The sequence below is a fragment of the Haemophilus sp. SZY H53 genome, from assembly GCF_054332375.1.
On record NZ_JBTGNV010000004.1, the window covers coordinates 173,015 to 216,462 of the forward strand.

At 39.1% G+C, this 43,448-nt stretch carries 49 protein-coding genes and 1 rRNA gene (1 of these 50 cut by a window edge); 24 read left to right on the forward strand and 26 right to left on the reverse strand.

What is annotated here, in order from left to right:
• Together ACXVWB_RS05565 and ACXVWB_RS05570 are read right to left on the reverse strand one after the other, a co-directional pair.
• A protein-coding gene (locus ACXVWB_RS05565; RefSeq protein ID WP_289901631.1) for a glycosyltransferase family 9 protein crosses the window boundary here: on the reverse strand, window positions 1–489 show its 5' portion. 543 nt of this gene lie to the left of the window's left edge; the window shows 489 of its 1,032 coding nt (coding positions 1–489); its start codon is at window positions 487–489; the stop codon falls past the left edge of the window.
• Window positions 482–1,159, reverse strand: coding sequence for a glycosyltransferase family 25 protein (locus ACXVWB_RS05570; RefSeq protein WP_049383890.1), 678 nt, complete (start codon window positions 1,157–1,159; stop codon window positions 482–484). Before ACXVWB_RS05570 ends, ACXVWB_RS05565 begins: the two co-directional genes overlap by 8 nt.
• 328 nt (window positions 1,160–1,487) lie before the next feature.
• Here ACXVWB_RS05570 and infA point away from each other — a divergent pair, with 328 nt between their 5' ends.
• The 5 genes from infA to rplI all read left to right on the forward strand — a co-directional run bounded on the left by infA (window position 1,488) and on the right by rplI (window position 3,291).
• Window positions 1,488–1,706, forward strand: a complete 219-nt coding sequence (gene infA, locus ACXVWB_RS05575) for a translation initiation factor IF-1 (protein WP_005627617.1) — start codon at window positions 1,488–1,490, stop codon at window positions 1,704–1,706.
• Between the two features lie 188 nt (window positions 1,707–1,894).
• Window positions 1,895–2,272, forward strand: coding sequence for a 30S ribosomal protein S6 (gene rpsF / locus ACXVWB_RS05580; protein ID WP_005627620.1), 378 nt, complete (start codon window positions 1,895–1,897; stop codon window positions 2,270–2,272).
• Window positions 2,259–2,585, forward strand: a complete 327-nt coding sequence (gene priB / locus ACXVWB_RS05585; protein ID WP_005627623.1) for a primosomal replication protein N — start codon at window positions 2,259–2,261, stop codon at window positions 2,583–2,585. Before rpsF ends, priB begins: the two co-directional genes overlap by 14 nt.
• An 11-nt stretch (window positions 2,586–2,596) precedes the next feature.
• Entirely contained in the window at window positions 2,597–2,827 is a 231-nt protein-coding gene (gene rpsR, locus ACXVWB_RS05590) for a 30S ribosomal protein S18 (protein ID WP_005696867.1), read from the forward strand.
• 14 nt (window positions 2,828–2,841) lie between these two features.
• Window positions 2,842–3,291 carry a 50S ribosomal protein L9 gene (rplI, locus tag ACXVWB_RS05595; RefSeq protein WP_014064775.1) on the forward strand — a complete coding sequence of 150 codons (450 nt, stop codon included), beginning with the start codon at window positions 2,842–2,844 and terminating at the stop codon, window positions 3,289–3,291.
• 153 nt (window positions 3,292–3,444) lie between these two features.
• Here rplI and frdD read toward each other — a convergent pair whose 3' ends face one another.
• From frdD to frdA, 4 genes are read right to left on the reverse strand one after another with little or no spacing between them, the layout of a single operon-like run.
• Complete coding sequence (gene frdD / locus ACXVWB_RS05600) at window positions 3,445–3,789, reverse strand: fumarate reductase subunit FrdD (protein ID WP_014064788.1); 345 nt, start codon at window positions 3,787–3,789, stop codon at window positions 3,445–3,447.
• 11 nt (window positions 3,790–3,800) lie between these two features.
• Window positions 3,801–4,211 (reverse strand): fumarate reductase subunit FrdC, encoded by a 411-nt coding sequence (gene frdC, locus ACXVWB_RS05605; protein WP_204697728.1) that lies wholly within the window; start codon window positions 4,209–4,211, stop codon window positions 3,801–3,803.
• A gap of 10 nt (window positions 4,212–4,221) precedes the next feature.
• The gene (locus ACXVWB_RS05610) at window positions 4,222–4,992 is read right to left on the reverse strand and encodes a succinate dehydrogenase/fumarate reductase iron-sulfur subunit (protein ID WP_005696861.1); all 771 of its coding nucleotides are present in this window, start codon (window positions 4,990–4,992) and stop codon (window positions 4,222–4,224) included.
• Complete coding sequence (gene frdA / locus ACXVWB_RS05615) at window positions 4,985–6,784, reverse strand: fumarate reductase (quinol) flavoprotein subunit (protein ID WP_289901633.1); 1,800 nt, start codon at window positions 6,782–6,784, stop codon at window positions 4,985–4,987. The genes ACXVWB_RS05610 and frdA overlap by 8 nt, the downstream gene beginning before the upstream one ends.
• A gap of 278 nt (window positions 6,785–7,062) precedes the next feature.
• Between frdA and epmA the strand changes: the two genes are divergently transcribed.
• Together epmA and ACXVWB_RS05625 are read left to right on the forward strand one after the other, a co-directional pair.
• The gene (epmA, locus tag ACXVWB_RS05620; protein WP_297569128.1) at window positions 7,063–8,046 is read left to right on the forward strand and encodes an elongation factor P--(R)-beta-lysine ligase; all 984 of its coding nucleotides are present in this window, start codon (window positions 7,063–7,065) and stop codon (window positions 8,044–8,046) included.
• Window positions 8,047–8,347: 301 nt separating this feature from the next.
• A complete protein-coding gene (locus ACXVWB_RS05625) occupies window positions 8,348–9,469 on the forward strand; it encodes a porin (RefSeq protein ID WP_458485240.1) in 1,122 nt (373 codons plus the stop codon).
• Between the two features lie 419 nt (window positions 9,470–9,888).
• On the opposite strand, the gene hemH is transcribed toward ACXVWB_RS05625, so the two are convergent.
• Both hemH and ACXVWB_RS05635 read right to left on the reverse strand, forming a co-directional pair.
• Window positions 9,889–10,860: a ferrochelatase gene (hemH, locus tag ACXVWB_RS05630; protein ID WP_458485241.1), complete on the reverse strand. Its 972-nt coding sequence runs from the start codon at window positions 10,858–10,860 to the stop codon at window positions 9,889–9,891.
• The gene (locus ACXVWB_RS05635; RefSeq protein WP_049356160.1) at window positions 10,857–11,276 is read right to left on the reverse strand and encodes a hotdog fold thioesterase; all 420 of its coding nucleotides are present in this window, start codon (window positions 11,274–11,276) and stop codon (window positions 10,857–10,859) included. Before ACXVWB_RS05635 ends, hemH begins: the two co-directional genes overlap by 4 nt.
• Before the next feature lie 254 nt (window positions 11,277–11,530).
• Here ACXVWB_RS05635 and gorA point away from each other — a divergent pair, with 254 nt between their 5' ends.
• Window positions 11,531–12,901, forward strand: coding sequence for a glutathione-disulfide reductase (gene gorA / locus ACXVWB_RS05640; RefSeq protein WP_289901637.1), 1,371 nt, complete (start codon window positions 11,531–11,533; stop codon window positions 12,899–12,901).
• Between the two features lie 73 nt (window positions 12,902–12,974).
• Here the strand turns inward: gorA and ACXVWB_RS05645 are convergent, their stop codons facing one another.
• The gene (locus tag ACXVWB_RS05645; RefSeq protein WP_289901638.1) at window positions 12,975–13,802 is read right to left on the reverse strand and encodes a class II glutamine amidotransferase; all 828 of its coding nucleotides are present in this window, start codon (window positions 13,800–13,802) and stop codon (window positions 12,975–12,977) included.
• A 448-nt stretch (window positions 13,803–14,250) separates the two neighbouring features.
• Here ACXVWB_RS05645 and ACXVWB_RS05650 point away from each other — a divergent pair, with 448 nt between their 5' ends.
• From ACXVWB_RS05650 to ACXVWB_RS05665, 4 genes are read left to right on the forward strand one after another with little or no spacing between them, the layout of a single operon-like run.
• On the forward strand, window positions 14,251–15,228 hold the full coding sequence (locus ACXVWB_RS05650) for an ABC transporter substrate-binding protein (protein WP_289901639.1): 978 nt from the start codon (window positions 14,251–14,253) through the stop codon (window positions 15,226–15,228).
• A gap of 21 nt (window positions 15,229–15,249) precedes the next feature.
• Window positions 15,250–16,047, forward strand: coding sequence for an ABC transporter permease (locus tag ACXVWB_RS05655; protein ID WP_065244667.1), 798 nt, complete (start codon window positions 15,250–15,252; stop codon window positions 16,045–16,047).
• Window positions 16,047–16,739 carry an ATP-binding cassette domain-containing protein gene (locus ACXVWB_RS05660; RefSeq protein WP_289901640.1) on the forward strand — a complete coding sequence of 231 codons (693 nt, stop codon included), beginning with the start codon at window positions 16,047–16,049 and terminating at the stop codon, window positions 16,737–16,739. Before ACXVWB_RS05655 ends, ACXVWB_RS05660 begins: the two co-directional genes overlap by 1 nt.
• The gene (locus ACXVWB_RS05665; protein WP_289901641.1) at window positions 16,732–17,829 is read left to right on the forward strand and encodes an NnrS family protein; all 1,098 of its coding nucleotides are present in this window, start codon (window positions 16,732–16,734) and stop codon (window positions 17,827–17,829) included. Before ACXVWB_RS05660 ends, ACXVWB_RS05665 begins: the two co-directional genes overlap by 8 nt.
• Before the next feature lie 51 nt (window positions 17,830–17,880).
• On the opposite strand, the gene ACXVWB_RS05670 is transcribed toward ACXVWB_RS05665, so the two are convergent.
• A complete protein-coding gene (locus tag ACXVWB_RS05670; protein WP_289901642.1) occupies window positions 17,881–18,264 on the reverse strand; it encodes a MerR family transcriptional regulator in 384 nt (127 codons plus the stop codon).
• An 85-nt stretch (window positions 18,265–18,349) separates the two neighbouring features.
• Between ACXVWB_RS05670 and ACXVWB_RS05675 the strand changes: the two genes are divergently transcribed.
• Entirely contained in the window at window positions 18,350–18,961 is a 612-nt protein-coding gene (locus ACXVWB_RS05675) for a cation diffusion facilitator family transporter (protein ID WP_289901643.1), read from the forward strand.
• Between the two features lie 54 nt (window positions 18,962–19,015).
• Here the strand turns inward: ACXVWB_RS05675 and folB are convergent, their stop codons facing one another.
• On the reverse strand, window positions 19,016–19,372 hold the full coding sequence (folB, locus tag ACXVWB_RS05680) for a dihydroneopterin aldolase (RefSeq protein WP_049356175.1): 357 nt from the start codon (window positions 19,370–19,372) through the stop codon (window positions 19,016–19,018).
• 97 nt (window positions 19,373–19,469) lie between these two features.
• On the opposite strand from folB, the gene plsY reads away from it, so the two are divergent.
• The gene (gene plsY, locus ACXVWB_RS05685) at window positions 19,470–20,069 is read left to right on the forward strand and encodes a glycerol-3-phosphate 1-O-acyltransferase PlsY (RefSeq protein ID WP_014064698.1); all 600 of its coding nucleotides are present in this window, start codon (window positions 19,470–19,472) and stop codon (window positions 20,067–20,069) included.
• Window positions 20,070–20,118: 49 nt separating this feature from the next.
• Here plsY and rpoH read toward each other — a convergent pair whose 3' ends face one another.
• The 7 genes from rpoH to ACXVWB_RS05720 all read right to left on the reverse strand — a co-directional run bounded on the left by rpoH (window position 20,119) and on the right by ACXVWB_RS05720 (window position 26,119).
• The gene (gene rpoH / locus ACXVWB_RS05690) at window positions 20,119–20,961 is read right to left on the reverse strand and encodes an RNA polymerase sigma factor RpoH (RefSeq protein WP_289901644.1); all 843 of its coding nucleotides are present in this window, start codon (window positions 20,959–20,961) and stop codon (window positions 20,119–20,121) included.
• A gap of 146 nt (window positions 20,962–21,107) precedes the next feature.
• Window positions 21,108–21,419 (reverse strand): DUF2322 family protein, encoded by a 312-nt coding sequence (locus ACXVWB_RS05695; RefSeq protein WP_289901645.1) that lies wholly within the window; start codon window positions 21,417–21,419, stop codon window positions 21,108–21,110.
• A 19-nt stretch (window positions 21,420–21,438) separates the two neighbouring features.
• Window positions 21,439–22,464 (reverse strand): UDP-N-acetylmuramate dehydrogenase, encoded by a 1,026-nt coding sequence (gene murB, locus ACXVWB_RS05700; RefSeq protein WP_289901646.1) that lies wholly within the window; start codon window positions 22,462–22,464, stop codon window positions 21,439–21,441.
• 9 nt (window positions 22,465–22,473) lie between these two features.
• Window positions 22,474–24,177, reverse strand: a complete 1,704-nt coding sequence (narQ, locus tag ACXVWB_RS05705; protein WP_289901647.1) for a nitrate/nitrite two-component system sensor histidine kinase NarQ — start codon at window positions 24,175–24,177, stop codon at window positions 22,474–22,476.
• 136 nt (window positions 24,178–24,313) lie between these two features.
• Window positions 24,314–25,528, reverse strand: coding sequence for an MFS transporter (locus ACXVWB_RS05710; RefSeq protein ID WP_297569652.1), 1,215 nt, complete (start codon window positions 25,526–25,528; stop codon window positions 24,314–24,316).
• Window positions 25,529–25,670: 142 nt separating this feature from the next.
• Window positions 25,671–25,823 carry a DUF1232 domain-containing protein gene (locus ACXVWB_RS05715; RefSeq protein ID WP_005696968.1) on the reverse strand — a complete coding sequence of 51 codons (153 nt, stop codon included), beginning with the start codon at window positions 25,821–25,823 and terminating at the stop codon, window positions 25,671–25,673.
• 35 nt (window positions 25,824–25,858) lie between these two features.
• A complete protein-coding gene (locus ACXVWB_RS05720; RefSeq protein ID WP_014064693.1) occupies window positions 25,859–26,119 on the reverse strand; it encodes a YfhL family 4Fe-4S dicluster ferredoxin in 261 nt (86 codons plus the stop codon).
• Between the two features lie 75 nt (window positions 26,120–26,194).
• Here ACXVWB_RS05720 and ACXVWB_RS05725 point away from each other — a divergent pair, with 75 nt between their 5' ends.
• From ACXVWB_RS05725 to fbaA, 3 genes are all read left to right on the forward strand, one after another.
• Window positions 26,195–26,908 (forward strand): ribonuclease T2 family protein, encoded by a 714-nt coding sequence (locus ACXVWB_RS05725; RefSeq protein WP_289901649.1) that lies wholly within the window; start codon window positions 26,195–26,197, stop codon window positions 26,906–26,908.
• A 98-nt stretch (window positions 26,909–27,006) separates the two neighbouring features.
• On the forward strand, window positions 27,007–28,167 hold the full coding sequence (gene pgk / locus ACXVWB_RS05730) for a phosphoglycerate kinase (RefSeq protein WP_289901650.1): 1,161 nt from the start codon (window positions 27,007–27,009) through the stop codon (window positions 28,165–28,167).
• 92 nt (window positions 28,168–28,259) lie between these two features.
• Window positions 28,260–29,339, forward strand: a complete 1,080-nt coding sequence (gene fbaA / locus ACXVWB_RS05735; RefSeq protein WP_126470328.1) for a class II fructose-bisphosphate aldolase — start codon at window positions 28,260–28,262, stop codon at window positions 29,337–29,339.
• A gap of 283 nt (window positions 29,340–29,622) precedes the next feature.
• Here the strand turns inward: fbaA and ACXVWB_RS05740 are convergent, their stop codons facing one another.
• Window positions 29,623–30,000: a helix-turn-helix domain-containing protein gene (locus ACXVWB_RS05740; protein ID WP_289901651.1), complete on the reverse strand. Its 378-nt coding sequence runs from the start codon at window positions 29,998–30,000 to the stop codon at window positions 29,623–29,625.
• A gap of 141 nt (window positions 30,001–30,141) precedes the next feature.
• On the opposite strand from ACXVWB_RS05740, the gene ACXVWB_RS05745 reads away from it, so the two are divergent.
• The 4 genes from ACXVWB_RS05745 (at window position 30,142) to ACXVWB_RS05760 (ending at window position 34,705) form a co-directional block, all read left to right on the forward strand.
• Window positions 30,142–30,756: a Slam-dependent surface lipoprotein gene (locus ACXVWB_RS05745; protein ID WP_289901652.1), complete on the forward strand. Its 615-nt coding sequence runs from the start codon at window positions 30,142–30,144 to the stop codon at window positions 30,754–30,756.
• Between the two features lie 54 nt (window positions 30,757–30,810).
• Window positions 30,811–32,166, forward strand: coding sequence for a porin family protein (locus ACXVWB_RS05750; protein WP_289901653.1), 1,356 nt, complete (start codon window positions 30,811–30,813; stop codon window positions 32,164–32,166).
• Between the two features lie 266 nt (window positions 32,167–32,432).
• Window positions 32,433–33,677: an O-antigen ligase family protein gene (locus ACXVWB_RS05755; protein WP_289901654.1), complete on the forward strand. Its 1,245-nt coding sequence runs from the start codon at window positions 32,433–32,435 to the stop codon at window positions 33,675–33,677.
• Window positions 33,674–34,705: a glycosyltransferase family 9 protein gene (locus tag ACXVWB_RS05760; RefSeq protein WP_289901663.1), complete on the forward strand. Its 1,032-nt coding sequence runs from the start codon at window positions 33,674–33,676 to the stop codon at window positions 34,703–34,705. The genes ACXVWB_RS05755 and ACXVWB_RS05760 overlap by 4 nt, the downstream gene beginning before the upstream one ends.
• Here ACXVWB_RS05760 and yczE read toward each other — a convergent pair.
• Entirely contained in the window at window positions 34,655–35,320 is a 666-nt protein-coding gene (gene yczE, locus ACXVWB_RS05765; RefSeq protein ID WP_289901655.1) for a membrane protein YczE, read from the reverse strand. The two genes, ACXVWB_RS05760 and yczE, sit on opposite strands and share 51 nt — an antisense overlap.
• Window positions 35,321–35,510: 190 nt before the next feature.
• On the opposite strand from yczE, the gene ACXVWB_RS05770 reads away from it, so the two are divergent.
• On the forward strand, window positions 35,511–37,052 hold the full coding sequence (locus ACXVWB_RS05770) for a YjjI family glycine radical enzyme (RefSeq protein ID WP_289901656.1): 1,542 nt from the start codon (window positions 35,511–35,513) through the stop codon (window positions 37,050–37,052).
• Window positions 37,053–37,094: 42 nt separating this feature from the next.
• On the opposite strand, the gene recQ is transcribed toward ACXVWB_RS05770, so the two are convergent.
• Both recQ and cyaY read right to left on the reverse strand, forming a co-directional pair.
• The gene (gene recQ, locus ACXVWB_RS05775; protein WP_289901657.1) at window positions 37,095–38,960 is read right to left on the reverse strand and encodes a DNA helicase RecQ; all 1,866 of its coding nucleotides are present in this window, start codon (window positions 38,958–38,960) and stop codon (window positions 37,095–37,097) included.
• Window positions 38,960–39,265, reverse strand: coding sequence for an iron donor protein CyaY (gene cyaY, locus ACXVWB_RS05780; protein WP_289901658.1), 306 nt, complete (start codon window positions 39,263–39,265; stop codon window positions 38,960–38,962). Before cyaY ends, recQ begins: the two co-directional genes overlap by 1 nt.
• A gap of 95 nt (window positions 39,266–39,360) precedes the next feature.
• Between cyaY and lptM the strand changes: the two genes are divergently transcribed.
• Both lptM and lysA read left to right on the forward strand, forming a co-directional pair.
• Window positions 39,361–39,486 carry an LPS translocon maturation chaperone LptM gene (lptM, locus tag ACXVWB_RS05785; protein WP_005697346.1) on the forward strand — a complete coding sequence of 42 codons (126 nt, stop codon included), beginning with the start codon at window positions 39,361–39,363 and terminating at the stop codon, window positions 39,484–39,486.
• Window positions 39,487–39,513: 27 nt separating this feature from the next.
• Window positions 39,514–40,764 (forward strand): diaminopimelate decarboxylase, encoded by a 1,251-nt coding sequence (gene lysA / locus ACXVWB_RS05790; protein WP_289901659.1) that lies wholly within the window; start codon window positions 39,514–39,516, stop codon window positions 40,762–40,764.
• A 53-nt stretch (window positions 40,765–40,817) separates the two neighbouring features.
• Here lysA and hemN read toward each other — a convergent pair whose 3' ends face one another.
• The 4 genes from hemN to rrf form a co-directional block, all read right to left on the reverse strand.
• Window positions 40,818–42,185, reverse strand: coding sequence for an oxygen-independent coproporphyrinogen III oxidase (hemN, locus tag ACXVWB_RS05795; RefSeq protein ID WP_289901660.1), 1,368 nt, complete (start codon window positions 42,183–42,185; stop codon window positions 40,818–40,820).
• Entirely contained in the window at window positions 42,185–42,628 is a 444-nt protein-coding gene (locus ACXVWB_RS05800; RefSeq protein WP_289901661.1) for a DUF2489 domain-containing protein, read from the reverse strand. Before ACXVWB_RS05800 ends, hemN begins: the two co-directional genes overlap by 1 nt.
• Window positions 42,629–42,633: 5 nt before the next feature.
• On the reverse strand, window positions 42,634–43,191 hold the full coding sequence (gene yihI, locus ACXVWB_RS05805; protein ID WP_289901662.1) for a Der GTPase-activating protein YihI: 558 nt from the start codon (window positions 43,189–43,191) through the stop codon (window positions 42,634–42,636).
• 181 nt (window positions 43,192–43,372) lie between these two features.
• Window positions 43,373–43,448 (reverse strand): 5S ribosomal RNA (gene rrf / locus ACXVWB_RS05810); the annotation flags it as partial.

The following is a 43,448-nucleotide window of genomic DNA, read 5'->3' on the forward strand; positions in this document are numbered from 1 at the left end:
AGCTTCTTTGTAAATTTCTGAAAAATGGCCGTCTTTAGTAATATTTATATTAAAAATATTATAATCTGCTTTTCTATAGCCGATATAATTACGGGCATTGAGTATTCTCAATAGCAACAAGTCTCGGTTTCTAAGTACAAGAGTTGGATCAATGACAACATCGTATCTTTCTTTTCTAATAAACAGTGCCGTCTTGATGTAGTCGAGAATGTTTCTTTTCTTTACAAGATAAATCTCATCAATGTGATGGTTTCTTTGAAACAGATAAGCGTTCTGTTTCGTGCAGATGACACCGATTTTTATCAACGGGTTAAATTTCTTTATTTCCCGAAAAACAAAAGAACTCACGATATAGTCGCCAATTTTCCCATCTTGTCGCAAAAATAAGAAACTCTTAGGATGTTTTAAACTTTGGGGATTGGCTGATCTTGATGATTTATCGAGTATCCATTTCCCTATTTTTAACCTTAGTGCTTTTAGCTTATTCATATCGATGTTCAATTTTGTCTATTTCTGAGTCACTGTTTAATCCTCTAAATACACATGGTGGTTCAATGCCATAGGCATCAACACGTGTTTTTTGGATTAATCCCGTCAGATAATCAGCAGGCAGTCTTATTGGATAAGCGTAGTTAAGTAATTTTTTAGCGCCCGATAATGTAATTAAATAAGCGGTTGCATAGATAATACATCTTCTTGAATTTTTTGAAGGTGACTTGTAATGTGCAAGTCTATATCCTTCCACAATCCGTTTCTTAAAGAAATGGGATTTAACTTTTCCGTGATCAAAAAAGATCAGCTCATGATTTTTATTAATTTTATTGAGCGTATCCTCAATAATTTCCTTAAAGTGCTGTGAAACGATCGCATCGTCTTCAAGAATAATGGCACTTTTAATATTGTTTTCTACCATGTGCTCATAAACTTTAATATGGCTTATTGCACAGCCAATTTCGCCGAGCGTTAAGGCCTTAGGTGATAAATAGTGTTTCGGATAGAAATCATAATCGACAGATTCTAATACGGAGGCAGGAAGTTTTTTCCCATCTGTCGCATCAAAAAAACTAAAGTCTAACCCCAAACCAGAAAGGCGCTTAGCAATATTTTCTCTTCTTGTTGAATGTTTTAAACTAATTACAATTATTTTAGGTATAGCCATAAATAACCCTTGGGTTGAAGTTATTGTTTTACATGCAGATTAACGAACATTATAGTAAAGTTTGCTTTAGCTTTTTAGTAGGTAGGGTGCCACCTTGGGAAAGGTAATACCGCATAAGGCTACATCTTGGCCTCGTATGCTAAATTAAATTCTTTATCTAATCGACTTTAGTGGAACATTATAATCGAATTATTAAAAAAATAATGTGCATTTAAACAAAATACCATTTTAATCTTTCGTCTAACATTAAAAACGGCTATAATTCGCCCGTTTTTCATTTATAACCGTAAGAAGTGCGGTCAAAAAAATCATAATTTTAGAGGATAAAATGGCAAAAGAAGATTGCATTGAAATGCAAGGCACAATTTTGGAAACCTTACCAAATACCATGTTCCGTGTTGAGTTAGAAAATGGTCACGTGGTGACTGCACATATTTCTGGCAAAATGCGTAAAAACTATATTCGTATCTTAACGGGCGATAAAGTAACAGTAGAAATGACCCCTTATGACTTAAGCAAAGGTCGTATCATTTTCCGTAGCCGTTAATTTAGAAATAAAAGAAAAGCCGATATGTTAATATCGGCTTTTTTTGTTTGAAAAGCATACAAATTATTTGAAGTCTAGAAAAAAATCTGTATAATCAGCGCCCTAGCCACGTTCATTTTTTCGTTCCTTGCCTTTGCAGATTGGTGGCTAATCTACGTCAAAGGCTGATTAACCCGTAAGGAGCAGTAATGCGTCACTACGAAATCGTGTTTATGGTTCATCCGGACCAAAGCGAGCAAGTACCAGGTATGATCGAACGTTACACAGGTTCTGTTAAAGAAGCTGGTGGTCAAGTTCATCGCCTAGAAGATTGGGGTCGTCGTCAATTAGCGTACCCAATTAACAAATTACACAAAGCACACTATGTGCTTATGAATGTAGAAGCGCCTCAACAAGTCATCGACGAGCTAGAAACGACTTTCCGTTATAACGATGCTGTATTACGCAGTCTTGTTATCCATACTAAGCACGCCGTAACCGAAGCGTCCCCAATGAAAGCGGCTAAAGAAGAACGTAAACCTTTAGCTGAAGTTGAAAACAACGATTTTGAGGATGCTGAAGAGTAATTCAAAACTTGATAATCGCTTCTCGTTAATCGGCACAGTGTGTCAATTACCCAAGCGAAGCAAAAGCCCTAACGGGATTGCGCATTGCCAATTTTGGCTAGAACATCGTTCCGAACAAGTCGAAAGTGGTTTATCACGCCAAGCGTGGTTAAAGATGCCAGTTCAAGTCAGTGGCAATCAGTTAATAGAAAAAACTCAAAGCATTACGGTCGGCAGTAAACTTCTTGTGGTGGGGTTTATTACTTCACATAAAACCTCAAATGGTTTAACGCAATTAGTATTGCATGCCGAGCAAATCGAATTTATAGATTAGGAGACAGCCAAATGGCACGTTATTTCCGTCGTCGTAAGTTCTGCCGTTTCACAGCGGAAAATGTTGTTGAAATCGATTACAAAGATATCGCTACATTAAAGAACTACATTTCTGAAAGCGGCAAAATTGTACCAAGCCGCATTACCGGTACTCGTGCGAAGTACCAACGCCAATTAGCACGCGCAATCAAACGCGCTCGTTATTTAGCGTTATTACCTTACTCTGATTCTCATCACAATTAAGAAGGAGTTAGGAAATGCAAGTAATTCTTTTAGATAAAATCGTTCACCTAGGTAACGTAGGTGATCAAGTTAATGTTAAATCTGGTTTCGCTCGTAACTTCTTAATCCCACAAGGTAAAGCAGTTATGGCAACTAAAGCTAACATTGAACACTTTGAAGCACGTCGTGCAGAGTTAGAAGCAGCGGCAGCAGCAAGTCTTGCAGCAGCTCAAGCTCGCGCAGCACAAGTGACTGCATTAGGTTCTGTCACTATCGCATCTAAAGCAGGTGATGAAGGCCGTTTATTCGGCGCAATCACTACTCGTGATGTAGCAGAAGCAGTAACTGCAGCTGGTGTTGAAATTGCGAAAAGCGAAGTTCGTTTACCAAACGGTCCAATCCGTACTCTTGGTGATCACGATGTTCGTTTCCAACTTCACGGCGAAGTATTTGCAACATTAGATGTTATCGTTGTTGCAGAATAATTATCAAAGTTTTTGATAAAAGAAAACCCGACGTTATGTCGGGTTTTTTGTTTTTCTGAATTAAGAAAATATTTTAGTGATTCTTTGAGAATAAAAAAGTGCGATCAAATCAAAATGACCGCACTTTTATTTCTTCACTTTAGTACTTTAAAATTACAAACCTAATACGGCAAATAACACCCAAACAGTGTAAATGGTTGCGAGGCCGTAGAAGATAAATCCGCCTGCTGGCACGTGAATTTTAAGATCGTGCATCGCGTGATGGATACGGTGTAAACCACACCACATAGGAAAAATCGTTAAAACTAAGATAACTAATTTTCCGATCCAAGAATAAGCGAATGTAATTAGATTATGTGGATCAATTAATCCGAATGGTAACAATAAACCAAGGATTAAGATTACCACAGGGAAGAAAATCGCACTGACAGTCCCGCCAGCACCAAACATCAACCATACTGGTGGTTCACCAGAGCGTTTTGGATTTTGTTCGACCATTTTTTCTCTCCCTACATATAAACTAAAATTAATGCGACAACACTAACCACAGCTGTCACTGCCCAAAGTGCATTTCTTAACACGTGATGTGGTAAACGCTCATTTTTAACAATGATGTTCATCACTTTTGGGGTCATTACGAAATAAGTTGCAGTGTGATATAAGGTTGCAATTAATGTGATGATATTTAAGAACACCACAATTGGATTTCTTAAGAAGCCAATGAAATCAACAATACCTAAGCCAGGTACAGGATTGCTTGCAAGGCAAAGTACACCATAAAGCAATACAATGCAGAACCATACGGCAAAGATAGAGGTAGCTTCGCGCACCATATATGCTTTGTAGAAATCCAATTTTTGCCACCAAGTAGCCGTCATTGGGCGAACATATTTTTTGCGTTTACTTACTGTTACTGACATATTCTTCCCCTTAGCCTTTTGGTTTTAGCATTGAGATAACATAATCTTTGGCACTTTCCACTTTGCCTTGGTTGATTGCTGAAGCTGGATCCACGTGTTTTGGACACACTTCAGAACAATAACCCACGAAAGTACAGCTCCAAACACCGTTTTTACCATTTAATAATGGCATACGTTGTGCTTTACCATGGTCACGGTTATCAAGGTTGTAACGGTGCGCCATTGTAATCGCTGCAGGGCCTAAGAATTCAGGGTTTAAACCAAATTGCGGACAAGCCGCATAGCATAAACCACAGTTAATACACATTGAGAATTGACGATATTTCTCAAGCTGTGCTGGAGTTTGTTTCGTACGGCTTACTTGCAATTCTTTCGATGGATGTGGTTTACCATCTAATGCTGGCGCTTCGTTGCCAATAATATAAGGTTTAATTGCCTCTAAACTTTCGATAAAGTGACTTAAATCAACCACTAAGTCGCGTTCAATAGGGAAGTTTGCCAATGGTTCAATACGCATGTGGCCGCTGTAATCACGTAAGAACGTTTTACAAGCCAATTTTGGTTTGTTATTGACCATCATCCCACAAGAACCGCAGATCGCCATACGGCAAGACCAACGATAAGAAAGAGACGGCTCAAGTTTATCTTTAATGTAACCTAACGCATCTAAAAGAGAGGTTTGGTTATCATAAGGTACTTGATAAGAGCTTAAATGTGGCTCTTGATCGTTTTCTGGGTTGTAGCGTAATACTTCTACAGTCATTACCGGTGAATTAGCCATTTGCTTGCTCCTTAGCTTTCGCAGCCGCTTCTGCCGCTTCTGCTTCAGCACCATAAACACGTTTTGCTGGTTGAGATTTGGTGATTTTTACCGGGCTGTATTCAATACGCGGTGCATCATCGCCATTGTAGTAAGCAAGGGTGTGTTGTAAATAATTCACATCATCACGTTCAGTGTAGTCTAAGCGTTGGTGTGCACCACGAGACTCTTTACGTTCAATTGCAGAGTTGGCAATAGATTGTGCCACATCAAGGATGTAACCTAATTCTACAGTGTAAAGCACATCGGTATTGAATACGCTTGAACGGTCTGCAACACGGATACGTTTATAACGTTCTTTAAGCTCAGCAATTTTATCTACTGCTTTTTGCATGCTTTCTTGGTCACGGTAGATACCACAACCTTCTTCCATTACGGTACCCATTTCGTCACGGATTTCAGACCAAGATTCATTACCTTCTTGGTTGTAAAGTGCTTCAAGGCGAGCCACAACATCTTGAGCTTGCGCATCAACTGCTGCACGGTTTGCCGGTTGTGCTTCCGCTGCACGTTGTGCGGCATATTCACCTGCAACACGGCCTAAAACCACTAATTCTGCAAGCGAGTTAGAACCTAAACGGTTTGCACCATGTAAACCAGAAGACGCACATTCACCCACAGCAAATAAACCTTTAATGCGAGTTTCGCTGTTGTAATCCACTTCAATACCACCCATGGTGTAGTGAACAACAGGACGTACAGGGATTGGTTCATTAACTGGGTTTACACCTTCATAAGCACTGGCTAATTCACAAATGAATGGAAGACGTTCATGTAAGTATTTTTCCCCTAAGTGGCGTAAGTCAAGATGAACCACATCGACACCTTTTGCTGTTTTTAAGGTGTTGCCTTTTTTCCATTCTTGCCAAAACGCTTGTGAAACTTTATCACGTGGACCAAGTTCCATATATTTGTTTTCAGGCTTACCGATTGGCGTTTCAGGGCCTAGACCATAATCTTGTAAATAACGGTAGCCGTTTTTATTCACTAAGATACCGCCTTCACCACGACAACCTTCAGTCATTAAGATACCAGTATTTGGTAAACCAGTTGGATGGTATTGGACGAATTCCATATCACGAAGTGGAACACCGTGACGATATGCCATTGATAAGCCATCACCTGTTACGATACCGCCGTTGGTGTTAAATTTAAATGCACGACAGCCACCGCCTGTTGCAATCACAACCGCATTTGCGTTGATTTGAACAAGTGTACCTTCCATCATATTCATCGCAACCATACCACGAGCATGACCATCATCAACTAAGATGTCTAAAACGAAGTGCTCGTCAAAGCGTTGAATTTGTGGATATTGAATGGATGTTTGGAAAAGAGTATGTAATAAGTGGAAACCGGTTTTATCTGCTGCGAACCAAGTACGTTCGATTTTCATCCCACCGAAACGACGCACGTTTACATCACCATCGGCTTTACGGCTCCAAGGGCAGCCCCAACGTTCAAGTTGAGTCATTTCCACCGGAGAATGTTCAACGAAATATTCCACCACATCTTGTTCACATAACCAGTCACCACCGGCAACGGTATCGTGGAAGTGTTTATCGTAGGAATCTTCCTCTTTAATTACTGCGGCCGCACCACCTTCTGCAGCAACCGTATGGCTACGCATAGGATAAACTTTAGAAACTAATGCGATCTTTAAGTTAGGGTTTGCTTCTGCTGCTGCAATTGCTGCACGTAAACCGCCGCCACCGGCACCAACAATAGCAATATCGACATTAACCGTTTGCACGATATCCTCCAATTAAAAGTAAAAAAATGAAACGCCCTAATAAAAGCAATAGGGAACATACTACCATTCTGCCATTTTTGTTTACAAATTAGTAACTTTTTTTCCTGAATAAACGGATAAAATACTAAAAGTGTGATCTAACTCAAAAAAGTTAGTTTTTATATATTTTGGGATGATAACTGTTTTCGTTTATAAACCATTCAATTGGATTATTGAGTTAAAAATCGCTCTTGTTTACAATAATATCATTCCTCTTAGTGCCAAAAATGGAGAAAAAAATGACCGCACTTAGCGATAAACAAACACTATGGCAACCTTCTGCTCCAATAAAAAATTTACTGGCTCGTGCAAAAATTATTGCTGATATTCGCGAGTTCTTTACTGATCGTGGATTATTAGAGGTAGAAACACCTGTTTTAAGCGAATTTGGCGTAACCGATCTCCATCTTTCCACCTTTAATACCGAATTTATTGCACCTTTTGGCGAATTATCAAAAACACTCTGGCTTTCCACTAGTCCGGAATATCACATGAAACGTTTACTGGCTGCTGGCAGTGGGCCAATTTTTCAAATTAGTAAAGTATTCCGTAATGAGGAGGCTGGCAATCGGCATAATCCAGAATTTACCATGCTTGAATGGTATAGACCGTACTTTGATATGTATCGTCTGATGAATGAAGTGGATGATTTATTACAACAAATTCTTGATTGTAAACCCGCAGAAACCTTAAGTTATCAGTTCGTATTTCAAGAATATGTAGGATTAGACCCACTTTCTGCAACTCGTCAAGAATTAGTTGAAGCAGCTCGTAAACACCATTTCATGGCAGATGAAAATGAAGACAGGGACACATTATTACAATTTTTATTCAGCGAAGTGGTAGAACCTAACATCGGGCAAGAAGCACCTGTTGCTGTATATCATTTTCCCTCTTCACAAGCTGCACTTGCACAACTTAGTCCAGAAGATAGTCGTGTGGCAGAACGCTTTGAGTTTTATTATAAAGGATTAGAATTAGCAAATGGTTTTCACGAGTTAACTGATGCCCGTGAACAACAACACCGCTTTGAGCAAGATAACCGCCTACGCGAAAAAGCAGGCTTACCACAACATGAAATCGATCATCGCTTCCTGGCGGCATTACAAGCAGGGATTCCCAATACATCAGGCGTGGCTTTAGGTGTCGATCGTTTAATTATGATTGCATTAGGTGCTAAAAGTATTAAAGAGGTGATTTCATTTTCAGTGGAGTGCGCTTAACGCTATCAAATACCCATTATTTCTTCGACACTTAGGCGATTATAAAGAATAAATAAAACAAGAAATCGATCTGGCCGAATATTTAAAATGTCAGCAAGTCAATTTGGGATTGATTAAAAAACAAACTTTATTGTTTGAAAAATGTGATCTTGATCCGATTTTAGTAAATTGGTGTAGATCCTCCCATTGACACCATAACTTTATTTTGTAATATTTGTGGCGTCTATTTCGGAGATTGAACTTTTTATGAAAAATTGCTTCAATCAAAAATCGTAGAGCATAACCCAAAGGAATAACAATTATGAAAAAGACACTAGCAGCATTAATCGTTTCCGTTGTTGCCGCTTCAGCAGCAAACGCAGCAGTAGTTTATAATAACGAAGGTACTAAAGTTGAATTAAACGGTTCTCTTCGTTTAATTTTAGAAAAAGCGAACGCTAAAGAGACAAATCCACAAACAGGTGTGTCAACTAAAACTGCAAACTCCGCTTTACGTAATGCAGGTTCACGTTTCGGTATCACAGTGAAACACAACTTAGATAACGATTTCTATGCGTTAGGTCGTTTAGAATTCCGTTTTGATGATACAGAATCTCGTGACCAATTCGGTAGCCTTTATGCTAAACGTGCTTACGTAGGTTTAGGTAGCCAATCAGTTGGTGAAATCAAATTCGGTCGTCAATTAACTATCGCGGATGATTTAAGCCAAACAAATGACTATGAATATGGCTTGATTCCAAAAGGTAAATATATTCCAACTTCAGGTACTGGTGTAGTTCGTTATGACTATAAAGGTATCGAAGGTTTACAATTAAGTGCAAACTATAACTTTGGTCAACGTCATAATGAAATGGGAAACCCTTTAAAAACTAAAAAGGGAGCTTTAGACGTTAACGGTAATCAAACTTATGTAGCAGATCCAACTGGTAACATTAAAAATGCATATGGTTTAGGTGCATTATATACAGCGGGTGATCTTGATGCGCGTTTTGCTTATGGTCATACTAACTATGAAACTGGTTCATCAGCTTCTCACCGTAAAGATGGTTTCTTAGCATCTTTAGGTTATACCGTTAATGATTTCAAATTAATCGGTGACTTTGGTTATGCTCATGAGAAAAATGGCGATGCTAAATTAAATAAATTCTATGTATCACCTGGCTTTGAATATCAAGTACTTCCAACATCTAAAGTATATGGTAACTACCTATACGAGCATGTAAAAGTTGAAGATAGCAATAAAGCAAAAACTCACGGCTTCTTACTCGGTGCTGACTATAAGCTTCATAAACAAGTTGTTGTATTCTTAGAAGGTAAATACGCAACCGTTAAAAAATACACTGCTAATACAAATGGTGGTTATACTTACTCAGAGAAAATTAACGACAAAGCTATCGGTGTAGGTATGCGTGTATACTTCTAATCTTTGATTAGAAGAAAATCTTAAAAGGCGAATCGAAAGGTTCGCCTTTTTGTTTGTTTTTTAAAATCTCCCCAAACCTTTTTTAAATCTCCCCAAACCCCTCTTTACAAAAGAAGGGCTTTTTTATGACGTTGATTTTAGTGATTTTATTGGGAATATATTTGAGAGAGTTAAGAACGGAGAACGTTTATGGGCTATTAAGCTCCCCCTCTTTCGCAAAGAGGGGGTTAGGGGGAGATTTTACTATTCCAATTTATCCCAAATCAATTCCCTAATCTCTCTTTGCAAAAGAAGGGCTTTTATGATGTTGCTTTTAGTGATTTTATTAGGAATATATTTGAGAGAGTTAAGAACGGAGAACGTTTATGGGCTATTAAGCTCCCCCCTCTTTCGCAAAGAGGGGGGAGGGGGAGATTTAACTATTTCAATCTATCCAAAACCAGTTTCCCCATCATTTCAATATGGGCTTTTTCTGCATTCAACGCAGGGATATAGTGATAAGACACACCACCATGATTTAAGAATGTTTCTTTATTTTCAACCTCAATTTCTTCTAAGGTTTCTAAGCAATCCACCGAGAAGCCAGGGCAAATCACCACGATTTTTTGAATCCCTTGAGAAGCAGCTTCTTCCAAGAAATGATCGGTATAAGGTTGTAACCATTCTTCACGACCAAAACGAGATTGGAACGTCATATTCCATTGGTTTTCGGTTAAACCGAGCTTATCCACAATCGCAATCGTAGTTTGTTTGCAATGCTGACGATAATAATCCCCCATATTCTCATAACGCAATGGAATGCCATGATAAGAAAAAAGCAAAAATTCATCCGATTTTAACCGCACTTTGATAGAATCCACCAACGCATTAATGTAGTTTTTATCAAGATGATAAGAATGAATAAACTCAAAAGGCATAATATCGCGTTCTTGTGCAATCGCACGATTGAATGCATCGATTAATGCACCTGTTGTGGTGCTGGAATATTGTGGATAAAGTGGTAGTACAATCATGCGTTCTACATCATTTTTGAGTAAATTTTTGACCGCACTTTGCATCGAAGGATTGCCGTAAGTCATGGCAATTTCGACTTGTGCATTGATGCCTTGTTCAGTCAAATAAGCTTGTAAACCTGTTTGTTGTTGCTTTGTAATAGCGAGCAGCGGAGAGCCTTGAGCGGTCCAAATAGCTTGATAATTTTGTGCAATACGTTTAGAACGCATCGGTAAAATAATAGTTTTTAAAAGGGGATACCATTTCCAACGGGGTAAATCGACCACTCGAGGATCTGTGAGAAATTCCCATAAATAACGTGAAATTGCTTTGGCGTTAGGTTCATCCGGCGTACCAAGATTGGCTAAGATAACACCGATTTTTTGAGTTTTATTCATAAATGTTTAATAGAAAGCGTTAATCGAGAAACGCAACAAAGTTTATCTTGTTCATCACGAATGTCAATTTGCCATACATGGATATTTTTACTTAAACTAATAGGGATTGCCTTAGCAATCACAAAACCTTGTTTTACTGAATGGAGGTGATTCGCATTAATGTCTAAGCCGACAACTATTTGTCCCTCTTCTACACAGAGAAATCCTGCCAGAGATCCAATAGTTTCGGCCAAGGCAACAGATATGCCCCCATGTAGCAAACCAAAAGGCTGTATTGTGCGATGATCTACAGGCATTTTGGCCTCAATCCAGTTTTCTCCAACCGCATAAACCTCAATACCTAAATGTTCTATAGCACAGTTTTTACTCATTTCATTAAGTTGATTGAGTGTGAATGTCTTTTTCCAGATCGCCATGTAGGTTATTCCTTAGATAGGCTGATTAATTTTTGAGTTTTTTATCTTTTAAGATAATTCAATGCGGTTTATTTGCTAGAGTGCAAGTCAGCATTATAACGAAAATCTACTTTGTATGTTGAAATTTATGCTGAAAACGATCAATCCTCCCCTTTTTCATATAGACAATTCCAATTACATCAATTTATAGCTTTCTTCCTCACTTTTAGGCAAAATAGGAGAAAATTTAAGTAAGTAAAAAAAGGATTATTACAATGATTAAACATTACGATTATATTGCGATTGGTGGCGGTTCTGGCGGGATTGCCTCAATTAACCGTGCAGCAAGCTACGGTAAAAAATGTGCCATTATCGAAGCAAAACACCTCGGTGGCACTTGTGTGAACGTAGGTTGTGTACCGAAAAAAGTGATGTTTTATGGCGCACAAATTGCAGAAGCCATTAACAGCTATGCACCCGCTTATGGTTTTGATGTCGAAGTGAAAAACTTTGATTACGCGAAATTAGTTGAGAGTCGTCAAGCTTATATCGGTCGTATTCATACCTCTTACAATAATGTATTAGCAAAAAATAATGTGGATGTTCTAAATGGTTTTGCTCGCTTTAAAGATGCGAAAACGATTGAAGTAAGCTATGCAGATGGTTCAACAGAATTAGTGACAGCGGATCATATTTTAATTGCTACAGGTGGTCGTCCAAGTATTCCTGCGGTAAAAGGTGCAGAATACGGGATTGATTCAAATGGTGTATTTGCTTTAAATGAATTACCAAAACGTGTTGCAGTGGTTGGTGCGGGTTATATTGCTGTTGAATTAGCGGGTGTTTTAAATAGCTTAGGCAGCGAAACCCATTTATTTGTGCGCCAACACGCCCCATTGCGTCATCAGGATCCATTAATTGTAGAGACATTAGTTGAAGTGTTAGCACAAGATGGTATTCAATTACATACCAAAGCGTTGCCTGAAGAAGTCGTAAAAAATGCCGATGGTTCACTTACCTTGAAATTACAAGATGGTCGTGAAACCACGGTAGATACGTTAATTTGGGCGATAGGTCGCGAACCGGCAACGGATGTGATTAATCTTGAAGTAACGGACGTGAAAACCAATTCTCGTGGACAAATTATTGTCGATAAATATCAAAATACAAACGTGCCTGGTATTTATGCTGTGGGAGATATTATCGAAGGTGGTATTGAATTAACGCCAGTTGCTGTAGCAGCAGGTCGTCGCTTATCTGAGCGTTTATTCAATAACAAACCAAATGAGCATTTGGATTACAATCTTGTACCAACCGTTGTGTTCAGCCATCCGCCAATTGGTGCGGTGGGTTTAACTGAACCGCAAGCGATTGAGCAATATGGTGAAGAAAATGTGAAAGTGTATAAATCCTCTTTCACGGCAATGTACACCGCTGTCACTGAACATCGCCAACCTTGCCGAATGAAGTTAGTTTGTGTTGGCAAAGAAGAGAAAATTGTGGGCTTACACGGTATTGGTTTTGGTGTGGATGAAATGATTCAAGGTTTTGCTGTGGCAATCAAAATGGGCGCAACGAAAGCAGACTTTGATAATACCGTAGCGATTCACCCAACAGGTTCTGAAGAATTTGTGACAATGCGTTAATTGCTGATAAAGAAAGTGCGGTCAGCTCAAAATCTCTAATGTTTTTGACCGCACTTTTTATTGTGATTTGTTATTAGGCTGCTGCGCGATTGCCTAATGTACCATCATCTTCCATTTCTTTAGCTACACCGACGACCTCAGCAATTTTATCCCCTTCTTTGAAGAAGACGAAACCACCATGTTCCATTTTGACCCAAGGCTCATCTTTAGTGAGTGGAAAAGTCGTAATGATTGTGACTTTGTCGCCATCTTTCGCATAATCATTAAAATCGATAACACCATCATCATCAATTCGATGCGCTTTACCAAAAGGGGCTTTACGCGTTAAATAATGCAAATTAGTTGAGCAGTGGGCGATCATCCATTCTCCGTTTGAAAGAATGAAGTTAAAGGTGCCTTTTTCTGAGAGCGATTTAGCAATATCTTGAATCGCGCTAAAAATTTCCATTTCAGACGGTTTACGACGGAAACGATTTTTCAAATATTCCGCCATATAACAAAATGCGGCTTCTGAATCAGTTGAGCCAATAGGCTGACAGAAACTCTCAGACATATCGGGTAATTCTTTTAAATTACCATTGTGAGCAAACACCCAGTTTTCGCCCCAGATTTCGCGAATAAAGGGATGGGTGTTTTCAATCGTGACCCCTCCTTGTGTTGCTTTACGAATGTGGGCGATCACGTTCAGTGATTTAATATTGTATTGTTTTACACAATCCGCAATTGGGGATTGAGATGCAGCGTGGTTATCGCGAAAAATACGCACACCGCGACCTTCAAAAAAAGCGATACCGAAGCCATCTGAATGGCAATCAGTAAGACCCGCACGACGACGGAAACCTTCAAAAGAAAAGACAATATCCGTCGGCGTATTGCAGTTCATTCCGAGTAATTGGCACATAAATTCCTACAACTTATTTTTATCATTTTATACCCTTATAATATGTGCTGATTTAACACCATAATACATTGAAATTCAAGAGAGATAATAAAGGATTTTTAGACTAAAAAGTTACATAAAATAACCTTGGGCTTTTATAAAGTAGAAAGACATGACAGTTTAAGCCAGGCTAACAATGTCATAATTTTGATAACGCATTAGTTTATCTATCTATTAGAATTAATTCTTGTCATTATTCCGAAACGAAGAACATATATTCAGGAATGACTATGCAAGAATTTACTTGAGTTAAAAGTGGAACTGGCGCATATTATTTCACGGTAAAAAACACCTTGAAAATTAACCGCACTTTTGTCTCTCTTTACTTTAGTCACAACGAGTAAGATAATAAATGAAAACCATTATCAAAATACAAGTATTAGACTTGTTTCATTATAAGGAGATAACCATGACAATGAATAGACGTGATTTTTTAAGAATGAGCGCAGCACTTACGGCAGCGGGCATGTCGCCTTCTCTCTTTGCGGCAACAAAAGAGCAATTTACCATTTATGGCGCACCCGCAATGCCAAGTGTAACCATTGCGGTGGCGGCAGCACAAGGTAAATTAGCCAAACAAGCGGATGTATCGTTAGAGATTTGGCGTTCGCCTGATCAGTTGCGTGCGGGTGTAGCAAGTGGGCAATTTAAAGTGATGATGAGCCCAAGTAATGTGGGCGTGAATTTACGTAATCAAGGGCAACAAGTTGGCATGGTGAATATTCTCACCAATGGCATTACGCAGTTGATGTGTAAAGGTGGTGCTATTACTTCACCGCAAGAATTGGTGGGTAAAAAAATCCTAGTGCCATTTAAAAACGATATGCCTGACATCGTATTGCAGGCCTTATTGAAAAAACTGAATATTGATATTAATAAAGTGGATATCACCTATGCGGCAACGCCAACTGAAGCAATTGGGTTGTTCTTGCTTAAAGATTTCCATGCGGCCATCTTGCCAGAACCAATGGCAAGTGCGGTTGTGCAGAAAGCTAAAATCGTCGGTACAGAGATTGTACGTGGCTTCGATTTAGTGAAAGAATGGGGTCAAGCGTTTAACACTAAACCGCTTATTCCAATGGCGGGCATTATTGCTAACGAAGAATACTTCCACGCACACAAGGCAGAGTTTGATCTACTTCACCAAGATTTAAGTGATGCGTTAAACTGGATTATGGCTAACCGCAAAAGTGCGGCTGAAATTGGCGCTAATTATCTTCCTGCTCCAGAAGCCGCTATTGAAATGGGCTTAGACGGTGCGCGCTTAACGGTAACCAAAGCCAGTGAACTGAAAAATGAAATCATGCAATTCTATGAAACCTTGATGGCGTTCAATCCAAAACTCTTAGGTGGTAAATTACCAGATGATAAATTCTTCTTGGCTTAATTGGAAACTGAATCACATAACATGATTAAAACTGACAAAATCCGTAAACCACAACCTGTCCTGTTTTACATCATCGACTACCTCTGGAGCGGTTTTACCGGCTTGAGTGTGGCGATGATGGTTGTTGCTTTGTGGGCTTGGGGCAGCTCAGTATTTGGTGAATTTATGCTGCCTGCTCCCGCGGATGTTTTTCAAAAAGCCCTTGAGCTGCTCGAGCATTTCCAACAAAACGAAATCGGTATTTCATTATGGCGTTCTGTGGTGGGTATTGCCATTGCATTAGTCGCAGGCTTAGCGGCAGGGCTGATTGCGGGAAGCTTTAAAACCGCTATGGCATTGCTTAAACCCGTCATTACGATTTTGTTAGCCATGCCGCCAATTATTTGGGTCGTGATGGCGTTATTTTGGTTTGGCTTTGGCAACCCAAGTGTACTATTTACCATTATCGTATTAGTCGCCCCGCTGACCTTTGCCAGTGCAGCCATGGGCATGGCAAGTGTAAACAAACAACATGAAGAATTATTTGATGCGTACAAGCTCGGATTGTGGAAAAAAATCCGCTATTTGTACGTTCCCCATCTCACAGGCTATGTGATTTCCAGCATTGGCGTCGCGGTTGCGATGGGCGTAAAAGTGGTAATTATGGCAGAGCTTTTAGGTGCCAATGAGGGTGTGGGAGCACAGATTGCCGATGCCAGAGCCATGTTAGATACGTCAACGGTTATGGCTTATGTGCTGTTGGTGATTGTGTTTGTTTCACTCTTTGAATATTTGATTACCAAACCATTGGAAATCCTGTTTATGCCGTGGAGAAGATAATGCTGAGTTTAAAAAATGTGCGTTTTGAAATTCTCCGCGATCCCATCGTGCGCGATTTCAGTATGGATTTACAACCGGGCGAAGTAAAAACTTTATTCGGTCCAAGCGGTTGTGGCAAAACCACTGTGCTGCGTTTAATTTCAGGTTTAGAAACACCAAAATCGGGCGAAATCAATAATACATTTCGTAAAACGGGCTTTCTATTTCAAGAAAATCGTCTATTAGAAAATCTCACTGCCATGCAGAATATCGCCATTTTTATGGATAATCCTAATGAAAATAAAATCATTGCGCTGGCAGAAAAGATCGGACTTTCTTCGGGTGATTTGAATAAATACCCAACCGAATTATCGGGCGGTATGGCAAAACGCGTGGCATTTTTGCGTCTATTACTATGCGGCTGTGATTTAGCCTTATTGGACGAGCCTTTTGTCGGTTTGGATCGTGATTTACGTGATATTTTAGCCGCTATGTTAGTGGAAAAAATTGAGCACCAAGGCATGGCTTGCATTTTAGTGACGCACGATCGTTTTGAAGCAGCTCGATTAAGCCGAGAGATTATGCAGCTTTCTCCAAAAGGGATGGATGTGCAAAATGTGATTACCTTGCCAACGCCATTATCCGAACGCAATTCAGCCTTTGAAGAAACCGTAGTCGCACGCGAATTTCAAGGAATCCATTACTATGAATAATTTCTTTACCCATCCGATGCGACCCTTTTTTGTCGGGGCTGCCATTCTTGCGATTGTTGGTGCCTTGAGCTTTTTCATCAGCCCCGATGATCTCATCCTACACCGCAAAATTTTCTTAGAATTTATGCTACCGGCCGCATACGGCGGCTTTCTGACGGCTTCCATGCTCGAATGGACAAATTACAAAGGTAATTTAAAACCTATTGCGACGATTTTATCGGTGCTCTTGCTTGCAGGATTGGTGTTATTGCCATTTTCGCCGCAAACTGCCTCGTTTTTAGTGGCAGCTTATTGGCTCGCTTTATTACTCTTTTGTGCTTGGCTATTTTGGTTGGATCGCAATACCGACAATTTTACTTTACTGATGTTACTTGCTGCATTTATGGTTTGTCAGACGGCTTACGCCATGACTGATAGTCTGAAATTATTGCGGGCACAGGTGCATTTGAATATGGCGGCAGTGATGTTTATATCAATTCGAGTCAGTATTCTATTAGGCGCAGAGGCACTGAAAGAAAGTACATTGAAAGATCCTGTATTTATCCCGAATGTCGTGTATAAAAATATCGCGATTACATTTTTATTACTTCATACCGCAGCAGAGCTTTGGTTGCCTGCGCAAACAGCCGCTTTTACAGCCTTTGCCGTTGGCTTTATTTTGCTTGCCAAGTTACGCGAATTACATCATCACGAACTACTACGTAAACATTACGTACGCACTTATTATTTCCTTCAATTGTTCGCCGCGATTGGCTATTTGTGGATTGGCATAAATAAATTACTTGATGAACCTACTGCCGATCCATTACACATGGTGACACTCGGCAGCATTCTCGGCAGTATGATGATGATTTGGCTCACCGCGGGATTATGGCATAGTGGCTTTACGAAACTGGATTATCCAAAACTCTGTCGCCTTGCCGTGCTTTGTCTTTTCACGGCGGCACTTTCCCGAGCTTGTTTAATGTATGTGGACGAGCTGTTTTTTATCACGATTCCGGCTATTTTAATTGCCATTGTGTTTGTGCTGTATCTTGCAACCTTTGTGCCAATATTCCGAAACAACGCGTTTACAGATGATCCAGAATAGTGACCAATCCGCATATCAACGTGCGGATTTTTGATATTTTTTAGACCGCTCTTAATAGGCTTTTAATTGGGCCATAGCTTTACAATCTGCAGCTTGATGATCATCTTCGGTAATTAAACTTTGCAGGAAATGTTTAATTTCAGTCAGTTCGGCAATTTTTTCTTCGACTGAAACCAAATGTTTCGCCAACATGCTATCCACTTTGCAATGTTGAGATTGCTGCGTTTTCATCTCATTAAAAAATTTAATTTCGGCCAAGCTAAAATCTAACGCTCGGCAGGTTTTAATAAACTTTAATTGTTTCAAACTGGCTTCATCATAATCTCGATAACCATTTGCAAGACGTTTAGGTTCCGGCATCAAGCCCATTTTTTCATAATACCGAATGGTTTCTAAATGAATACCGCTTTGTTTGCTGAGTTCGTTAATTTTCATTTTTCTAAAACCAAGTCTTGACCTTGTAGTTGCTACGGACTTTATACTTTATCCCAAGTTAATCAAATAGACAATAAGGAGCCGTATGTCCGAACATCATTCCCATGAACATCATGATCATTCATCTCATGAGCATATTCCACAGGATAAAAAAATCTTAGCGCTCAGTTTTGCCATCATTACTGGCTTTATGATTGTCGAATTTATTGGTGGCTATTGGTTTAACAGCTTGGCACTCATGGCTGATGCGGGTCACATGGCAAATGATAGCTTATCGTTATTTTTAGCCTTGTTAGCGTTGTTTCTATCCGCTCAAAAACAACGATACATTGCCCTACTTAATAGCGGCTCATTGATCGTCGTCGCATTGATGATTTTGTTTGAAGCAATTCAACGTTGGCAAAATCCCATCGAGATGATGGCATTGCCAATGCTAGGAGTGGCATCGCTAGGATTACTCGTCAATCTTTTCGTTGCTTGGATAATGTTGAAAAGTGATCATGACAATCTCAATATCAAAGCGGCTTATCTGCATGTATTAACAGATTTATTTGGCTCCGTTATCGCGATTCTTTCAGGATTGAGCGCTTATTTCCTCGGATGGCAATGGGTGGATCCCTTAGCCAGTATGATATTGAGTATTCTTGTGCTAAAAAGCGGAATTGGAGCATTTCGCTTGGCATTAAAAAACACCTAAAAAATTAACCGCACTTTGTTTCGAGATTGACAAAGTGCGGTCAATTTTCAGCGATTATTTCAACTCGCCTCGTTCTACAATAATCCCAACATTACTGGCTTGAGCAACGGCTTTAGGTTTGCTTAATTTGAGGCGTAACCATGAAATCCCAAAACGTTGTTGTAATTGTTCTGCTACTTCATAAGCCACTCGCTCAATCAATAAAAATGGCTTAGCTTGCACATAGTCTAAAATAAATTGACTGACTTCGGCATAATTGAGGCAGTATTGCACATCATCTGTTTCTGCGGCTTTTTGACAATCCCATGCCATTTCCAAATCAAAAACGAGCTTTTGTTTAATTTGTTGTTCCCAGTCATACACACCGATTTGTGCGAAGACCACTAATTCTTCAATAAAAATACGATCCATCTCTCATTCCTGTAAAAATATAGTGGGCTTATGCTATCAAGTTTGGTTAAAATAACGAACAAGTTTTTCAAATACAATCAAGATTGTGGAGCACAAAATGAGCCTATTTGCCCTTTTTTATATGATTTTTGCTTATTTACTGGGTTCGATTTCCAGTGCAATTTTGATTTGTAAGGTTGCAGGCTTGCCTGACCCGCGAAAAAATGGCTCTCATAACCCTGGTGCGACCAATGTATTACGTATTGGCGGACGTTGGGCGGCGCTTGCGGTATTAATTTGCGATATTTTAAAAGGGATGTTACCTGTTTGGGCGGGTTATTATTTAGGGCTTACGCAATTTGAATTAGGCATGGTTGCATTAGGGGCTTGCTTGGGGCACATCTTCCCTATTTTCTTTCAGTTTAAAGGCGGGAAAGGTGTAGCGACTGCATTCGGTGCCATAGCACCCATCTCTTGGGGCGTCGCCGGCTCAACACTAGGTACGTGGTTGTTAGTCTTCTTAATTAGTCGCTATTCTTCATTAAGTGCGGTTATCACTGCACTTCTCGTGCCATTTTATGTTTGGTGGCTTAAACCGGAATTTACCTTCCCCGTTGCCTTAGTTTGCTGTTTGCTGATTTATCGTCACCACGACAATATTCAGCGCTTATGGCGAGGCCAAGAAGATAAAATGTGGGGGAAATCCAAGAAGAAATAAATAAAAAAACCTGTCGATAATCGACAGGTTTTCTTTTTATCAAAATGGCTTAGAAATCTACCGCACTTTTAAGTTTTTTCAGTGCGTTCGCTTCAAGCTGACGAATACGTTCTGCAGACACATTATATTTTGCAGCAAGATCATGAAGTGTGGCTTTATCATCATCTAACCAACGTGCTTTGATAATATCTTGGCTACGTTCGTCAAGATTAGCTAAGGCTGTACCTAACTTTTCTGTAGCTTGTTCTTCAAAGTTTTCGCTTTCAAGTTCTGCCGCAAAGTTTGAGCTTTTATCTTCTAAATATAAAGAAGGTGCATAAGCTTCGTCATCATCGTCTGTTGGCAAATCAAAGCCTACATCGGCCCCTGTCATGCGGGATTCCATTTCGATGACATCTTCTTTTGACACGCCAAGCTCATTCGCCACCATATCCACTTCGTTTTCATTGAACCAACCTAAACGTTGTTTGGTTTTACGTAGGTTAAAGAACAATTTACGTTGTGCTTTCGTAGTAGCGACTTTCACAATACGCCAGTTGCGAAGGACATATTCATGGATTTCAGCTTTGATCCAATGCACCGCAAAAGATACAAGACGAACACCTACTTCCGGATTAAAACGTTTTACCGCTTTCATTAATCCGATATTACCTTCTTGAATTAAATCTGCTTGCGGTAATCCATAACCTGAATAACCACGCGCAACATGAATAACAAAACGTAAGTGTGATAAAACTAACTTTTTCGCTGCTTCAATATCACCGCCATAATACAAACGTTCTGCTAAGCTTTTTTCTTCCTCTGCAGTCAGCATCGGATATTCGTTTGCTGCTCGAATATAACCTTCGATGCTACCTTGAGGTACTAACATCATTTGAGTTTCTTTATTCATTCTTCTCCTCACAGCATGCGGAGCAACGCCCCGATTCATTACTTATTTGTTATTGTATAACAACTATTGTCATTATACCTCAATTTGTTTTATTTGACAGTTTTTAACGATTAAAAGTTCAAATTAATCACTAAAAATTTTCCAAATTAATTTAATGGCACAAGTGAATAAACTACATCCTCTGCCACAACCTTAAACAATAGATCAATATTAGGGTGTTTTCCAGGATTTTGTTTGGCATCTTCAACATGCTCTGCAAACCATTCAATGCCTTGCTGCGCTGAAGGGCGGTCTAATTTTCCATTAAATTTTTCAGCCAGTGCATTATAAAGACGAAGCGAGCCAAGTTTGCCTGGTGCAGCAGGAATATGATGAATCACGGTTTCACCGTTTAATACATCTAAACCCGTTAAATGATCAATGCTTGGTAAAGTCTCTAAAATGTCTTTAAAGTTCATGATTGCTTTCCTCTATAAATTAACTAATGGCTTGCTCTGAATTCATTTCGCCATTCGCGCCCATAAAGCGCACTTCTGGCTGTAAATACACACCAAATTTATCTGCCACGGTTTGACGGATATGATGTGCTAACTTAACCACATCATGCCCAGTGGCATTGCCTTTATTAATCAGCACTAAAGCTTGTTGTTGATGAATCGCTGCGCCACCGATTTGAAATCCTTTTAAATGGCATTGATCGATTAACCAACCTGCTGCCAGTTTCACTGAACCATCCGGTTGTGGAAAGTGCGGTAGATTTTCGACCTGTTTTTGGATTTTCGCAAATTGTTCTGCACTTACCACAGGATTTTTGAAGAAACTGCCCGCATTACCAAATTCTTTTGGATCGGGCAATTTGCTGCGGCGAATATGGCACACTTCATCAAACACTTGTTTTGCCGTTACAGTTTGAGGATCAAAATTCACTAATGAGCCATATTTTAAAATTGGTTGCCAATTTTTGGCTAATTTCAATCCAACCGCTGTAATCACATAACCTTGTGCATAGCGATGTTTGAAAATACTTTCACGATAACCAAATTCACATTCACTCGCCTGTAAACGGAATTGTTCGTCCGTGTTGAGATTCAATACATCCACGTAATCGCACACATCTTTAAATTCTACGCCATACGCGCCAATATTTTGAATCGGTGCTGAGCCGGCACAGCCGGGAATGAGTGCGAGATTTTCTAAGCCGTCAACCCCTTGTGAAAGCGACCATTCCACTAACTGATGCCAATTTTCGCCACCATTAACATGCAAATAATGGTAATTGCTATCTTCTGTATGTTGAATACCCGATAAACGGTTAACAATTACAACACCTTGGAAATCTTCTAAAAACAGCATATTGCTGCCTTGTCCTAAAAATAAGACAGGTAGATTTTCAGCTTGCGCTTTTTGCCAAGCTTGTTGGATTTGTTCAATCGATGTGGCTTCAATAATTTCACGCGCATTTGCTGGAATATTGAAGGTGTGAAACGGCTGTAAACTTTGCATTAACTTTCCTTAAAAAAGTGTGTGAGGAAGCGTGATTTTCACGATAGTACCGCCTTGCTCCCCTTTTGAAATACTGAACTGAGCATTTAATTGTCGACTGCGCTCAGTCATGATATTTAAACCATAATGTCCGTCTGGCTCGTCTAATGTAGGTATCCCTACGCCATTATCTTGTACGAGGATTTCGTATTCGCCCTCAGCATTAATATGGGCTTTTACTTCTATACGTGTGCCTTTGGAGTGTTTCATCGCATTTAACGTTGCTTCACGTACAATTTGCAGAACGTGCACTAATTCTTGTGGATTTAAACTTTGTGAGGGCAAACTACATTCTACGGTCATTTGCATCTTCGTTTGTGAGCGCAAACTTTCGATAACTTGTTCCAAGGCAACCTGTAAGTTGGCTTCTTGCACCGTTAAACGGAAGGTCGCCAATAATTCTCGTAATTGAGAATAACCATCTGATAAGGCTTGTTCAAATTCACCAATGATGGCAATGCTTTTCTCTTTTGATTCCTCGTCTTCTTTCTTCAAATTATGCTTTAACAGCGTTAATTGAATTTGTAAGAAAGACAGCACTTGTGCCAACGAGTCATGTAATTCCCTTGCAATGATTGACCGCTCTTCCATCAATAAGAGTTGCTCTTGCTGGCGTTGCGTTTTGTGTGAATACAAGGCTTTTGCCACCATTTGCCCTAAGTTTTTCATCATGCGAGGATCAGGGCAAGGCAAACCGGCTTGCCACGAGAGCACCGCTAAGTTTTCATTTTCAATGGAAAGCTCTTCGACTTGAAGTGATTGTTTAGGATCTTTTTGTCCAAAGGAAATTTCCCAATGTTCTGCACCTAGAATTTCTAACTCAATGTAGCGTAAATGTTCGCTAACACGAATATGATTGAGCACTTGACTGAGAATTTTATCATTAATCTTTGTTGGCGTAAGTAACTGAGAGCTTTGATAAAGTGTTGTTAAAGAGCGATTGGTTTGACGCAACTTTTGCGTTTGCTCATTTACCGCATCTTCTAAACGGGAATAAAGCCGCCCTAACTCTGATGACATTTGGGTAAACACTTTCGCCAAAACACCAAGCTCATTACCACTTTCTGTATCAAGCTGGATATGGTTAAACTGCCTCATTTGCACTTGCATACTGGCTTTCGTCATTAACTCTAGAGGCTTAACAACCTCTTTCTTTAAATACCAAATTACGTAAGAAACCATCACAACAATCAGCAACATAGAGAAGCAAAGTACTGAAACCGCAATGATCCATTTTTGTTCCGAAAAACGTTGAAGCTCTAAAACAAAATCGTCCACATCTTGCACATAACTTTTTAATTCTGCATAGTATTTTTCTACCTGTTGTAAATGAGCAAGATCAGACATCATCACCCAACGTTTAAGAATTTTCTGATAGGATTCTTGCACTTCAGAAGGCACAAACAATTGTTGTTGTACATTGCGTAAGGCCTTAGCATTGAGACTATGTTGGTAGCGCACTAAATTCTGTTCAACCGTATCTGGCGACCGCTCCATTTCCGTCAATATGCGATAACTTTGCATACGTAGAGAACCGGAAATATTAATGGCTTCCGCGTCCGATTTATTACTGGCCATCACGATCAAACTCAATGAGCTAATAATGCCCATGAAGATAATGACCACAAATAAATATTTAGCAATACGGGTAGAAACTGAACGTTTAGCGTACACGGTAATTCTTTAAAACAGGGGAAAAATGCCCATAGTTTAGCACAAAGTGCGGTTGAAATTGGCTGATTTTTCATAAATAAAAAAACATCGGTTTTAACCCCGATGTTTTCAAAAACTTGATTTTTTTTGACTGCACTTAGCTCAATTCTTTGCCTTTTAATTCGGGCACTAAGAAGACTGTCGCTACCATGTCGATGACATAAATCACCGCCAAGAAAGCAATCGCAATGCTGAATGAATACGCAGAGACAATCGCTCCGACAACAACCGGTCCGAAACCACCTACGGCACGACCTAAGTTAAACAACACATTTTGTGCCGTTGCACGTGCTTCTGTCGGATAAGCTTCTGCCATTAATGCGCCATAACCGCCCATCATGCCGTTCACAAACATCCCCAAGAATGCACCGGCCACCAACATAGCGGTTGGTTCGGTTAATTGAGAGTAAGTGATAATGCTGATCACCGCACCAAGTTGGAACAATAAGAAACTTGGTTTACGCCCGATTCTATCGGCTAGACGACCAAAAATCCAAATCCCTGCCATCATGCCGCATACCGTAACAGCCGTCCATAAACCTGATTTTGTTAAACTAAAACCAAGTTGTTTAGATAAGAAGTTTGGCATCCAAATCATAATACCGTAGTAACCGAAGTTTTGTACGGAAGTTAACACCACCACACCAAGGCTCACTTTTGTGGTTGCTTTATCTTTCACTAAGAGTTTGAAAGATTCCAGTTTAGATATTTTTTGGGTTGAAAGTTCAGTCTGTTTTTGCGAAAAAATTTCAGGTTCATGTAAGCGTACTCGTAAATACCAAGCAACAAATGCAGGGAAAATACCAACAACGAACATGCCACGCCAGCCGATATGTGGAAGCAATACAGGGGTGAGTAATGCCGCCGCTAACACACCAACTTGCCAACCTAACGCCACATAAGACGCGGCTTTTGCACGGTGTTTTGCGGGCCAAGCTTCAATAGCTAATGCCATACCGATACCAAATTCACCACCCAAACCGATCCCCGCGATGGTGCGATAAATTAATAAATCCCAATAGCCTTGTGCGATTGCACATAAACCGGTAAATACGGCGAAGAGGACGATTGTCCAAGTTAGTACACGTACACGCCCATAACGATCGCTTAATGCACCAAATACAATACCACCCACCACAGCACCAATAAGAGTCCAGGTAACTAATGAGCCAGATTGTGCGGGAGTTAAATTAAGATCGGCCGAAATGGCACTAAGCATAAATCCAAGAATAAGAAGATCGAATCCATCCATCGCGTAGCCGACAGCTGATCCAACCAAGGCTTTCCAGCCATATTGATTGACGTTTGTCATGATTGAGATTCCTTTTGCTACTCACGGGTAGCGTTTAAAGTGAAATGATGAGGGAAGAAATTTTCCGATGCGTAGTTTAGAGAAATTGACGGAATTTTGCAAGAATGAGAAAAACAAAGTGCGGTTGATTTTATTCAAGTTTTTATTTTTTCAATAAAATTCGAATTAATAAGGCAATGGCTGCCGCATCATCGACTAAACCTAATGGGCCAAGCACCGCTTCAGGCAAAATATCAATGGGACTGAACAGATAAATCAGAATGATGGCGATTTTGATTAACTTCGTTTTATTCATAGTCATTGGACGAAAAGAAAAAGATCAGGTAAATTCTACAACTTATCCGAATGGTGAATCATCACAAAACGTTCCCAAAGCTGCTCTTCGCTTTCTTGATGCTCAGGATCTGGCTTGATGCAGTTGGTAATCGGGCAAACTTTTTGGCAGGTTGGCGTGTCATAATGACCAACACATTCCGTACAAAGTACAGGATCGATCACATAGATCTCCTCGCCGATTGAAATTGCTTCATTCGGACATTCGGGGAGACACATATCGCAGTTTGTGCATTTATTTGTGATCAGTAACGCCATACCATTCCTTTATATGAGAAAGCGGCGAATTATAGCCGACAAAAGCAAAATTGACAAAATTTAAACAGGATTTTTATGAAAAAACAGGTTTCCACTCTTTCCCTTATTGCCCTTGCTGCATTTAGCATTTGGCAATATTTTACTGAACACAAAAAAGATACAAAACCAGCCCCAACAACCACACAACAACAAAGCCAAAGTGCGATCAAAAATACCAAAGATTTTGGGAATTATGATGTCATCATGCGTGATGATGCTATTGGGCAAAATAAAAATGCCCCAGTTGATTACTATATGTTGGCCTTATCTTGGTCGCCGGCATTCTGTGAAAAACAACGTGCGCAATATGGCAATAATTTACCTGATTCAGCGCAATATCAATGTAGTACAAAAAATCAATTTGGCTGGGTAGTGCATGGATTATGGCCGCAAAATGCGAATGCACGCTCTGTTACGGATCACCCTCGTTTTTGTAATGGTGATTTATCGCCACTTCCAATTGAAACGTTCGAGCCTTACCTTTCAATCTCGCCAGGCGCAAAATTGTTGCAAGGCGAATGGGAAAAACACGGTAGCTGTGCGTTTGATTCAGCAGAAGCTTATTTCAAACAAGAGAAAGCATTATTTGAATCGCTTTCTTTGCCAAACGAACAATTAAGCCGTAAAGAATTATTTCAATGGATGAAGCAAAATAATCCGCAATTAAAAGGCGCTTATTTAGGGGCGAGCCATAACGAATTATTTATTTGCTACGATCGCCGATGGCAAGTAATCGATTGCCCTAAATAAGCATAATTCACTTTTTTATTTGATCTACATCGTTACAACCTAGTAAGAACTAGGTATAATGTCCCCGTTTAATTTTAACTAACCCAAGAGGAAAGCTTATGTCAGTAATCAAAATGACCGACTTAGATTTAAAAGGTAAACGTGTATTTATTCGCGCAGACTTAAACGTACCGGTAAAAGATGGCAAAGTGACATCTGATGCGCGTATTCGTGCGACTATCCCGACGTTAAAACTGGCTTTAGAGAAAGGCGCAAAAGTGATGGTTACCTCTCACTTAGGTCGTCCAACTGAAGGCGAATTCAAACCTGAAGATTCTTTACAACCGGTTGTTGATTACTTAAAAGACGCAGGTTTCAATGTGCGTTTAGTGCAAGACTACTTAAACGGTGTGGATGTTAAAGAAGGCGAAATCGTTGTTTTAGAAAACGTTCGCGTGAACAAAGGTGAGAAGAAAAACGATCCTGAATTAGGTAAAAAATATGCCGCACTTTGTGATGTATTCGTGATGGATGCATTCGGTACGGCTCACCGTGCGCAAGCATCAACTTACGGCGTAGCAGAGTTTGCACCGGTTGCTTGTGCAGGTCCATTATTAGCGGCTGAGTTAGATGCATTAGGTAAAGCACTAAAAGAACCTGCTCGTCCAATGGTCGCGATCGTAGGCGGTTCTAAAGTTTCCACTAAATTAGAAGTATTAAATTCTCTTTCAAAAATTGCTGACCAAATTATCGTGGGTGGTGGTATTGCAAATACGTTCATTGCAGCAGCGGGCCACAATGTGGGTAAATCATTATATGAAGCAGATTTAATCCCTGTAGCAAAAGAATTAGCCGCAAGCACAGATATTCCTGTTCCGGTTGATGTACGTGTTGGTACTGAATTCTCTGAAACTGCACCTGCAACAGAAAAATCAGTGACTGAAGTAAAAGATGACGAATCTATCTTCGATATCGGTGATAAATCTGCTAAACAATTAGCTGAAATCATCAAAAATGCAAAAACCGTTTTATGGAATGGCCCAGTTGGCGTGTTTGAATTCCCTAACTTCCGTAAAGGGACTGAAATCATTTCTCACGCGATTGCAAACAGCGATGCATTCTCTATCGCAGGTGGCGGTGATACTTTAGCAGCTATCGATTTATTCGGTATTGCAGATAAAATCTCTTATATCTCTACCGGTGGCGGTGCATTCTTAGAATTCGTTGAAGGTAAAGTATTACCAGCAGTAGAAATTCTTGAAAAACGTGCGAACGGTTAATTAAATGGCTTCTGTCCCCTCTGCACAGAGGGGATAAATATTGATTTTTCAAACGGAGGAATGAATCCTCCAAAACAAAAGGAAACACAACTATGGCTAAATTATTAGATATCGTAAAACCAGGTGTAGTAACAGGTGAAGATGTACAAAAAATCTTTGCTTATGCCAAAGCAAACAACTTCGCAATCCCTGCAGTGAACTGCGTGGGCTCTGACTCCGTAAATGCGGTATTGGAAACCGCTGCACGTGTAAAAGCGCCAGTAATTATCCAATTCTCAAACGGTGGTGCAGCTTTCTACGCAGGTAAAGGTATCAAACCAACCACCGGGGCACGTCCAGATGTTTTAGGTGCGATCGCAGGTGCGAAACACGTTCATACTTTAGCCAAAGAATATGGTGTACCCGTTATTCTTCATACTGACCACGCGGCGAAAAAATTACTTCCATGGATCGATGGCTTACTTGAAGCGGGTGAGAAACACTTTGCAGAAACTGGTCGTCCATTATTCTCTTCTCACATGCTTGACTTATCTGAAGAGCCAATGGAAGAAAACATGGCAATCTGCCGTGAATACCTTGCTCGTATGGACAAGTTAGGTATGACCCTTGAAATCGAAATCGGTATTACCGGTGGTGAAGAAGATGGCGTAGATAACTCAGATGTCGATGAATCTCGTTTATATACTCAACCATCTGATGTGCTTTATGTTTACGACCAATTAAACCCTGTAAGCCCTAACTTTACCGTTGCAGCAGCATTCGGTAACGTACACGGTGTTTACAAACCAGGTAACGTAAAATTAAAACCATCTATTTTAGGTGCATCACAAGAGTTCGTTGCAAAAGAACGCAACCTTCCTGCTAAACCAATTAACTTCGTTTTCCACGGTGGTTCGGGTTCTAGTCGCGAAGAAATCCGTGAAGCAATTAGTTATGGTGCAATCAAAATGAACATTGATACAGATACTCAATGGGCATCTTGGAATGGTATTTTGAACTTCTATAAAGCAAATGAAGCTTATCTTCAAGGTCAATTAGGTAACCCAGAAGGCCCAGATGCGCCAAACAAAAAATACTACGATCCACGTGTTTGGTTACGTAAAATGGAAGAATCTATGTCTAAACGCTTAGAACAATCTTTCGAAGACTTAAACTGCGTTGATGTTTTATAATCCTGTAAATTATATTTAAATATTAAGGCTAAATTCTAATAGAATTTAGCCTTTTATTTTAATTTAGGAATTAATCTTCGAATTTATTAAATATCAGTAATGGATTAACGCTTCTATATTGAATTCTACTAACTAATACACAATATTATTTTTATCATGTCTTTATTTTTATTGTTTAACAGAAAATAAATTTAATGGAACCTATAAAGATAGCTTGATTATAGCAAGTATTTTATTGATTCTTTTATTTTTAAATATAGTTTCTTAACACAAGGAGATGAGGCTATGGGTAGGTTCTAAGAAGTGCTTGCATCAAATTGAGAATTAAATACTTATGCTCATTATTTAATTGAAGGAAACTCTCTAAACCTTGTTTTTCAATAAGTGATTGTGCATTTAAAGTGGTATTACTTGCCCCGGTCTTTAACCATTCTGCAGAAACATTTAACCAATCGGCAAGTACTTGGATTTTGTCAAAAGAAGGGATTGATTGACCATTTAGCCATTTATAAATTGCTTGGGGTGTGACAGACCCTGAAACATAACGTAAGTTAAATTCCCTCTCAATGTCTGATACTTTAAATGTACCGTAAGAAGCGGCTTCAAGAGCAACTCGTAACCGTTGGCTAAAAAGTGCTTTTTCATCAAATATTTTCTGCATTTAATAATTATAACGATAACCCAAATAATAAATTCACCAAATGATTTTTAAATTAACAACTGGACAGTTGAGATATAGAGTCTAGTTTCCTATTAGAATTAAAGTTAATCTTTCTAACTAAGAAAAAATGAGGAAATCGTTATGTTAAAACAATTAAATAATGTTGCTATTTTAGGATTATCAGCCTTAGCTGTCGCTTGTGGTTCTGGTGGTGGTTCTGGTACTGCACAAACACCAGATGGTACAAAATTTGATTTAAATAATAGTGACAAAGGACTAACTGGCGGTAATACGATGGATGGAACACTAATTGGTTATAACCAAAATCATTCATTTTACGGTGTGTGGGTGAATCACGATAAAACTCGCCAAGAAATTCGTTATCAAGGTACAGTAACACCAACTTCAAGTATTCCAAAAGGCTCTGCAACTTATACGGGGCATGCAGTGCGTGCAAGAGATAGTATCATTGCTCAAAATATTAATGGCGTACAAGCAGATGGAAAAACCACTCTTAATGTAAATTTTGATACTAAAAAAGTTGATGGAAAAATTGAGATGCCACTTGCTCGTGATATTACTCTGCATGAAACTAGTTTAAATGGTAATAGTTTTAGTGGTAAAGCTAGTGTATTCTTGAATGACGGTGGTAAATATACAGGTGCATTATATGGGCCAAATGCCGAAGAAGCTGCTGGTATTGTAACTTTTGATAATAATTCAGCATTAAATACTTCTTTTGGTGGCTATCGTTAATTTATTTTTATATGTTAATAGGCGGGTTATTCCGCCTATTTTATTAGGTGTAATATGAAAAAAGCGTTATTTTGGCTATTCTACTCATCTTTTTCATTTTCTGCGACTGCTCACACATTATCGTTACCAGATATAACATATCTTCAAAGTAATCCTAAAATGATTGAAAAACTATTATCCGAAAATATATATTCTTTATCTGGAAAAGAACTGGCCCGATTAATAGATCTGTATCAATATAATCCTCATTTCAATAAACATTTAGCTCAATTTGCACAAGGGCGTATTGCCTTTTTAGAACAAGATTATTACGAAGCAATTCGGCTTTATCGACAAGTCTTATCGGAAAACCCAGAATTAAACCCAGTTAGAATCGAGTTAGCGATTGCATTATTTCATCAAAGGCAAGATAGTGCAGCAAGAACTCAATTTGAAAAAGCAAAAGTGGAAAAAGATCTACCTGATGGTTCGTTGTTGGTTATTAATAATTATCTGCAAGCATTAGATAAGAGACAAAGTTGGGAGATAGATTTTGCAGCTCATTATATCCGAGATAAAAATGTCAACCATGCAGCAAATGTCAATTATGTGCCATTGTCTAATCGTGCAGTACTGACCAAATCCCCAAAAATGTTGCCACAATCAGCCCATGGAGTTGGATATTTTTTCTCGGTTTCTCGAGATTTGAATTTATTCGATTCTCACTATTTTTTATTCGGCAATCGAGCTTGGGGTAAAGAGTATTGGGATAATCATGAATATGATGATATTTTAAACCGCACTTTTTTAGGTTATGCCTATAAAAATGCATCTCATATAATAAAAGTGAAACCTTTTTATGAGCGTCGTTGGTATGGCAACCATCGTTATCGCTGGAATAATGGTGTGCAAGTTGAATATGATTTTCACTTTAACCCACATTGGCAACTATCTTATTCTGCTGAATTTGAAAAACAACATTATTTTATTGAAAAAGAGCTTAATGGACATCTAACACAGCTTACATCAACCTTAATTTTTCAGCCAAACACTCGACAATTTTTCTATATTGGAGGTGACTGGATAAATGAAAAAACTCAAGTAAGGCAATATGGTTCTAAAAGCAAAGGCCTACGTTTAGGTTGGGGACAAGACTGGGGAAAAGGAATATCTTCACAAATAGCCGTGTCATTTATTAAACGAAATTATAAAGATGTTGCTAAATTAGGTAATTTAGATATTTTCTCCTTTAATAAAAACCGTAAAGATCATATTTATTCTCTAAATTTATTAGTTTGGAAACGAGATTGGCATTTGGAGGGAATTACACCTAAACTACAGTTTATTTGGAAAAAGCAAATAAGTAACATTCCTCAAATGTATTCTTATCAACAGAAGAATATTAATCTGATTTTTGAAAAGAGTTTTTAGTAAAACATCTTAATAAAAATAAGGTAAAAGTTTATACCAGATAATTAACTGGCTTTCATGAATAATTTCTATTGCTATTTAAGTACTACCTACAATCATTTATCTGGAGAGACAATGGAGGAATCTCCCTCTAAACGCTTAGAACAATCTTTCGAAGACTTAAACTGCGTTGATGTTTTATAATCCATAAAAATAGACTAAAATAAGACCGCACTTTCTAGTGCGGTTTTTTAATGTAATCTCCCCCAAAATATCGGCCATTATCTATGTACATAACAAAACAAAATTGGTTACCCACCATCATAAATTTTGCGGTAACACTATTCTTTCTTTCTATTTTTATTGTCAAGGGTGGGTATAATGCAGCACCAGTTTTACTGATGTTAATCAGTTTAGGTTATGGCATTTATAGTTTAATCAAGAGAACACTATTAAACTTATCAAAAGTGGACAAATGGTTAATTTATAGTTACCTTTTTTATTTCTTTACATTTATTTTTTCCCTCTTCATTCATGGAGGGAAAATGCGCGATATCGATACGGCAAGTCGAGTAGTTTTCTTAATTCCTATCTTGTTTTTATTGTTAAAATACCCAATCAAAACTTGCGTTTTGAATTATGCGATTCCTCTTGGTGGAATGAGTTCCACCTGTGTTGCACTTTATGATAAATTTATGTTGAATTTACGCCCAGAGCAAAATCCTCGAATTATGCATATTCAAGGTGGTGACATTTCTATGTCATTAGGTATTTTTAGCCTAGTTATTGCCCTCTATGCCCATCAGAAAAAAGACATAAAATTAACCGCTCTTAGTGTTATTGGTGGTTTATGTGGCATCATAGGAAGTTTACTTTCCACTGCTCGTGGAGGATGGGTGACATTACCTATCTTACTTATTGTTATCCTTTATATCTATCGCCATTCTCTTTCGAAACGTTTTTTCCTGACTTTCTTTGGAATCATTGCCGTAGCAAGCGTTGGCATTAGCCAAATGCCCAATAACCGAATTATGGAACGGATTGACGTTGCACGAAAAGATATCCAACTTTACTTGGATAATAATGATGGCAATACTTCTCTAGGTGCGCGTTTTGAAATGTGGAAAAGTGCACTTGAAATGGCAAAAGAAAAGCCTTTATTTGGCTGGGGCATTCAAGGGGCGACAGAAAAGCGTAAGTTAGATACGAAAGAAAAAATTGTCACGGGTGACATTGGACAATTTACGCATGCCCATAATCAATATTTAGACGACCTCTCAAAACGAGGAATAGTTGGGTTGCTCGCCTTACTTGCTGTTTTATTTATCCCTCTACGTACCTTTATGAAAAACCTGAAAACAGCAAATAATGAGATCAAGCTAATTGCAACGTTAGGCGTTGCCCATATTTTATCTGTGATGATCTATGGCTTAAGCCAAGGTTTCTTGGTACATAATTCAGGTACTATTTTTTACTTTTTCTTAACGATTGTGTTTTATACCGCAATAAGAACACGGCAAAAGGCAGAATAATGAAAATTTTAGTCATTCGTAACGATAAACTGGGGGATTTTGTTCAGGCGTTTCCGGCTTTTGCGATGTTGAAAGCCTCAAATCCCGAGCTAAAACTGACCGCACTTGTGCCAGCTTATACGGCCCCATTAGCTCAAATTTGCCCCTATTTAGATAATGTCATCATTGATAATGCCAAGAACGACAAAGCGGATGTTAATCGTCTTGTTAAAGAAATCAAAGAGCAGCAATTTGATGGCATGATTAGCTTCTTTTCCAATACTCATAACGGTAAATTAGCATGGAAAAGTGGAATTCCTTATCGTCTTGCACCCGCAACAAAATGGGTGCAAATCCTTTATAACCATCGTTTAACACAACGCCGTTCACGCTCAGAAAAATCTGAAGCAGAATACAATCAAGATTTGGTTCGGGCGTTCTTAAAAAAACACCATATGCCGATTGTGGAACCCAAACCACCTTACCTTTCACTTCCTGAAAGTGCGGTTAAAAATCAACGTGTTTTTCTTCAAGAACAATTAGGCTTATCGGGAGACAAAAAATGGGTGTTTGTGCATAGCGGAACAGGTGGTTCAGCAACAAGTCTCTCATTGTCACAATATGCTCAATTGATACAAAGCTTGTTAAGCGAATTTGATTGCCAGATTATCTTAACGGCAGGACCGGGTGAAAGTGAAAAGGCCCATGAGCTAGCAGCAAAAATCGATAACCCAAATGTGGTTGTGTACGATAAGAATAAAGGATTAGTGGATTTTGCACACTCACTGGCTTGTGCGGATTTATTCATTGCAGGCTCTACTGGACCATTGCATTTAAGCAGTGCATTCAATGTGCCAACGATCGGATTCTATCCAAATAGTCGGTCATCTCAGCCTCGTCGTTGGAAACCGATTAACGATGCAGACAAACACATTGCTTTCTGCCCGCCAAAAGGGAAAGAGGAAATGAATTTAGGTTTAATTTCTATTGATGATGCCTTAGTGGAGATTATCCCCTTCGTGCGGAAGATGTGGCAAGCGAGCAATTGAGTTTAAGCATAACTGCACTATCCAACCTATCGCGGCGGCAAAAACAACGGTACCAATTCCGACTGTGCCGCCGAGAATATAACCTAATACACAAACCGACACTTCAAGACTTGTTCTCACAATCCCCACTTTTAAATGAAATCGTTGACAAAGCCCCACCATTAAACCATCCCGCGGGCCTGCCCCCTGATGACAGGTTAAATACAATGCCGTCCCTAATCCATAAAGCAAAAGCCCAATTCCATCGAATAAAATTCGGCTAAAAAGTGCGGTTGGTTCTGGCACAATTTTCGTGGTTAAGCCAAGGAAAAAGGCAATCACAATAATATTTAGAATGGTGCCAAGCCCAAGCCTTAATTTGAAGGGAATCCAAGCTAACATTACCAAACAGCTAATCCAAAATGATGACCAACCGATACTCACCTTAGCTTGTAATGCCACACCTTGAGAAAGCACGGTCCAAGGTGAAGAGCCCAAATTAGCGAGCACAATTAAGCCATCTCCAATGCCCAGTATTGCCAATGCAAATAAGAGCATCGACATGGTTTTACCTTCGACTGACCATAGCGATTTGGCTGCCCAACTGGTGTGGGGAATCACCCGTGCTTTTTTCATATTATTCCTGTTTATGTTTAACGCCAACATCATAATGGGAAATCCGATAAAACCCAAACATTTTAACGTCATATGATATAACCGAATTGACTGATAAATATCATAAATGTGATGCGGATCACATTGTCAAAATTGTCATTACTCATTCACTGACTTAAAATAAGCTACCCTTTTTAATCAGGACATTATTATGCTTGCATCTCTTCAAGATATTTTGGATACCGTAAAATCCAACACGCTCACCTATCAACAAAAACTCATGTGTTTAGGCAATATTGCCGAGCGATTATTTGATCCTCGTGAATTATTAGGCTATACGGATGAAGAATGGCAATTCCTTCAAAATCAAATGATCTGTGATTTAAACGAAGGCTATGCGATTTATCGTCCTCGCTATATTTTGCCGGATTACAATGTGTATATTAAAAAAGGCTGTGAATTCCTTGAATTGCCCGCACCAAAAGATCTTGATGAAGCATTAGATGGCTTATTGATTTTATATTCCCACGTGCCATCAATTACCACATTCCCGGTTTACATTGGGCGATTAGACATGCTACTTGACCCGTTTATTACCGATGAAGAACAAGACTACATCAAAATTAAACGTTTCTTAAATCATGTGGATAAAACCGTGCCAGATTCATTCTGTCATGCCAATATTGGGCCTTATGACACCAAAGCAGGGCGTTTGATTTTAAAAGCGGTGATTGAGTTGGAAGCACCAACACCAAATATGACCATTCGTTACGATAAGAGTAAAACAAGTCGTGAATTTGCAGAATTAGCAGCAAAAGCCTGCTTATTGGTTTCTAAACCGTCTTTTGCCAACGATGCTTACTACATTTCTGACTTAGGCGAACAATATGGTATTGCAAGCTGCTACAACGCACTTCCTGAATGTGGTGGGGCTTATACCCTCACTCGTTTGCGCTTAGGGACTATCGCGCGCGCCTGTAAAACCGTGGATGAAATGGTCAATGAACTTTTACCTCGTGTTGCAAAATGCGCGCTATCCACTATGGATAAACGTCATAAATTTGTAGTAGAAGAAAGCAACTTCTTCAATACCTCATTCCTCGAAAAAGAAGGTTTTATCAAACGGACTAATTTTACAGGGATGTTTGCTATTGTTGGTCTCGCTGATGCAGCAAATCATTTATTGCAACAAGAAGGCTTAAACGAAACCTTTGGTAAAAGCCAACGCGGTGATGAAATTGCAACCTTGATTATGGATAAATTAAAAGAAGTCACGGATAACCATGAAGGCGTGTATGCTGAACGCACGGGCAACCGTTATTTATTACATGCGCAAGTGGGTGCAAGCAATCATGAAGAAGATAAACGTAATGCGCCTGCGCATCGTATTCGTGTGGGTGAAGAACCAACATTATTAGCTCATTTAAAACAATCAGCGCCATTCCATAAGTACTTCCCATCAGGTACGGGAGATTTGTTTGCCTTTGACCAAACCTATGTGGATCATTTAGATGCCGTCGTTGATATTATCGATGGCTCATTTGCTCAAGGTTACCGCTACATCACCACTTACCTTAAAAACACCGATTTGATTCGTGTAACGGGTTATTTGGTGAAGAAAAGCGAAGTGGAAAAATACCGTAAAGGTGAAGTAGCATTGCGTGATACTACTTGGTATGGTTCGGGTACCGATGATTGTGCACAAGTCTTTGACCGTCAATTACGCGATGAACAAGATGTAAGAGCAAGCTAGAAAAAAAGTGCGGTTGAAAAATTCTCTGTTTTTTAACCGCACTTATCTTTTTTCTGCCTTTTCTAAAATTGCTTTGTGCTCTCGAATCAATGCCATAAACGGCTGCCCAAAGCGTTCCAATTTGATCGCACCCACCCCATTAATTTGTAACATCTCAATATTACTTGTTGGCATATATTGCGCCATTTCCTGTAACGTTGCATCGTTAAAGACAATATAAGGTGGAATATTTTCTTTATCCGCAAGTTGCTTCCTTAAGAAACGCAAACGAGCAAACAGATCTTTATCGTAATTTACTACCGTATTTTTATGAGACGTATGCACAATTTTATTAATGGATGAAATGCGTGGCATCGCTAATTCAAGCGGCACTTCGCCTTTTAAAACAGGGCGAGCACTTTCTGTGAGCTGAAGCGTGGCACTATTAAACTCACCAAGCACTTGTTGAATAAAACCAAGATGAATCAGTTGGCGAATGACAGATTGCCAATGTTCTTTGCTTTTATCTTTACCAATGCCATAAACACTTAACTTATCATGTTGGCGTTCTACAATTTTTTGATTATGCATCCCTCGCAATACCGCAATCACATATTGCACACCGAAACGTTGCCCCACACGATAAATCGTCGACATCACTTTTTGCGCATCAATTAAGCCATCATATTTCTTTGGCGGGTCAAGACAAATATCGCAGTTTTGACAAGGTGTTTGACGATATTCACCAAAATAATTGAGTAATACCAAGCGGCGACAAGTTTGACTTTCGGCAAATTCACCAATGGCTTCCAATTTATGTTGTTCAATTTGACGTTGTGGCGTCTCTGGCTTTTCAAGCAAAATTTTCTGTAACCACGCATAATCAGCCGGTTCGTAGAAAAGCACCGCTTCCGCTGGTAAATCATCTCGTCCCGCACGACCAGTTTCTTGGTAATATGATTCAATGCTTCTCGGCAAATCAAAATGGGCGACAAAACGTACGTTAGATTTATTAATTCCCATGCCAAACGCAATCGTCGCAACCACAACTTGAACATTGTCTCGTTGGAAATCTTGCTGGACTCGTTCACGCAGTGCGGTTTCCATTCCCGCATGATACGCCGCAGCCGACACGCCTTTATTTCTCAAAGTTTCGGCTATACGTTCTACTTTCGAACGACTATTACAATATACAATGCCGCTTTTGCCTTTTTGAGCTAAAACAAAACGCGTAAGCTGCTCCATCGGCTTAAACTTTTCTTCCAACGTATAACGAATATTTGGGCGATCAAAACTGCCTATGTATTTGTGAGGATTATCCAATTTAAGATGAGTGAGAATATCCTGTCTTGTCGCGTAATCCGCTGTCGCCGTTAATGCCATAATTGGCGCATTTGGAAACGCTGCTTTTAAGCTACCAAGTTGGGTATATTCAGGGCGAAAATCATGCCCCCACTGTGAAATACAATGCGCTTCATCAATAGCAATAAAGGAAATTTGAGCATAAGAAATCAGCTGAAAAAAGCTGTTTGTCATCACTTTTTCAGGCGAAACATATAATAATTTTAATTGACCTGAAATCAGCTTATTTTCAACTTGCTGTTGTTGTTCTGGCGTCTGACTAGAGTTTAGAAAATCCGCTTCAATGCCGTTTGCTTGGAGTTGATCCACCTGATCTTTCATCAAAGAAATCAAAGGCGAAATCACTAATGTGAGACCGGGAAAACAAAGTGCTGGAATTTGATAACACAGGGATTTGCCATTTCCTGTGGCCATCACCACTAAGGCATCCTGACCGCTTAACGCAGCATGAATCACTTCTTCCTGCCCTTTGCGGAAAGATTGGTAACCAAAAACAGACCGTAACGTATGAAGTGCGGTCGTTTTTAAGTCTGTTTTTTGCGGGGCATATTCCGCGAGTTCGGCCATTAGAATGTTACCGTTTCTCCGTGAGCGGCAACCGCCTCGGTTAAACAATCCCAAAAGCGTTTACCATCATTTGCTACCCAATCATTGTTTTTATAGGCAAAATGAAATCCACCCAAGCGGCTCGCAAGCCAAAGCTCAAGAAGGGGTTCTTGCTTATTAATCACGATTTGTGAGCGGTCATCAAATGTGATCGTGAATACCGAACCCTGCGTTTCGCAATCCACATCACAACCTTGATTCTCTAACGCTTCTTCAATTTTTTGCCAAACCTGTTCAATATTTTGGTGAAATTCTGCAACATTCATAAAATTTTCCGATTAAATCTGATAGAATGCCGTGAATTATAAAGCCTTTCGCCTCGTTGGCAAAGGTAGATTTTACTGATTAGAGAGATTGAAAAATGAAAAAATTACTTTCTATTTTGTTATTAAGTGCATTCTGCACCTTAGCTACAGGTTGCGGTGTAAAAGGGCCATTATATTTTCCTGAAAAAGAACAGCCGCAAAACACACAAAAAACACAATAAAAACTGACCGCACTTAAAGGATTCGTCATGGATTTTTTCCAATATAAAAACGAGCAACTTTATGTTGAAGATTTGCCCGTCAAACAACTCGCTGAAGAATTCGGCACACCGCTTTATATTTATTCTCGTGCAACACTTGAACGCCATTGGCACGCCTTTGACTCAGCCTTAGGAGATCATCCACATTTAATTTGCTATGCCGTAAAAGCCAATTCTAATATCGGCATATTAAATGTAATGGCAAAATTAGGCTCAGGCTTTGATATTGTTTCACAGGGTGAATTAGAACGCGTATTGGCAGCAGGTGGTGACGCATCAAAAGTGGTTTTTTCCGGTGTGGCAAAATCTCGTGCCGAAATTATGCGTGCGTTAGAAGTGGGCATTCGTTGTTTTAATGTGGAATCTGTTGCGGAATTACACCATATCAACCAAATTGCTGGCGAAATGGAAAAAATCGCACCCATTTCTTTACGCGTGAATCCCGATGTTGATGCTCATACACACCCTTACATTTCCACAGGATTGAAAGAAAATAAATTTGGTGTGAACGTAGATGAAGCACGTGAGGTCTATAAATTAGCAGCGGCCTTACCTCATGTAAAAATTACCGGTATGGATTGCCATATTGGCTCTCAGCTGACTGAATTACAGCCCTTCTTAGATGCGACTGATCGACTCATTCGTTTAATGGAACAATTAAAAGAAGATGGTATTACGTTAAAACACTTAGATCTCGGTGGTGGTTTAGGCGTAACTTATACTGATGAAACGCCACCTCATCCAAGTAATTATGCCGCAGCGTTACTGAATAAATTAAAAAATTATAAAGATCTCGAAATTATTCTGGAACCAGGTAGAGCGATTGCGGCGAATGCGGGTATCCTAGTTGCTAAAGTGCAATACTTAAAAAGTAATGAAAGCCGTAACTTCGCGATTACCGATACTGGCATGAACGATATGATTCGTCCTGCGCTCTATGAAGCTTATATGAACATCATTGAAATTGACCGCACTTTAGAGCGTGAAAAAGCCATTTATGATGTTGTTGGTCCTGTATGCGAAACCTCTGATTTCTTAGGCAAACAGCGTGAGCTCGCCATTGCTGAAGGTGATTATATTGCTCAACGCTCTGCTGGAGCTTATGGTGCAAGTATGTCTTCTAACTACAATTCTCGTCCACGTACGGCTGAAGTGTTAGTGGATGGAAACAAAGCTCACTTAATTCGTCGCAGAGAAAATCTCAGCGAATTATGGGCACTAGAAAGCATCGCGAAATAAATAGATTGAAAGAAAAACGGTCAAGATTTAAGTCTTGACCGTTTTTTGTATAACTAAATAATTCGAGAGAATTGTTGTCGTTTTGCTGCTGCTCTTGAATAGGTATCAAAGCATAAGCAAATATTACGGATTAATAATCGACCTTTAGGCGAAACTTGTAAGCCTGTTTCTGTTTCAGAAATTAACCCATCTTCAAGTAATGGCTGTAATAACTGTAAATCTTCAGCAAAGTGTTTTTTAAAATCAATATTATATTGTTTTTCAATTGGTGCAAAATCAAGCTTAAAGTTACAAATCAATTGCTTAATCACATCACGACGTAAGCAATCTTCTTCTGTCATCGCTAAACCTTTATGCAGTGCAATACCTGAATTTTCTACATCATGATAATAATGTTTTAATTCTTTTTGGTTTTGAGCATATGTATCACCTAATAAACTAATGGCTGATACACCTAAACCGAGCAAATCACATTCTTCTTGCGTGGTATAGCCTTGGAAATTTCGATGTAAGACACCTTTCTCTTGAGCAATCGCTAATTCATCATCTGGTTTAGCAAAGTGATCCATACCGATAAACTTATAACCAGCATTGCCTAAGGTTTCAATCGTTTTCTGTAAAATTTCTAATTTAGTTTCCGGTGGTGGTAATTGATCTTCTTTAATTTTTGCTTGCCCTGCAAATCGACTTGGTAAATGAGCATAGTTAAAGATACTTAAACGATCTGGATTCAATTCAATCACTTTATGCAATGTAAACATAAAGCTTTCCACATTTTGAAGTGGCAATCCATAAATTAAATCAAGATTCGTTGATTGGAAACCTAACTCACGCGCACGAACAAGCAAAGCATTTACAAACTCTTCATCTTGTTCACGATTTACCGCTTTTTGAACCGCTTTATTGAAATCTTGTACACCCATGCTAATTCGGTTAAAACCAATATTGCGTAAATGATCAAGCATATCGAGTTCAATCTCGCGTGGGTCCATTTCAATACTGACTTCTGCATTATCCGCAATCGTAAAATGATCTTTAAGCATCTTCATCAAACGAGTAGATTGTTCTTCTGTCAAATAAGTCGGTGTACCGCCGCCCCAATGCACTTGAGTCGCAACACGATTTTTGAATAATTCTGAGCGCGCTTTGATTTCTTGTTCAAGGTAATCAAGATAAATATCCGCCTTATGTTGATGACGAGTAATCACCTTATTACAGCCACAGAAATAGCAAAGTTTGTGACAAAACGGAATGTGTACGTAAAGGGAAAGTGGTCTTTCCGGATAACGATTAGCCGCTGCAATAAAATCTTCGTTTGTGTAACTTTCATTAAATTCTAATGCAGTTGGATAAGATGTATAACGAGGTCCTGATTGGTTATATTTTTGAATTAACGCAAGATCCCAAATAATTTCAGACATTAAGCTTCCCCAAATTTCTCTACGTCATTTAAAAACTGACGTAACTCCAACATAATTTCTTCTTCAAATTTTGCTTCTGCACTTTCTCGCTCAAGATCGAGTTTCATTCTTTCTTTTTTTAACAATGCTTTCCGAGCTTCATGCGTAGGCATTTCTTTTACAATATTATAAAGTGCATACATCGCTTGATATGGCTGCAAAGATTGTCCAAAAGGGAGTAAAAGCATTGATAAACGAATCACTCCTTCTGAATGGTTACAATCTCCATTTTGCATCGCTTTAGCGATAATTACCATACTCTCTTTTAGGCGTTTTGTACGCGTTATTTTAGCCTGTTTAATGAGAGTGTTTTGATGGCGTAACTTCCTAAGTAATTTGAAAGCATAAAATGATACACCAGCAATAATTCCCAAAGCAATGATACTGAAAATAATCGGCCACATGACAATTATCTGAATTGGTTGATATCAATCTTCTCGAAGGTTCGATAGAGATCATCCTCTGTCTCATCTTCATCTTGAATACCCAATTCTTCCATTAACTGAGCAATACGATCTAAACATTCATCCACAAATTGTTGATCAGCTTTACTAATCGTTTTACCTTCATCTAAGGCATCCAGCAATTCATTTAGAATTTCATTATTTTCTAAACGTTCTAACTCAACTTCAGGCGCAAGTTTTTTCGGCTCTTTTACTGCTGGAATTATTATCCCTTTCTCAGGTTTATTCACAAATTCAACAATCAGTGGAACCTTTTTACGACTGCCAATACGCGGATCTTTTTGTTCAACGACTTGATTATGCTTATTTTGCTCAGCGTTACTATGACGAGAACCCGATGCTAAACCTTTATGTTTACGTTTTTTCTTATCTTCTCTTGCTTTAGCATCTAATTCATAACGTGTTAATTTTTTACCTGATAGCTTAGGTGCTTCAGGTTTCTTATCTGATTTACGAATTGGCATAATATCGCTAATTTTACGACTTTTCTTTTTACGAGCCATTTGTGTTATTTATCCTATAAAAAATTTTGGTGATTGTACCATTCCACCTATATTTTCTCATTAAAAGATTTAAACATCTTTTAATAAAACTATTCTGATTTTGACCGCACTTTTAGTTTATTAAACTCAAATCTAAAAACAAAAAACCCCAAGCCATTCAGCTCGGGGTTCTATATTCACTACCTGGCGGTGTCCTACTCTCACATGGGGAAGCCCCACACTACCATCGGCGCATCGGCGTTTCACTTCTGAGTTCG

Bases quoted from the DNA above. Each gene is read 5' to 3' on its own strand.
- ACXVWB_RS05635 (WP_049356160.1), bottom strand. From the start codon at position 11,276: ATGGCGATCTGGAAAAAGACATTCACACTCAATCAACTTAATGAAATG.
- fbaA (WP_126470328.1), top strand. From the start codon at position 28,260: ATGGCTAAATTATTAGATATCGTAAAACCAGGTGTAGTAACAGGTGAA.
- folB (WP_049356175.1), bottom strand. From the start codon at position 19,372: ATGGATCGTATTTTTATTGAAGAATTAGTGGTCTTCGCACAAATCGGT.
- epmA (WP_297569128.1), top strand. From the start codon at position 7,063: ATGACCGCACTTAGCGATAAACAAACACTATGGCAACCTTCTGCTCCA.
- lysA (WP_289901659.1), top strand. From the start codon at position 39,514: ATGGATTTTTTCCAATATAAAAACGAGCAACTTTATGTTGAAGATTTG.
- rplI (WP_014064775.1), top strand. From the start codon at position 2,842: ATGCAAGTAATTCTTTTAGATAAAATCGTTCACCTAGGTAACGTAGGT.
- recQ (WP_289901657.1), bottom strand. From the start codon at position 38,960: ATGGCCGAACTCGCGGAATATGCCCCGCAAAAAACAGACTTAAAAACG.
- infA (WP_005627617.1), top strand. From the start codon at position 1,488: ATGGCAAAAGAAGATTGCATTGAAATGCAAGGCACAATTTTGGAAACC.
- ACXVWB_RS05670 (WP_289901642.1), bottom strand. From the start codon at position 18,264: ATGAAAATTAACGAACTCAGCAAACAAAGCGGTATTCATTTAGAAACC.
- ACXVWB_RS05625 (WP_458485240.1), top strand. From the start codon at position 8,348: ATGAAAAAGACACTAGCAGCATTAATCGTTTCCGTTGTTGCCGCTTCA.
- ACXVWB_RS05745 (WP_289901652.1), top strand. From the start codon at position 30,142: ATGTTAAAACAATTAAATAATGTTGCTATTTTAGGATTATCAGCCTTA.
- murB (WP_289901646.1), bottom strand. From the start codon at position 22,464: ATGCAAAGTTTACAGCCGTTTCACACCTTCAATATTCCAGCAAATGCG.
- yczE (WP_289901655.1), bottom strand. From the start codon at position 35,320: ATGAAAAAAGCACGGGTGATTCCCCACACCAGTTGGGCAGCCAAATCG.
- frdC (WP_204697728.1), bottom strand. From the start codon at position 4,211: ATGTCAGTAACAGTAAGTAAACGCAAAAAATATGTTCGCCCAATGACG.
- lptM (WP_005697346.1), top strand. From the start codon at position 39,361: ATGAAAAAATTACTTTCTATTTTGTTATTAAGTGCATTCTGCACCTTA.
- ACXVWB_RS05610 (WP_005696861.1), bottom strand. From the start codon at position 4,992: ATGGCTAATTCACCGGTAATGACTGTAGAAGTATTACGCTACAACCCA.
- ACXVWB_RS05675 (WP_289901643.1), top strand. From the start codon at position 18,350: ATGTCCGAACATCATTCCCATGAACATCATGATCATTCATCTCATGAG.
- rpoH (WP_289901644.1), bottom strand. From the start codon at position 20,961: ATGAATAAAGAAACTCAAATGATGTTAGTACCTCAAGGTAGCATCGAA.
- ACXVWB_RS05720 (WP_014064693.1), bottom strand. From the start codon at position 26,119: ATGGCGTTACTGATCACAAATAAATGCACAAACTGCGATATGTGTCTC.
- ACXVWB_RS05740 (WP_289901651.1), bottom strand. From the start codon at position 30,000: ATGCAGAAAATATTTGATGAAAAAGCACTTTTTAGCCAACGGTTACGA.
- ACXVWB_RS05695 (WP_289901645.1), bottom strand. From the start codon at position 21,419: ATGAACTTTAAAGACATTTTAGAGACTTTACCAAGCATTGATCATTTA.
- ACXVWB_RS05725 (WP_289901649.1), top strand. From the start codon at position 26,195: ATGAAAAAACAGGTTTCCACTCTTTCCCTTATTGCCCTTGCTGCATTT.
- hemH (WP_458485241.1), bottom strand. From the start codon at position 10,860: ATGAATAAAACTCAAAAAATCGGTGTTATCTTAGCCAATCTTGGTACG.
- priB (WP_005627623.1), top strand. From the start codon at position 2,259: ATGCTGAAGAGTAATTCAAAACTTGATAATCGCTTCTCGTTAATCGGC.
- ACXVWB_RS05570 (WP_049383890.1), bottom strand. From the start codon at position 1,159: ATGGCTATACCTAAAATAATTGTAATTAGTTTAAAACATTCAACAAGA.
- ACXVWB_RS05665 (WP_289901641.1), top strand. From the start codon at position 16,732: ATGAATAATTTCTTTACCCATCCGATGCGACCCTTTTTTGTCGGGGCT.
- ACXVWB_RS05715 (WP_005696968.1), bottom strand. From the start codon at position 25,823: ATGAATAAAACGAAGTTAATCAAAATCGCCATCATTCTGATTTATCTG.
- ACXVWB_RS05800 (WP_289901661.1), bottom strand. From the start codon at position 42,628: ATGTGGCCGATTATTTTCAGTATCATTGCTTTGGGAATTATTGCTGGT.
- ACXVWB_RS05650 (WP_289901639.1), top strand. From the start codon at position 14,251: ATGACAATGAATAGACGTGATTTTTTAAGAATGAGCGCAGCACTTACG.
- ACXVWB_RS05770 (WP_289901656.1), top strand. From the start codon at position 35,511: ATGCTTGCATCTCTTCAAGATATTTTGGATACCGTAAAATCCAACACG.
- rpsF (WP_005627620.1), top strand. From the start codon at position 1,895: ATGCGTCACTACGAAATCGTGTTTATGGTTCATCCGGACCAAAGCGAG.
- ACXVWB_RS05750 (WP_289901653.1), top strand. From the start codon at position 30,811: ATGAAAAAAGCGTTATTTTGGCTATTCTACTCATCTTTTTCATTTTCT.
- ACXVWB_RS05655 (WP_065244667.1), top strand. From the start codon at position 15,250: ATGATTAAAACTGACAAAATCCGTAAACCACAACCTGTCCTGTTTTAC.
- pgk (WP_289901650.1), top strand. From the start codon at position 27,007: ATGTCAGTAATCAAAATGACCGACTTAGATTTAAAAGGTAAACGTGTA.
- plsY (WP_014064698.1), top strand. From the start codon at position 19,470: ATGAGCCTATTTGCCCTTTTTTATATGATTTTTGCTTATTTACTGGGT.
- yihI (WP_289901662.1), bottom strand. From the start codon at position 43,191: ATGGCTCGTAAAAAGAAAAGTCGTAAAATTAGCGATATTATGCCAATT.
- rpsR (WP_005696867.1), top strand. From the start codon at position 2,597: ATGGCACGTTATTTCCGTCGTCGTAAGTTCTGCCGTTTCACAGCGGAA.
- ACXVWB_RS05645 (WP_289901638.1), bottom strand. From the start codon at position 13,802: ATGTGCCAATTACTCGGAATGAACTGCAATACGCCGACGGATATTGTC.
- ACXVWB_RS05755 (WP_289901654.1), top strand. From the start codon at position 32,433: ATGTACATAACAAAACAAAATTGGTTACCCACCATCATAAATTTTGCG.
- cyaY (WP_289901658.1), bottom strand. From the start codon at position 39,265: ATGAATGTTGCAGAATTTCACCAAAATATTGAACAGGTTTGGCAAAAA.
- hemN (WP_289901660.1), bottom strand. From the start codon at position 42,185: ATGTCTGAAATTATTTGGGATCTTGCGTTAATTCAAAAATATAACCAA.
- gorA (WP_289901637.1), top strand. From the start codon at position 11,531: ATGATTAAACATTACGATTATATTGCGATTGGTGGCGGTTCTGGCGGG.
- ACXVWB_RS05710 (WP_297569652.1), bottom strand. From the start codon at position 25,528: ATGACAAACGTCAATCAATATGGCTGGAAAGCCTTGGTTGGATCAGCT.
- ACXVWB_RS05660 (WP_289901640.1), top strand. From the start codon at position 16,047: ATGCTGAGTTTAAAAAATGTGCGTTTTGAAATTCTCCGCGATCCCATC.
- frdD (WP_014064788.1), bottom strand. From the start codon at position 3,789: ATGGTCGAACAAAATCCAAAACGCTCTGGTGAACCACCAGTATGGTTG.